Raw genomic sequence first — 45,852 nt, 5'->3', positions numbered from 1 at the left:
TAGTTATTGCCGTTGATTACTAGGGTGACGGTATCCCCCGTGTTGAACTCTCCACCTACGGTGCCGGTGATGGCGACATTGCCTCCGGCTTCGGCGGCATTGACCACGTTATCGGCGGTCACATCATCCAACGTGATGCTGATAGTCGGTGCTGTGGTATCGATGGTGATATTCCGAGTAGCCTGAGTAGCGGCATTGCCAGCTAAGTTGCTCACATCGGCGGTGACGGTTTCACTTCCTTCAAAGTTGGCAATGTCTGCCACTGGCACATTCAATGTCCAGGTGTTGTTACTTACCGTTGTGGTGTACGTGTTGCCATCAATGGTGACCGTTACTGTCTGACCATTTTCTACACCCGTGGTTGTTCCACTCACTGCCACCGGACTGCCGGCTTCTGCTGCGTTGATGATGTCATCACTTGCAATGACATCAATCGCAATCGTTGGTGCATCGTTAACGCTCACATTAACTGTCGAGATCGCCGTGTTGCTGGTGTTTACCCCGTCATTAACGACTACATTGATAGTTCGAGCTGTGGTAATGGAGCTTGTTGTGCTGAAGGTAATGGCTTCGATCGCCGTTTCATAGTTAGCCCTGGTGGAACTACCAGTTAGGGTGACTACAATCTGCCCGGAAGAATTGGTAATGGCAGCAGTAATACCACTAGGCAAAGAACCGACAGTTAGTACATCACCTACTTGGGCATTAGTTAAAGTAATTGTGGCCGATGTCATTGTGGTGCTATCAGCATCGGCTATGGCCACATCAGTATCTCCAATCGCCACAGGGGCACCACCCAGGGAGAAGGTTGTTTGATAACCAGTGTTGCCATTTGCAGCAGTGCTGCTTGTATTAACTGATGGTGCTGGTTGGGTCGTAGAGGAAGTCCCCTGTTGTGTATTGGTTACAGCCCCGATCGTGTCATTAGAAGTGGAAGTTGCCGTGATGGTAGTGGAAGAACTACGAGTTATGGTGAAGGTATTAGTTCCACTACTGTAAGATGCAGTTCCCGATCCCAAAGCATTATTTATTGCAGTAACTAAATTCGCTGCTACAGTGTCAAATCTAGAATTACTATCCCCGCCAGTTACACCCGATGTCGTGCTTGAGTAGGTCGTTCCGGCAATGATAATAGTTATATTCTCAGCAGAAGAATCTGCACTAAAATTATTGACGTTGTTATTAAAGTCAACAGTATAAATCCAAGGTTGGGGCGATATATTTGTAATCCCCGCCGTCAGAGTAAAAGCATTAGTGGCACCGGGATTACTAGTTAGGGTAGCCGCATTAGAAGTTAAATTAGCTGGCCAGCTAACGCCTTTGGAAATCAAACGATTTGCTAGGGTAATTCCCCCAACGGTTACAGCTTTGAGCGCATCGTAAACAGCTTCCGCTGATGTGTTTCCCGATGTCACCGTATGGCTATAGGTAAATCCATCAACAGTGATGGAGACAATGTCGCCAACGTCATAGCTAGAACTAAAGGTGACTGTGGTAATTTGGGATTGAGGGCTTCCGTCAGAAAAATTTAAATCTAGTAATGGCGGGACAGCAAGTTGGCCAGGGCTTGTGAACCTCAGGGCATTAGTGAATTGCCCTAGGCGATTGCCTAAAGTAAAGGAAAAAAGCCTTTCATTGCCTGAACTACTAACTTCGGCTACGACTGTAACCGTAGAAACTGGAACCAGGTAATCTGCAATGATTGAAGCTGAATTGTCAAAATCACGGCCGTCTAAGTTGCCAGGTATTGAGGCAACTCTTATTATTCCTGGTGAGGGCTCTGTGACCGTAAGGCCAGTGGTAATATCAACTTCGTAAGCAGAGTATCCTTGTATCTCGTAGAATTCAACCCCTCCGTCAATATCAACTGCGCTAAGGGAAAAGTTGAAAAGACTGATAGGAGTGTTGGTACCTCCCTCCACGAAACTTATAACAAAGGTTGCCCTTCCATTAGTAGTCGGGTCAATGCCCGGTTCAAGTCTTGTCGGGTTATCGTTTGCATCAAAAGTAAAGCTAGCTATATTTGTACGGGTTGCCGTTACAATTGCATCTACTTGAATTCCATTAACAGTAATAATATTACTGTATCGACGAGTTGTTGAGGTGGCAGAGTTGATTGTCTCGGTGTCACCATTGCTTCCATTGGTAAAAGTAAAATCAAATGACTGAAAACCAGTATTTAAGTCTGCTTTTTCGACTGCTACAGAATAATTTCCAATATCTAGGATTTGGTGATCATTTTGGGATTTTAGGGCATCCAGATTGTAGTTGCCACCTCGAACTACATTCGCAAATATTTCTCCTTCGTCGCCTTGGCTATCGGCCCCGTCATTTAAGATTTGATCAAAATCATGGCCAATCTCTTCGAGCAAGACAGCAACAATTTGCTCTTGGCTGGCGGTGGCAAACCAATCGGCATTCAGATAAATAGTCGGGGTACCAGTGGTTCCGGTCGCACTGTAGGCCCCCAAAGCTCCCTGTAATTCAGTGCCAGAACGTACTTCCAGACGGATTTGGTAACTACCATCCAGAATGGAAGACCGCAAAGATTCTACATTTCCCGTCCAGCCAGCAGTGCCAGCGGTGGCGCTAAAAGGGATGGCTAACTGAGTGAGATAGTCAGATTGGGCAAAAAAGCCGGAAAGTTGCTCCTGTACTAACAATTGCAGGGCATCGAGCCGTTCGGTGTAGATACCAGAGGAATCTACTAGGTCGAACAAAGACCATTCGCCGTTGCCATCCAAGACGCCGGGATAGGCCGCTAACTCAGGAGCAGAAAAAATATTTTCCATGACAATATCACCCGTTTGAAAATCTAAATGCCAATTACCACCCAGGGCTTGATGCCCGATCGCCGTAGTGGAAGCGGCGACCCCGGCCTCAGTTAACCCAGCTAACTTTTCAACAAATTCCGCACCGGCATCCCCGGCAGCCACATTGCAACCGTAGAGAGATAGTTGGGGGGACTCTACCCCAGCAAACCAGCCTTTTAACTCCTGACTGCGAAGGGCCAAATTATCCAAGCCCAGATGACCATTACCTAGGTGCAGAAAGCCAGGGGAACCATGGCAAAGAATATGCAGAGAACGAACAGCACCTTGTCTCCCAATCGCTTCAGTAATCTGCCGGAGACCGTCCTGGTCGGGGTCTAGGGTTATTGCTGCAACATTGGGCAGAATAGCCGCCTGAAGCAGGCCCCCATGGAACACCCGGGAGTCAAGGACAAACAAGGTCGAGTTGTGCATATTCAGGATTAAAAGACTCGAAAAAATTGAAAAATTATTTAGGATTCAAGCAGCGGCTAACACAATGGCAGCTCAGTTCGGGGCCGGAGCTCCAGATAAACTCAGTTAGGCGGTTAAACTTAGTTAAAGCAACGGCGCAACCAAACACGGAAAAACAGTTAGAGAAAAGCCCTTTGACCTTTCCGCAATCTCCTCGCGAATGGGGACAGATGAAAAAAACATCCCGAAATTTCTCCGTATTTACCGATATCTAACCCCATCTTACCCAAAAAAAACTAAAAGTATTCACGGTTGCCATGCAAATTTGTCAGGTTACGGAGTTTCCCCGACTGCCGGTAAAAAAATTAACCCTCCACCAAGGCCTGAGGGCTGGGGGCAACAAATTCGTAATTACACTTAGACCGGGCATTCTACTGACAACTAACGATGCCCATCTTTTTCTGGCCGGGATTGGGAAAAAATTTCCCGCCAGGGCTTGGTGGCACAGACACTACAGCGGCCCCAACGTTCGATTTCCCCCGGGTTAACCGCACTGCCGCATTGGGGACAGGACTGCAAAACCTCGGCTCGTTCTTTTAGGGTGGTGAGCCACTTTTCCAGGGCTTCTGCTGCACTGGTGACTTTTTCACGGCGATCGCCTGGAGGGGGAGGAGCAGGCCGGGGCATGGGGGCAGAGGCTTCCGGCAGTTTACCCGAATGTTGTTGGTGCCAGTGGAGAGGGGAAAAGCGTAGATCCTCCAAAGGCTCCGTCAACTCCCGATTTAGTTTGGCCAAAAGATTAATGCGCTGCAGTTGAAGATTTTGGGCCAGGGCCGGGGAAATGACCGCCACCGTCAGTACCCTCCGCTGAACGCCGAGGGGTTTGGTACAGTCCCGTAAACGGGGATCGATCACCTTCTGCCAAGCTTCTTTGACCAATTGGTAACGGCGCAGTTGTTCCCACCCCGGCGATCGCCTGAGATGGCCCAGTAAGTGGTCGAGATTGTTTAAGCCCATGGTGTGCCTCCCTTGGCGGTGGAAATTCCCCGGCCATCCCCCCAAAGCCTAGACCGAAATGGGGTAAAGTAGGCAAGGTAGAATGGTTTCTGCGCCCGGATTTTTGCTCAATTAAGCTTGGCTACGCCTTTGAATTTAACAAGGAGAATTTATGTTAACCCTTAAAATCGCCGTTTATATCGTTGTTGGCCTGTTTATTTCCCTGTTTATCTTCGGCTTCCTTTCCAGTGACCCCACCCGGAACCCTGGCCGCAAGGACTTTGAATAAGCTTTAGCCAAAAAAATTTTCCTCTCTCCCTAGACTAATTTTTGTGCCAGGGGTAGATTGGAACCTGATTGCTCTCCTCCACCGGAGAGTTTTTTGTCGCTGGGGCCACAGACGAAACGATTTCTGGCAATTGATCGTCCCCCTTGTTAACCAAGCCCAGTTAGCCTTAGCTTTATATTTCAGTCCAAAAAAGCAAATGTTAGCGTTGGCGTTTAGTTCGTCGATTTAAATGCCCCCTATTGTTTCCCCTCCCCCTCCTCCGGTACCCATTGAAGTGATCAGTCCGAGGGAGACTGAAGAAATGCTGGCAACTGACGGGGCAACACTTTCCTCGTCCACTCCTCCATCGGCGGACCCGGCGATCGCCCAGGCTTCGGCCAAGGATCTGTACCTTAATCCCAACTCTGGTTTGTCCCTGGGGGGTGCCCCCGTTGCCCCCAACTCTAAAATCGGCGATCGGCCTGTGGAGGTACCCATTCCTACGGCCAAGAAAATTATCAGTCAGTCCCGGGACGGAGAGATTCAAGAATATCTGATCACAGCCCCCAGCGAGTCCGAGCTAGAAGTAATCACAGGACCCACGGGGGAAGCTGAGCCCACAGTTGAAGAAAAGGGCCAAGAGGCGATCGGTGTAGTCGATGAAGTCTTGGAAATCGACCCTGGAGTCACCCCTCCCCCAACGACAACAGAAAATAACCCAGAGCCGAGCCAGTTTCTGGATAGTTCCCCTATTCCGGCCACGGAGGCAGATGAAGTTGCCATTCCCCCGGAAGTAATCGAACTAATTTCCGACCACCAAGAATTTGACAGCAATCGGGAAGTGGTCACCGCCACCGGGAACGTTACCATGCGCTTTGCCAATGGGCTATTGCTGGCCGATCGCCTACGGGTTAATTTGCCGGACCGGTTTGCCGTGGCTGAAGGGAACGTCACCCTGAAGCGGGGAGAACAAATTCTCCAGGGGCAAAGATTTGAATACTTCTTTGTTCTCAACCAGGGGGTAATCTACGACGCCAACGGGGAAATTTACCAGCCCAGCACCGCCCGGGACTTTGCCCAAACTGTGCCCGCTGACTTTGGCAACCCCATTGTCTCTAACCAAAGCTTGAACGATCGCCTGGCCATTAATCAGCCCCTCACCAACGTAGTGGGGCAAGAAGGCTTTCGGGCCGGCATTGGGGCCAGTAACCCAGGGGCCCAGAGTGCTAGCCAAACGGACACCGGCGGCCAAGTCAATCGCCTCCGTTTCCAGGCAGAGCAGGTGGACTTCGACGCCGATGGTTGGCGGGCCAAGAAAGTTCGCATCACCAACGATCCCTTTAACCCCCCGGAGCTAGAGGTACAAGCAGAAACTGCCGATTACTATAACGTCGCCCCGGAGGTGGATGAACTCAAACTCACTGGCTCCCGGGTGCTGCTCGACCAAACCACATCCCTGCCCTTCCAGGACCGTCTCACCATCGATCGCCGCGATCGCCAACCGGGATTAATTAGCATTGGCTATGACGGCGAAGACCGGGGCGGCCTATACGTCCAGGGGAATTTCACCCCCATTGACACCGACAGTGTCACCTTTCAAGTTAAGCCCCAATACCTGGTGCAAAAGGTCTTTTTCCCCGACGCTTTCCCCCTGGCCAACCAGAGCGATGCGGAGGTTTGTGCCCTTTGCCCCGCTGCCTTTGGTTTGATTACGGAGTTGAACGTCAACTTCAATGAGCGGATGAATTTACTGAATACCCTCAACTTTTCCAACCTCAATTTGGATGCCATTGACGATTCTCTCCGGGCCAAACTAGCTTTGCAGAATAAATTGGGGGATTTGGGCAATCCCTACGATCTACGATTTGAGTACAATTACCGCGAGCGCTTATACAACGGCTCCCTCGGTTTCCAGACGGTGCAAAGTAGTGTGGGGGCGATTATTGTTTCCCCCACCATTTACCCCTTTGAAGATCCCAGCTTGGCCCTCAACTATCAAGCATCTGTGCAGAGCGTGGAAGCCAGTACCGATCGCCAAGAATTGATTAACCCCACCACCGGGGATAACCTGGTCAGCCTGATGCGTTTACAGGGGGCCGCGTCCCTGACTAAATATTTTGTGCTTTGGGCCGGGGAAGCCCTCCCCCCCACCGCGGAAGAAGGCTTGCGCTATTCCCCCAATGTGGTGGTGCCCTACGTGGTGTTCAACACTGGTATTACCGGCGTGGGCAGTTACTACGGCGATGGCAGTACCCAACCGTCCCTCACCGGCACCGTCGGCTTTTTTGGGCAATTTGGCAATTTCTCCAAGCCCTATTTGGACTACACCGGCTTTAACATTGGCTACTCCCAAGGCATTCGGGGGGATGCTTCGCCATTTTTCTTTGACCGCTTTGCCGACACGGAGATAGTTAGCTTTGGTTTAACCCAACAAATCTACGGGCCATTGCGGTTTGGGGTGCAGGGAGCCTACAGCTTGACCGCCAACGAACAAATCAGCACTGACTACGTTTTGGAATATAGTCGCCGCACCTACAATATCCAACTACGCTACAACCCCCAACTCCAAGTAGGCTCGATCAATCTACGCATCAGCGATTTCAACTGGAGTGGGAACCCGGGCACCTTTGATGGCAGTGACATCCGCCCCGTTACCCAAGGGGTTATTCGTTGAAGCTCAACATAGGCTGGGGCTGACAATTGTTCCCAAATTTATGTCTGCTTTTGTTGACATTTTTGTAGCGGAGGACACCGTTCAATTCTCGGCCTATGGACGGGGAAAAATTCAGATAATTTTAAAGGGATCAAGCCAAAATGACCTGATCCCCGGGTTTTTTATTATGTTAAGGGTCTTTATAAAGGTGACCCCGTGTTATTTCGTTGGATCAATTATGGCTGATCCCCAGGCGATCGTTGTTTTTTTTAAGATTCTCTTTATAATTCTCATAATCATTTCTTATTAAGTTTTGTAACAAAATTATAGCCCAAGGGAATCAGGGGAGCAACCCATCCCCGGATCGGCTAGGTAGTCCCCGGGTTGTAGCTTTAAGCAAACTTACTCAAGGGCCCCCTGGAGGGTAACCCCCAGTTTTTGGGAAAGCCAAACCTCTATGTTTCTGATCGACCAAGGATAGAGGGGCTTGCCTGGTAACACCATGGGCTCCACCAAAATGGTAAACATCCCCAAACGGTTCCCCGCCAGCACATCGGTAAAGAGGCGATCGCCCACCATGGCAACAGCTTCCACCGGCAATTGCATTTCCGTAATGGCCTGGCGCAGTTTACGACGGGAAGGTTTGGCGGCCCCATAGAGGAAGGGTAAATCTAGGGTTTGGGCTACCCCCCCAATGCGAGACTCGCTCATATTGTTGCTCACCAACCAAATGGGCAGTTTGGCTTTGATGGGATCAATCCACTCCCGCAACTCCTCTGACACCTGATCCCCCCTAAACGGCACCAGGGTTTCGTCCACATCCAACACTAAACCCTTGACCCCATGGTGATCGAGGATGGCGAGGGACAACTCTACAATGGTTTTACCCAAAACTAAATCCGGTTGTAGTAACTTTGCGCGGGTCATGGTGGGGCAAAAAATAAGGGAATTTAACAACAAACAATAAAAATACAAGTGTGCGAGCACTATGGCAGATTAACCTGTTTTTTCAGCAGTCGAATTTCCGCTGGGGAAAGAAAGCGAAACTGGCCACTGCCCAGCACCTTTCCCCTGGTGTGCAACTGTAGGGGGCCAATGGTGCGGCGATGGAGTTTTAACACGGTCAATCCCAATTCTTCGGCCAAACGACGAATTTGCCGATTGCGCCCCTCCGTCAGGGTAACTAACAGGTGAATCTGGTCTTTGGTTTCGGAAATTACCTCTAGGGTGGCCGGTAGGGTTTTTTTGCCATCTAACATCATGCCCGATCGCCACTTTTCCAGATCTTCATCGCTGGGATTACCCTCTAACCAAACGTCATAGGTTTTGGGCAAATGGTAACGGGGATGGGTCAGCCGCAGGGTCAACTCGCCGTCATTGGTGAGCAGGAGAGCGCCGGTGGAATTACGGTCTAACCGACCAACGGGATGTAGTCCTTTGCCCCGTTGTAAATCCTGGGGAAGTAGATCTAGCACCGTTTTCCGGCCCCTCGGGTCTTCACAGGTGGAAAGCACATCCCTCGGCTTATTGATGAGCAAGTAAAGATCTCGGGGGCGATTATCAGCCTTAATTTGTTTCCCATCCACCGAGAGAAAATCCCGCTGGGGATCGGCCTTGTCCCCCAAGCTAGCCACTTTGCCATTGACGCTGACCCGCCCCGCCAGAATCATTTCCTCCGCATGGCGACGGGAGGCAATGCCCCACTGGGAAAGCAATTTTTGAATACGTTCAGCCATAGGTTATCTGGCAACCTCAAAGGGTAGGGAAGAAAGGATAAGCACAACGGAAATTAATAGGGAATGAGACTCAATTATGCCAATTTATGCAGCGCCCACCATAATAGATCCTTCTTCTTTCCTCGTTCGCATGAAATATATCAAAACTTTCTTGAACTGTTTTACCATGGCAATGTCAGGAAAATTGGGTCTCGTTTACGGTGATTCCATGCTTCCAGTAAAAAAATCACTTGCAGATAAAGTATTGATTTGCGTTGTTGATCCTGCGACGGCATACTAATGGTCAGCCTTACGTTGCTTTTTTGGCATTACCGGAAAGTTAGCTATTTTCTAGCGTCCGCTATGTAAAAAGCAAAACAGAGAGAAGAGACAAAGTTAGAATACCTCTGCAAGTGATCCTCCTTCGGGAGTATTTCTATCCTGTTTATGAGGCGATCGCCTATGGGCTACGAGCAATGATTCCTAATGGTTTGTCAATCGCATCAAATCTATTGTGGAAAGGATTGCTTAAGGTATGATGAAACTTAGTTAAGTCACAGGCATCACACGCCATTGTGAAACTCTTAACTTTGTTACTTGCGGCATAAGTATAGATTTCCGTTGTTGATCCTGCGACGGTGTATTGCCCGGTTAGCTTTACCTCAAGACTCTGTAATACTGTTGTTACAGAACAGAGAGAAGGGACTTAAGTTGGTATAACGCCGCAAGTAGCTTTTAATTTTTGTTGATTAGTTGTCGTGGGGAGAAAAGAACATGTTAGCTAGTGTTGCACAAGAAACAGTAAAAAATCACTCATTAGATCGTCAAGCTCAGATAAAAGAAAGATTTATTTTGCCGGGTTCCCAAGCAGAATTACGCCAGAAATTTCTAGCATTGCAAACTCCAGACGATGTTGCTCGTTTGCTGAATTTAGATTATCGGCGCTTGGCTCATCACATTTATCATGTATCAGAAGACAAGAAGTATAAAACGTTTACTCTACCCAAGAAAATGGGGGGAGAACGGACAATTTCAACGCCTGTTAGTGCGTTAAAGATTATTCAATGGAAGCTGAACCAAGTCCTGACAACAGTTTATGAGGTAAAACCTTCTGCCCACGGTTTTGTGCCAGGTAAAAATATTGTCACCAATGCCAAAGCCCATGCGGGTAAGCGTTTTGTGTTGAACTTGGATTTAGCAGATTTTTTTGGCACAGTTAATTTCGGACGGGTGCGGGGTCTATTCATGAAAGCACCTTATAATTTGTCAGCTTCGGTGGCTACTGTGTTAGCACAAATTTGCTGTCACGAGAATAAGTTGCCCCAAGGTGCGCCGACTTCTCCAATCATCACCAATATGCTCTGTGCCAAGATGGATAGCCAGTTACAGCGTTTGGCGAAGGAATGTCGAGCAACCTATACCCGTTATGCAGACGATATTACGTTTTCAACAACTTTAAAGGAGTTTCCCGAAGCGTTGGCCTATGCCATTGAAACCGAGGATGGTGACAAATTGTTACTCGGTGATCGACTTTTGGGGATTATTGCGGACAATGGTTTTAACATTAATGAGAAGAAGGTAAGGCTTCAAGTACGCGGCAATCATCAGGAGGTGACGGGCTTAACCACCAATGAATTTCCTAACGTCAAACGGACTTATGTACGGCAAATTCGTGCAATGCTCCATGCTTGGGCTAAGTTTGGCTTAGAGGCAGCGGAAAAAGAATATCGTGAGAGGTATAATTCCAAGGCTCGATTTGCCCTCAAAGGAGAAGTTAGCTTTAAGCAAGTGCTTAAGGGTAAAATTGAATTTTTAGGAATGGTAAAGGGGAAAAAAAGTTTAACCTACAATAAATTTTTAAAATCATACTATAACTTAACTAATTTCGGGAAAAAATAAATCCTTATTATTTATATGTCCGAGCATCAAAGTTCCTTATCATCCTCTTTTTATTCAAATCTGGACACCATTCTTCAATCAGTTCTTGGAGATGACATATTACTGGCAGTTAACCACGCAGTTAATAGTTACGTCGAAACAGTTAACAAATGTCAAATTAATTACGCTGATGTTCAAGATGATGATATCAAAAATCAGTTAGAAGATGATAATAAGATGATGCTTATAGCCAGATCAAGAAATGATTTTGTTGAATATTGTAAATGTGCTACTTTGTCGATTGAATCAGTTCTTAGATATTTTAAAGATATCAATAAAAATAATTATGAAGCTTTTTTTGACAATAATAATTTTCCATATAAAAGCAAGTATATTGAGCTGAAATTTTGGTTTGATTTTATGAATGAAAATCGGATGTCTCAAGAATATTGGGATTTGGAATGTATTTTGAGATTGCGAGATGCTACAAGTCATAGAAAACTAGGATTAGCAGATGTTGAACAGATGATTAGAGAGTTTAATAACCGCAATGCTGTCATACGAGACAAAACAATATTGTTTTATAAAAATAGAAACTTTGAAAAAGTTAAAAACAGAACTGAGTGGCTGATCAAGAAGACTTTGGTTAACCTACAAATACTTAGGTGATTATGTCGATCACAACTGTTTTTTGTTTAATAGGTTGCACATCGAGCGGTAAATCAACCCTCGCCAATAACCTCATCAAACAAAATCCTAATTATCAAATCATCTCCACCGATAAAGTCCGTGCCCAATTATTTGGAGATGAATCAATTCAAGGCAACTGGCAACAAATCGAAGATGAAATCTTTAGACAAATCAAAGAACATATTGATTCAAATCATTCAGTTATTTACGATGCAACCAATGCCAAACGACCCTGGCGCATGGAACTGATTCAAAAAATCAAGCAATTGAGTGATATTGACATTATCGGCATACATCTCAAAACCCCATTAGACATCTGTAAACGATGGAATCAACAGCGCGATCGCCAAGTTCCAGAATTTGTCATTGATGACTATTTCCAAGCCTTAAAACAATTTCCCCCCATCCCCGCTGAAGGCTTTACTGCTGTTATTGATATTCCCTTTAAAGATGGTAGTCTCGACCTCAGTAAACTAGGAAATCAACTGACTAAAGTTTCCCGTAGTCAAATCAACCGTCGGAATCGCACCCAGAATCGCAAAGTTGAACTCCATCAATATTCTAGGTTACTAGATTTTGATCGCCTAATGCACCTGATTAGCCTGCTCATTCACTATCCCGGCATTGGCAACTTACAATATACTGACCCAAAACAATTAGAAGCAATTCTAGGAACAGAACAAAAATTTGAGACTGAAATTGATGAAATCTGTGCCATTATCAGCAAAATTTACCATCCTATTTATGCAAATAAAGACGCTATCAATCGTGATTTAGACTGGCTGCAGACTAACAATCTTATCGGCATCAACCAAAACCCCAAAGAAATCACATTAAGTCCCCTAGAAGATCCTGATTTAATTACCCATCCCTATTCGGAAAAAGATGCTTTCTGTCGATTAATAAAAACCATTCGTTTCATTCTTCACAATCCTTTATTACACAATCCCGAAGCCACTGCTCAGGAAACCTTTATCAACGAAATAGAATCCCAAGGCATTGTCGAATTTAACAGTGGCAACAGTATTAGAAAAGATATTGAAAAAATTCTAAAACCTTACCAAATTCTCCCAAATATTTCCCTCCGACGAGGCTATTTTGCCGGAACTAGCATTCTCTCTGAATCAGATTTATTGCGGGTGTTCAAACTATTAGAAGCCCAAGCAAATGGATTAGATGATCCCCTAGCGTTAGGAGTTTACGAACGCTTTAAAGAAAGATTGAGCCATTCTTATAAACTTGATAAGGCGGCCTATCCTGTCCGCGTTATCCACAATCGCAATATTGTCGATTTAGATAGCTTACCCCGTAGTTCCCTTGCTGGCAGAATCCATGAAGTAGAGCAAGCCATTGAAAACGCATATCAACTAGAAGTTAAATATTTTAAAGGAGTAGGACGTTTCAGCAAGGAGTCTGATAACTTTTTTATGATTTATCCAATTCAGTTAGTGTTTCATAATATTGGCTGGTACTTAGGCTTTGAAATGGTTAATGCTGAGCAATCTGGCCTATTGAAGTTTGGGCGCATTGATCGATTATTTTTAAGCAAAGTTATTCCCATCGCACGATCGCCAGAAGAACAAAACCTAGCCCTGCAAAAACTCGAAACCCTTTGTCAGTCCTGCGGTGGTATCTTTTTAGGAAACAACGTCACCGACCAAAAAAATTACTTAAGCCACAAAGTCTCCCACAAAAAATCTGTTGAAATTGAGATTGAGCTATGGTTTTCAGATTATATGTTTCGTTTCGTCAGTGAAGGCAACAAACGCTTTCCTCTTAAACAAATGCGGATGTCTCCCAAATTAGACCAAGACCAGCATCGCAAGTCTGTCGCCCCATACAACTTACCCAAAACCGGCGATGAACAATTTCCCAATCGCTTTCGGGTCACCTTACCAAAATGGATGTTAGAGGATATTGATTTTCGGCGCTGGATCATTGGCTTCGGCAATCAAGTCAAGATAATTTGTCCTCCAGAATTAGTTTCTAATATACAAGCTCATGGTGAAAGTATAGCTAAAGTCTATTCCTCAGACCATTAAAAAACAATGATTTTGTCATTCGCATGAAAACCCCAAAATCATTGATGCCATGCGATAAGATAACAATCGTTGGAACTAGAGAGGTAAAAACTATGACGACTGCTAAATATAAAAACTTATTTTTCGATATGTGCGCCCATGCTTTTTCTCAATGTGATGCTAGCCAGCTTGATAGTCATGAAAAATCTATTGGTCCAAAATATCACAGGCATAGTCTGCCAGCGATTAAGTCTATTCAGCGCCTAATTTTTGATGCAGAGAATTATGATGAGAATATTATTCAAAATTTTGATGAAATTATCAAATGGATGTATAACAATGAACAGGACGCTGTATGGGCAGCTCGAATGGCTCTCAAACAGAAAAAAGAGTTTCAAAAGGTTGATCGCAAAAATTTAGAATTTAATTGTCCTGAAACTCCAGATAGAGCTTTGCCAGGCTTATTTTTCTAAAAATTCAATTGGCATTTTTTTTAATCATAGGGTTAAATTGAGCCAACACCAACGAGGGCTTCAAACCTTGATGGAAGGACTCGTTAAATAGAAGCTAGGCGATTGCCAAACAAAGACAATTCTAAGGTATCATAGAAGACATAGTATAGGTAAAGAAACTGGAATGATAGAAGATTACTTAACCGTTGCCTACTATTTAAGTGGCATTGCTGAATGTTATTTCACGTCTATGTATGGGGTTGAAGATATGCCTAAAAGGGCATTAGTTTTAAAATTGGAAGATGATCCTTACAATATACGTTGCATAGAATTCAAAACTCCAGAAGAAGAAGGTGACGAATGTTCTTGTTACGTTAATCTTAATGGGCGAGTTATTATTCCTTCAGTTGTACGGTATAAAGATCATCCAATTAAACGACTCCGACAATTGCATAAAGCGACCAATATTCCCTACGTTAAGATGATTTATAATCTAATGGAAATTGCCGAGTGTGCTAAAGGCATGGAATTGCCAAGTGATACGTTTAATCATGTATCAACCATTGTGACACTAGAGTTAGCAAGGTATGTTAACAGAGGTAAGGATATAAAATTTCTAGATAATCCCCCCGCTTTGTAGTTTCATTCTAATTTTGGAGATACTAAGTATGAAAGTAATTAAAAAATCAATGAAATATCCATCTAGCGAAATGGAAGAGGATTATCGTTCGATGGTAGATTACTTAAATGAAGCTGATTCTCACTTTGTTTATATGAAAACTAGTGGAGGTAAAAATAAAAGAGGATTAGGTATATTTAAGGAAAATGAATCCAAACATATGAGATATATTTATATTAACTCACCCGATGAAAAAAGTAATCATGACGGTCTTGATTACGTGCATATTGAAGAAAGAACTTTTGTAGCTCATGTTGTAAGATACGAAACTAATCCACTAGAGCAACTTCGACAGTTACATCAAATAACAAATTTTAGTTACGCATCAATAGTTTATGACGCAGTTAAAATAGCTCATACTCTTAAAGGAATAACAATATCTACTTCTGCTCTCCAGTATCCCTATGTCTTTTCTGACCTGGGCTTGGCTACCTATGTTAATAAAGTATTTGGTCAAAGAATTAAATTTTTGGAAAATCCCCCCAGTCTATATATAGGCAATCCACCTTTAGCTTTTCCTTAATCAAACCCCTGATTTATTTACTGATTTATTTATCGTTCTCATTTCTATTAAAGGAACTATTAATTTGGGTAGCGTTTGAGTTGGTCAAACTGAAGCGATAGTCGCTGTATCAAATACCTTTCAGAAGAAATTTATGTTTTTACAAGATTCAATAATATTATTCAAATCTAAATAGTTATTATTTAGATATTCAATTTCTGCAAAGTTAATTGAGTTGCATATATAAAGGAGTTCATCTAAGAAAATATTTAGGTTCAATAACCTTGAATTATCATTTGTATTCTCAATAAATTCTGACAAGTTAAGGTTAATATTTTTAGTATTTATTTTAGTTAGTTGAGTAATTAATTTAACATTAGTATTTTTGTATAAATTCCAATTTGAAAATAGTGCGTCGACTTCTTTGTATATTTTATTTTTTAGGTTTATTTCTTTATCCGTACGAGCAAATCGATCTTTTTGTTGATCACTATATACTAAATCTAGAGTATTAATAATTTGCATTTTTTCGAAAGACAAACCATATTTATCTGTCAGATAAATATTTGATATATTCTTTTTGAGCAATTTAATAGTTTCTATTGCCTTGATATTTGATATATTATCAATTAATTTACTGGTTAAAAGTTGGTTCAAATAATTTTCTAGAGTTTTTGATGATTGGTAAAAATCATATTGAATTTTCAAGTAATTATTTTCAAAATTATTAAGAGATAAGCTTTCGTACCCCAAAAACATAATAATTTGATTGAAAAGTAAAATACTTGAGTATTTATTCCGTTGATTTTCTATAAGTGTAATAATAAATAATATAAGTTTTAAAACATTATTAAAAACAGGAGATTTGTTTAAATTTAGGAATAACTCAACTTTGGTTAAAGTAAATTTGTGAATAGAGCAAAAAGATTTATCCAGTAATGTAATTGCATTAATGCTTGAATACGAATTTTTAATTCTAACATTCTTAATACAATCTTGAATTTTTATGAATTTTTTATGTAAAACTTTAATAGCATTTACATTTTTCTCAATTTGGTCTATATATGAAGTTAATGATTTAATTTTTTGTACTTTATCGTCTGTCATACTCTCATTAACAATAATATATTTACTTAAAAACTCCTCCTTGAGAAATTTTATTAAGATGAGATATTTATTCCAATTGTGGATTATGTACTCTGTTTTATCAATTAATTCACTATGATTTTTGTGCAAGTAAAATAATCTTGATTGGGAATATTGAGCTAGTAGATTAATGTTTAAGTTTAGATTGTTTTTTGTTGCTATCTCATTATATATTTCACTATATAAGTCTGTTAAAGATGCTAATATTTTCTCATCTGATAGATAATAATTAAAGTCTAGCATTGAATTTTTTTGTATCAAATCAGGTGATTTCATCAGAATTATAAAAGCATCACGATAGTTTCCGATTTCGTGGCACTTTCCAATAACTCTTTCAGCAGAAATATTTGCTGCCTTATAGTAATCAAACGCCTCTAGATAATTTCCATTGATAAGGGCATGATGCCCGTAGCATTCAAGAGCATCTACTATTAAGCTTGATAAGTTAGACTTGCTATAGAAATCAGCAGCTAATATATATTCTCTTCTTTTTTTTGCTAAGTGTCCCAGGCATCGCTGAGCATATTGAGGAGTATTGGCTAACAAATAAATATCTGCTGCTTGTTCATATAATTCTGCTTCTTCTAATTCCCATGCAGAATTTATATAATCTTGATTAGAGCTTTGAATATTAATTATTTCTTTAAATTTATCTTGTGCTAACTTTCCTTTTACAGGATGAATTAATCTAATAGGTTGCCAATTATATGGAATATATTCATCAATAATTAATAGAACTTTTCTTGGTCTAGTTATAGCTACGTTAAGTAAGTTTATCAGGTATTTATACTGATATCGAATATATTTTTCATTTGTTTGTTTATCAGAAGATAAATAGTTCCAATATTTTTTGCTCTTATTAAAAAACTGCCATAAAATTACGTAGTCTCTTTCTAAACCTTTAGATTCATGTATTGTAAATATTGCTCCCTTATTAAAATGCTTTGATAACTCTAGCTTTGCCTTATCATCCCATACAATAATCATAACTTTATGGGATAGTTTCTGGTTAAAACTTTTAGAATCTTCAAAATTCTTGAATTTTTCTAGAATATAGATAGGTTCTCCAATGTTAATTGCTTTTAGGCTGTTCTCTTTTTGATTATCTAGAAAATGTGTATTTCTCCACTCAATTATATGATTAGCAAAATTAACAACTGGTTCTGGTGAGCGAAAATTTACATTGACTTCATCCAGTTTTGGAGTAAATTTTTCATGTGATTGTTTTTGCTTAAATAAATCGTTAATATATAAGTAGATTAAAGCTTTTATTTTTTTCCAATCAAATCTACTTGGATGAATTGCTTGATGCATATCTCCTGCAAAAAATATACCATTATAATTTGAACTAAGTTCAAGAATTAAGCGAATATGAAATGAGGTCAAATCCTGAACTTCGTCAACAATTATCTCTTCATATCTATTATTTTTTTTGTTATTAATTATTATTTGATATGCTCTTTGTGATAGATCCAACTCATCCCATAGTCCATTACTACTAAGATATTTTTGGTATTTTTGAAATGCATTATAATAATGTCTTCTCTCATTTTCATTCAGAAAAACTTGCTTGTATGGAATATTTAAATATTCTTCAAGAGTTAGACAATTAGTATTTAGAACATCAATACTTTCGTGTCCCTTAATGATTCCTCTTATCTCTTCCCACAAAGTATCAATTTGACATTTGTTATTTCCTCTAAATGCAGGAATTTTACAAAAAATCTCAAAATTCATTTTATCATTTAGATTAAAACTTAGTCTATCTTTTTGATCGCCAAATTCATTCAAGACTTTAAAGCATAATTCATCAATTGTTAAAAAAATAGGCTGACTCACATTAATATTAAGACATATTTGCTCGTATAAATATTTTGCGTGACTTGATAATTGCTTGGTATAAGTCACATATAATCTATTCTTTTCTGGATTTTCAAATGATTGGTTAATAGATGATATCAGTCTATACATGGCAATGGTTGTCTTTCCACTCCCCGCATTACCCTTCAAAAGAACCGGTCCAGGCAATGTGCAATATTTTTGTTGTTCATTATGTAAAACCCATGGCAAATCAGAATTTTCATTTTCTAGCAATCTCTGATGATGAAATAAATTCCACTCACGATATAGTGGTGTTTGCTTTTCCTCAATATATGAATTTTCTTCCACATTTTCCGCAAATTTTTCATTGTCGAAAATATGCATCATCTCTTCTATGCTAGGGAAAATATACTTTTCTTGATGAAGTTGATTGCCTTCTTCGTGTGTTAATACTCTACCAATTATTAATAAATATCCTTGATTGTTGCTCCTAATTTCATAGGCAAGTCTAAGATGACTGTTTAATCTTATTTTCCATTGGTTACCACTTATATGTCTTATTTGTTTTCCTATGCTTGAAGGATTTACATAATGTTCGGATATAATTTCAACGAGCTTATCTAGTCTATTTTTAAATGCTGGACATTCCAATATAGACAACCATGTACTATTTTCAATATAAACTCCATCAAAAATCATTTAAACACTCCTTTGTTAATGTACGAGAAAATTTCTAAATAGAATAAATTTGTAAAATTTCATCGCCGTAGTGATTAATCACCTTAACTGCGATTTTGCCAGGATTCTTCCCCTTGCCTTTCGGGGGAGTAAGAGGTTGACTTGTACTGCTGTAGAGTTGACTCCAAGCATCTTAATCAATCTCCGTTTTAATCCCGCATGCAACATTGCTATTTTTCAAAAATATCTCTAATAGGCTAGTATTTTAGCTTAAAATCTAAATTTTTGTTGATAAAAGAGCGATAAAACTAATCTGAAAACTTTCTAGTCCAATCATCATGCGGCAAATTGCTTCGTAGGTGGGAAAATTTCATTTCTTAAAGCTTAATTTTCCTGTTTTGGGTTAGTCCATTGCACATAAACCAATAAGAGAGCGAGCAAAAAGTAGCTCACTGCCCAACTGGCTCCAGCGCCCCAACCCAGGGCCATGACTGTGTCGGCCCCAGTCCAGCGGTAACTGTGCATTAATCCCAACCAGGATAGGACCCCAGCGGCGATCGCCCAGAGGGCAGCTAGGCCAAATTTCTGTTCAATGATGTAAACGGTCATAGCAGCGAGGATCATGGCCGAGAAAATTACTCCCTGTTCCAAAGCAAAGGCCCCGGTAATAAACAAATCTGCCTGTTGAAAAGCGGGCACTAACTCGGGAGTAATGGGATTATCCGGAGTGCCTAGACCTGCGACCCGGAGGGAATTTTTGGCCACTAAGGCACCCCAGGCGGCAATGCCCGGTAATAGGCCGACCACTACAGCGGGGTAATGATTAACCGGAGTAGCACTGAAACTCTGGCTGACAATGATGATGCCAATCCAGAGCACGATCGCCATGGCACTATCGATGGGAATGAGATAAACCAATAAACTAAGGCTGCCAGTGAGACATAAAATCGCCATCACCAAACCGTTAAGCCAGGAGTAACCAATCCTTGCGCCCATATCTTTGCAACCAGGATGGCCAATGTAAATGGTGGTGGGAAAACAGGAACCAAATAGGGCGGCCACAATGGTGCCCAGGCCATTCACTGCCAAGCAAGGTGCCGTGGGATAATCGTCCCCCGCCGCCGCCGCACTTTCCAGGTTTTGCAAACTACCCACCAAATTAAACAGTCCCATGGGCAGAATGATGCTGAAATAACTGACCAATACTCCCTTCGCCTGCCAGAGGCTGGCCAGATCCAGGCTGGGTAGATAAATTCCCAAGGGGGCGATCGCCGTTTCCACCTGTTGAGCATCCCAAGTGACCAATCCCGTTGCCCAGGCCAGAATGGTCCCCAGCACAATGGCCATCAATCCGCCGGGAATAGCCAATTTTAGTCCCGGTAACCGGAAAGTAACCTTGCCGAAATAGCTGAGCAGAATGACCCCCAAGGGCAAAATGCCCACCAAGGGATGGGCGTAGGTGCGAAGGAAAAAACCAAGGGCAATGAAAGTCAAAGCAATGCCCGCTAGGGTGGAAAGTAGAGCGGCCCTGGGGGTATAGCGCCGTAACCAATCCGCTCCCCAAGCCCCCGCCAATTCGATCAGACCGGAGCCAAAACAGGCCACTAAGCCCGCCTGCCAAGCCAACTCCGCCGCCGCTTCACTACTAGCCCCAGAGCCGATCGCCAATAATCGCACCGGGAGCATAACCAGAAAAATATAGGCAAACAAACTGACTGTGTTGATGCCGTAGGGCAAAGCGGTGATGTCATCCCGTCCTTCCCGTTTTCCTTGGTGATAGGCCAGCCAACTGTAATAAAAGTTGCCGACAATCAGGCTAATGGCAATGCTGGGTAAAATACGCCCGTAGATCAGGGTGGGGGGAAATTGCAACACTGATTGGGTCAATCCCACAATCACCAGGATCTGCACCAAGTTGTTCACCGCCAGGCCAAAGAAGCCATCAATGTCCTGTTTGACAAACCAACGGGGGGCGATCGCCAGAGCAGTCATAAGCCTGTTAATGAAATGGTGAACGGGGCCAACTAGCAGCCAACATAAAAAGGCTACTCCATCCCTGGGGAAAAACAGTCATTTTTCTGGCCATGGAGATTTGGTTTACTAAGCTGGCTTAAGCGGGGGTAATTCAGTCACAACCGGCATAAGCCAACGGGACATTTGAATTGCTAAAAAGTCCAGCAAATCCTCTGAGGGGATGGGATGGGCAAAATAATATCCTTGCCCCGCATCGCATCCCAGCCAATGAAGTTGGGTTAGATGTTTTTCTGTTTCAATGCCCTCGGCAATTAGGCTTTACCAAATAGTTTTGACATGGGAATAGCTCAAGATTTTTTGGTCACAGGTAATCAATGGGATTTCGTACCGCCGGGCGATCGCCACTAAAATTCTGTCGGCAGGATCCTTATGAAAGTTTCCAGGCAGATTAGCACTATCAATTGCGTCGGAAGGAGAAAGAGGTTCAATAACTGTGCCAGGTTGTTGTTTGGCTAATTCAAACCATTCGTGAATCGGTAGAGGAAGTTGCAGTTTATTGAGGCTTTGTTTAGTGGCAATTTCCCAGACTGAAATACTGGAAATAAGAATGCTATTGTTGTTTTCAGATTCGGTAATAATGCCCTGGGCTGGGGTCGATAATTGATCAGGATCGTGAAGTAACCACAGCCAAGTATGGGTATCAAGGAGAATCATTCCGTTAATACCTCCCACAATTCTGGCATGGGATCATCAAAATCTTCACTAATAGTGATAGGTAAGCCGCGCAGAGGATAGGTTTTTTTTGAGTTTTTTTTGAGGTCAGTAGTATCTTTTTGGATAGCATTTAGAAGCGTTTGAACCAGTTCCCATTTATCTTGGGTAGGTAATTTTAGGATTTGCGATTGAATCTCTTGTAAGTTCATAATTACTGGTCTCCAGGTTGGAGTTTTTTCAATATACCCGGCGATCGCCGTAGTATTCATAGCACTTAGGAAGCGGTAAGCCGAGTTGATCAACGGCTCAACATAAAAAGGCTACTCCATCCCTGGGGAAAAACAGTCATTTTTCTGACCATGGAGATTTGGTTCACTAAGCTGGCTTAAGCGGGGGTAATTCAGTCACAACCGGCATAAGCCAACGGGGCATTTGAATTGCTAAAAAGTCCAGCAAATCCTCTGAGGGGATGGGGTGGGCAAAATAATATCCTTGCCCCGCATCGCATCCCAGCCAATGAAGTTGGGTTAGATGCCGCTCAGTTTCAATGCCTTCGGCAATTACATCCAATCCGAGGGTGTGGGCCAGGGTCACAATGGTGTGGACAATGGCAGTGTTTTGGTCGTTGGGCTCCATGGTGTTCACAAAGGACCGGTCCACTTTAATGGTGTTGATGGGAAAGCGGTGCAGATAACTGAGGGAAGAATAACCCGTGCCAAAATCATCAAGGGAAATCTGGATATTTCTCTGGCGTAAACTGGTCAACACATCGGTGGCCAAGTCCAAATTATCGATCAATAAACTCTCGGTGATTTCCAGTTTGAGGTCCTGGGGCCTCAAGTTGGTGATGGCCAAAATTTGATCCACCGTTTGGATGAGCCGTTGGTCGCGCAATTGACGGCCGGAAACATTAACACTTACCTGGAGATGGGGAATGTGGGGAAATTTTTCTTTAATTTGCAATAATTGCCGACTCGCTTCCCAGAGAATCCAATCCCCCATGGGGACAATTAAGCCCGTTTCTTCGGCGATCGCCACAAACTCTTCCGGCAGGAGCAGACCCTCTTCGGGATGATGCCAACGCACCAGGGCCTCGATCCCCTGTAACTGTCCAGTTTTGAGGCAGATAATCGGTTGATAATATAACTGCAACTCGTGGCGAGCAATGGCCCGCCGTAGATCATTTTCCCGCTGGAGCCTCTGCACAGCATGGTGGTGCATGGTCTGGTTGAAAATAGCGTAGCGACCCTTACCGGCGGCCTTAGCTCGGTACATGGCGGTGTCTGCGTCCCGCAAAATATCTTGGGGATGGCCATAGTGGGGATGGTTGAGGGCAATGCCAATGCTGGTGTTAGTGAAAATTTCCTGGCCGTCCAAGTTAAACGGCCTTTGTAATTCCTGGTGAATTCTTTGGGCCACGGCGATCACATCTTCGGGACAGGTGATGTTTTCAATCAACATGGTGAACTCATCCCCCCCTAACCGGGCCAAGGTATCCTCCGGCCGCAAACATTGGCGCAGACGATGGGCAATGCCCTGGAGTAGTAAATCCCCACAGGTGTGCCCCAAACTGTCGTTGATAATTTTAAAGCCGTCTAAATCCAGAAATAGCACCGCAAACCTTAAATCCTGACGACGTAAATTTCTTTGCAGAGCATGGCCCAGGCGATCGAGGAACATTAGCCGATTGGGCAAATTAGTCAGGGAATCATGGTTGGCGTTGTAGTGGAGTTTTTCCACCGCCGATTTACGCTCAGTGATGTCACTGTCAATGCCGTCGATACGCAGGGGTTGATGCTGGGCATCCCGCACCAATTGACTACGGCGAAATAGCCACCGCTCCTTGCCCCCTGGTTGCACAATGCGATACTCCAACTCCGTCTGGCCTTTCTCCATTAGTAATTGCAGGTGATATTCCAGCAAAGGGCGATCGCCGGGATGAACCCGTTCAAACCAAAAATTTTTGCTCTGGTAACACACCTCCAGGGGTTGGCCATAGACCATGGCGGTGGTGGGATTGAGGTAAAGGGTGGCAAAACTAGCGGCATCGGCGGACCAAACCACATCCTGGATGGAGCCTAAAATTCCCTCCAAGCGTTGCTCACTGGCGGACAGGGCCTGCTCGGCGGATTTCCGTTTGGTAATGTCCGTCAGCATGGCCAGCTCCCCCCGGTAATTATCCCATTGGTCATACCACGCACTGCGGGACACCAAACCCCAGAGCACACTACCGTCTCGCCGTTGCAGTTGGACGTCGTAAACCTGATAATGGTTGGGCAACATACAGCGAGGGAAAGATTGCAAAGTCTCTTGATGACTGTTTTGCGACTCCGGCAAATGGTGAATGGCAAGGACAAAGGCCGTAATATTTTTCTCTAAAATTTCCTCTACCGAATAGCCCAACATATCCGCCAATTGCTGGTTGGCAAAGGTAGTTTGTTGGTCTTGGTCTAAAATCCAAATTCCCTCGGAGGTTAGCTCCACAATGTGGCGGTATTTTTTTTCACTTTCCGCTAGGGCCAGGCGGGCTTGGTGTTGTTCACTGATGTCCCGCAGGGAAACCAAAAAGGCCTTACCCTTTTGCCAATGGATGGGGGACACCCTCATTTCCGCCACCACTACATCTCCGCCGAGGGGGGTGAGGGTAATTTCGGTCACCTGATCCGCCACAAAGGGAATCCCAAAGGGTTGCTGCAGCAGTTCCCCTTCCCGTCGTTTAAACATCTGCTTGGCGGCGGGGTTAACAAATTGAATAATGCCTTCTTGATCGACAATTAATAGCCCATCGGTGATGGTGACGATCATCCTACTGAAAAATTCTTGGCTGGTCCGTAGTTGTTGTTCTGTGAGCTTCTGTTTAGTGACATCGGTTTGGATGCCGATGAAGTTGACTAAAAAATTGTGCTGGTTATAGATGGGGGACAAGTATAAATGATTCCAAAAAGGCACCCCGTCTTTACGGTAATTTTTCAGCACCACTTCGCATTTTTGGCCACGGGCGATCGCCGAGCGGAGTATGGCTAACTGTTTGCCCTGTTCCCCTTGGCGGTCTTCGTCGAGCAGAAAGCGGCAGTTTTGCCCCATCACTTCTTCACGGCTAAAACCAGTAATGGTTTCAAAACCATGGTTGACGTAAACCACGGCATTATCGGCATCGAGGGCATTGGTGATTAGAATCCCATTGGAACTAGCGTCGATCGCCTGCTCCAACAACAGTAATTTCTCTTCGTATTCCTGGCGGTCAATGGCAGCGGCCAGGATATGGCTCGCAACCGTGAGGAAATCAACTTCCTCGTCAGTAAATTCACGGGTGGTGAGACTGTAAACGCCCAGCACCCCAAACGCCGTTCTCGGCCCCGCCACAATCACATTGACCCCGCTGATAATGCCTAGGTTATGCAATAAAGGGGAGGCCCGAAATTTGGTACTCAACCTCAGATCCAGGGCAATCACTGGCTCGTAGTCTTCCACCCGGCGATCGCCGTTATAGCGGATGGTATAACCGGCGTAGGAACGGTCAGTGGCATCAATGGTGTAGTTCCCGATTAGGGATTGTTGCCAGCCCTCCCCAGCACAGAGCAGTAGGGCAGAACGGTTGGGTAAAAGTTCCCAAATGCCACAATAATCCACCCCCAAAGTGGCACTAATTAACTCGGTGGCTTGATCAAAAAATCTGTATAAATCATGGCTAAGCAAACCCCATTGCCCCAGACGCGCGAGGGCTGTCTGCAGACTTGACGTATTATTTTGTGGGGAAGGTAAACCCCGTTGGTGATGCCGGGCCAACTCCTGGGCTAATTTTGCTGTGGTCGTTTCTGCCGCCTTCAACTGTTGTTTGAGCTGGTGAATTTCCCTTTGTTGTTGACGCTCCAAATCATTGCCCATCGATTTATCATCCTGCCCAACCTCTATCCCCAGACGAGTCGAGGCAAAGAACTGCGGTAAGCCCCTTGATTTGGCAACCCACCATGGCAAAGTGGGGAGCTTGAAACGAGACCAAATGTTCATCCAACGTATTTCAGCTAAAAAAACACCTCCCCGGAGTCACCATATCCCCGGGGATCATGGCCAAATTATAGGTCTTTCCCCCATCACCCATGGGTTGCAGGAGAAGTTTAGCAACAAATTGTGATGTTTGTTACAGAGAGGCCACCACCGGGGGATGGCCCTGGGATTTTTGGTTTTCCAGCGCTGCATAGAGACGGTTCAATGCCCCCAGATAGGCCCGGGCGGAGGCGACAATGATGTCAGTGTTGGCCGCATAGCCGGTGTAAATTACCCCTTGATGGCGTAGGCGCACACTAACTTTGCCCAACGCATCAATACCTTCCGTGACGGAGGTGACGGAATATTCCAGTAATTCATTGGGCAGTTGCACAATCTGGTTAATGGCTTTGTAAACTGCGTCCACGGGGCCTGTCCCGATCGCCACGGTGGTTTCTTCCCCGCCGATGGGGGTACGGAGGGTCAGGGTAGCCGTGGGAACGGCAGGCTCGCCACAGGAAACCTGCACCCGTTCTAAGCGGAATAGTTCGGGGGGCTGACGAATTTCGTCGTTAACAATGGCCTCCAAATCCCAATCGGTGATTTCCTTGCGTTTATCCGCCACTTCCTTGAAACGAATAAAGGCATTATTTAATTCCGTTTCACTGAGGTCAAAACCCAATTCCTTTAAGCGGGTGCCAAAGGCGTTCCGACCGGATAGCTTCCCTAAGACGATCTGGTTATTGGTTAAACCGATGGATTCCGCATCCATGATTTCGTAGGTGAGCTTATTTTTCAGCACCCCATCCTGGTGAATGCCAGACTCATGGGCAAAGGCGTTGGCTCCGACAATGGCCTTGTTGGGTTGCACCATCATGCCGGTTAATTCCGACACTAAACGGGAAGTGGCGTAGATATGTTTGGTGTCAATGTTGGTGAGGGGCTCGGTGGAATCCGCTGGCCGCCCCAAAAAGGGATTGAAGTAACTGCGCCGCACATGCAAGGCCATGACCAATTCTTCCAAGGCCGCATTGCCGGCCCGTTCACCGATGCCGTTGATGGTGCATTCCAGTTGGCGGGCTCCGTTTTTTACCGCTTCCAGGAAGTTGGCCACCGCTAAGCCCAGGTCATTGTGGCCATGGACGGAAATAATTGCTTGGTCAATGTTGGGCACGTTATCGGCAATGCCTTTGATCAAAGCGCCATATTCGGCGGGGGTAGTGTAGCCCACCGTGTCGGGGATGTTAATGGTGGTGGCCCCGGCGGCGATCGCCACTTCCAACACTTGGTATAAAAATTCTGGGTCACTGCGCCCGGCATCCTCGGGGGAAAATTCAATGTCATCCACCAAGGATTTGGCATAACTCACCATTTCCGGCACGATCGCCAACACTTCGGCCCTGGTTTTCTTTAACTTATGCTCCAGGTGAATGTCAGAAGTGGCCAAAAAAGTATGGATGCGATGCTTGGCCGCCGGTTTCAAGGCTTCCGCCGCCGCTTTAATATCTTTCCTTGTGGCCCGGGCTAAACCGCAAATTACTGGGCCGTTTTCTGTGCCCACCGTTTGGGCGATTTTCTGCACCGCCTCAAAATCCCCCGGACTAGCAAAGGGAAAACCAGCTTCAATGATGTCCACTCCCAGACGGGATAGGGCCCTGGCGATCGATAGTTTTTCTTCCACGGTCAGGGTAGCTCCGGGGGACTGTTCCCCATCCCGAAGCGTGGTGTCGAAAATCAAAATACGATCAGCCGGACTACTCATAATAAACGCACCTTTTCAAGGGTGAAAAAGACACAGATAGATTCTGATTGTATCTTGTCTATCTAGACGTTGGCATGCTTTGAGGGGGTAAAATCGGTAGCGACCAGTTTCCCCGTAGTGCGTAAGGAGTAATTTACTTTTTTGCCCCATGGCCAATTTTTTTGCCCAGCCGTTGCCTTCATCCCTGTTCCATGAGCCATAGCCGCTTTAAGTCCGCTAAGTCTGCCATGCGCAAGTTCAAGACCGAACAACGGAAGTTGGGCGATCGGGTTTCCCAGCGCACTCCCCCCAGGGTGAATCGTTGGTTCAAATGGATGGCTCCGGGGCTATTTGTCAAACGTTGGATGGTAATCAGTGCCGTGGGTCTGACTTTGATATTTTTGGGCTTAGCCATCTGGATCAAGTTAACGCCGATTTTTCGCATTACGGAATTTGTTTCCAGTACCCTCGGATTTTTAACCAATCTTCTGCCCAACTACGTTTCCGGTCCCCTGATTTTGGCCCTGGGGCTTTTTTTTGTGTTTTGGGGCCAAAGTCGCACCGTTGGTTCCATTTCCGAGGTCTTACAACCGGACAATGACCAGGAATTGGTGGATGTACTCTTGGCCCACCGTCGTCTCAACAAAGGGGCCAAAATTGCGGTGGTGGGGGGCGGTACTGGTCTATCCACCCTTTTGCGGGGTCTGAAGCACTACAGCGCCAATATCACGGCCATTGTTACCGTCGCGGATGACGGTGGTTCCTCAGGACGTTTACGGCGGGAAATGGGCATGTTACCCCCGGGGGATATCCGCAATTGTATTGGGGCTCTGGCGGACGAAGAAAAGTTATTAACGGAGTTGTTTCAATACCGTTTTAAAGCGGGGGATGGGCTGTCGGGGCACAGCTTTGGTAATTTGTTTCTCACTGCCATGGCGGAAATTACCGGGGATTTGGAAATGGCGGCGATCGCCTGCTCGAAGGTGTTAGCGGTGCGGGGGAAGGTGTTACCAGCCACCCTGGATGATGTCAGATTATGGGCGGAGATGGAAGACGGGCGCTATGTGGAAGGGGAATCAAATATTCCTGAAGCCCAGGGCAAAATTCGGCGTATTGGTTGTGTACCGGCATCCCCCAAGGCCCTACCAGCAGCGCTCAAGGCCATTAAAGCGGCCGACTACATCATCATTGGCCCAGGCAGTTTATACACCAGCATTTTGCCCAATTTACTCATTCCCGAAATTCAAGCGGCGATCGCCAAGGCCCAGGTGCCCCGCATATACATTTGTAATGTGATGACCCAACCGGGGGAAACGGATAATTACACGGTCTCGGACCATTTAACGGCGATCGATCAGGTCTGTGCGGAAAGGCTCTACGATGCCGTGCTGGTGCAAAGAAATCCCCCTTCTGCCCCCGTGTTGGAAAAATACGCCGCCGAAGATTCCCACCCCGTTTACCTCGACCGGGAAGCGGTGATCCAAAAGGGTTGCCGCATTGTGCTGGCCAATGTAATGCAGGAAGACGAAACCAGCCATCAGGTGCGCCACGACCCCCAACGATTAGCCAGGGTGTTAATGCGCTGGTACGGGGGCCAGTAGTGGGTTTCAGTTTGAAAGATTGAGCCGGAATGTTAACTGCTCTCGCCTCCGGTCTAGCTTTGGCAATAAACCCCTTGGATATCAGGGATGGTGAATAAGGCTTGGAAGCCTAGGCCCTGGCTTTGGTAAAATTCCCTTCCTCCCTGTTGGCGATCGACGAGGGCAATGACTGTGTCCACTTGGTAACCCGCATCCCGTAACCTTTCCACTGCCAACATGGCGGATTTGCCAGTGGTGACCACATCTTCCAGCACCACCACCTTAGTTCCCTGAGCTAACTCTGGCCCTTCAATGTAGGCTTTGGTGCCATGGCCCTTAGCTTCTTTGCGAATGATTAATGCCGCTACGGGTTTTTCTTCGTAGGCAGACACGGTACTAACAGCGCTGACAATGGGATCGGCCCCCAGGGTTAACCCCGCCACTGCTTCGATGCCCGCCGGTAACTCTGCCAACAGTAATCGCCCGATCGCCAGGGCTCCTTCCGCCCGTAGGGTAACTAATTTACCGTTGATGTAATAGGTGCTGGGTTGACCGGAGGAGAGAATAAAATCTCCTTCCTTATAGGCATGGATGGCCAACAGACGAAGTAAATATTGACGTACTTGTTCCAGGGGAGCAGTCTTAAGGGCGGCCAGGGTCAGATCGGTCATGGAGTCGACTTTTTTAACTGATATAAATATCCAAGATCAGTTTTTCATTGTATGGCAACCAAGAGAAGCGCAATACCGATAAGCTGGAGATAACAGCACTGAGTAATAATCCCTAGGTGTAGGGGAAGGGGAGGATCATGGGCAGGGCACATTATCAAGCAGGTTTCTCCATTTCCCCCTTGGCGATCGCCGTCAATGTGAACCTAGTCCACCAACGGGTAAACACCCCATCCCCCCAACCCTGGCAATGGATCTACACCTTCAGTGACGGGAGCCAACTGCAGGGCACATTCCAAGGCACAGTCAAACCAGGGCCTGAATTCGCCAATCCCATTCCTAGCTTTGATGTCCAAGGGGTGGGGGTAACGGAATATCTAACCGCCACCGATAAAACCCCTCTGTTAGCCTGGCAACCAGGACAATTTAATTGTTTTGAAATGGGGGAAAGTCTGTTGTTAATGGCTTCCAGCGATAACTATGTGGGCAACAGTCTCTGCTTGGTCAACTGTCCCCAGCGGCAATGGGCCCAAATTACTCATTGGGGCAGTCGGTTGGTGGCGGAACCCCTACTGTGGGAGCGGTTAGCTTTCCATTGTCTGGCTAGGGATATGCCCTCCACCGCTTGGTCAATGAATTGGCAATTCTCCCCCTTTTTACCGCCCTTTTTCCATTGGCGTTTTCAGGCTTGGCCCCCAACGGCGATCGCCAACCCCCTACCTTGTCCGTCAAGCAATTCATCCGTTCTTTTGTCCTGAAACCTGGCCCCTCTTTACAATCGTTTACAATGGAGGGGACGATCTGCAGGGAAAAAATTGGTCATGGAACTCACCTGGTACGACAGCAACTCTTGGTTAATTGAAATGGGAGGGCAAAGGATTTTGCTCGATCCTTGGTTGGTGGGGGACCTAACCTTTGGCGATACACCCTGGTTGTTTCGGGGGTTTCGCTCCCAGCCCCCGGAAATTCCCACCAATATTGATCTGATTTTGCTTTCCCAGGGTTTAGAAGACCATGCCCATCCCCCGACATTAAAAGAATTAAATAAAAGCTGGCCTGTGCTGGGTTCCCCCAAGGCCGCCGAAGTCGCCACCGATTTGGGCTATGAACAGGTTCATCCTCTGCCCCATCAACAAAAATTTGTCCTTAACGACCGGGTGGAAATTCTTGCCCTGCCCGGTTCTCCCATTGGCCCTACCTTGGTGGAAAACGCCTATGTGTTAACGGATCTACAAACCGGCACTAAGCTTTACTACGAACCCCACGGTTTCCACTCCTCCCAGTTGCAGGATCTTGGTCCCATTGATGTGGTTTTGACCCCCGTCATTGGCATTAATATTCTCGGTTTTATCCCCGTGCTCAACGGCCAAAAAACGACCCTAGAACTCTGTCGCACCGTTCATCCCCAGGCGATCGTGCCCACCTCCGGAGCTGCGGAATTGAGCTATGGCGGCCTGCTCACTAAGGTTTTACGGTTAGATGGTGATTTAGACCAGTTCCGCCAATCCCTAGGCAGCAAAGGCATCCAAGCTACCTTGTTGGAGCCCCAAGTGGGAGTGCCCCTGACCATTCCCCTGGATGTGCCCCAAGCTGCGGTTGGCTAAATTGGGATAAGCAAAGCATTTGCTGCCCCAGTGCTTTTAAATATGATTGCCCCAGGGAAAACTGCAAAAAAGTGTATAAAATAGGTTTATTCCCGAATCAAAATTCTTTCTCTGCAGTCATAGCCAGGAGTAGGAGGATATCTTCCCCTCGCTTGGGCTGGGCAAACCCATTGCAGTACCGCCAACGTTTAAAAATCACCATAGCCGAATGACCTACACCATCAACGCTGACCAAGTCCATCAGATTGTCCATAATCTTCACCACGATCCCTTTGAAGTGTTGGGCTGCCATCCCCTGGGGGACCATGGCAAGGTCAATCAATGGGTCATTCGTGCCTATTTACCCACTGCTGAAGCGGTGACAGTGTTGCTGCCCACCGATCGCCGGGAAGTGACCATGACCACGGCCCACCATCCCAACTTTTTTGAATGTGTGTTGGACTTGGAAGAACCGAAAAATTATCAGCTACGCATTACCGAGGATGGCCACGAAAGGGTAATTTACGACCCCTACGGTTTTAAAACTCCCAAACTGACTGATTTTGACCTGCACGTATTTGGGGAAGGCAATCACCACCGCATTTACGAAAAACTAGGCGCTCACCTGATGACGGTGGATGGCGTTAAAGGGGTTTATTTTGCCGTTTGGGCCCCCAACGCCCGTAATGTCTCCATTTTGGGGGACTTTAATAATTGGGACGGTAGACTGCACCAAATGCGGAAACGCAACAACATGGTGTGGGAATTATTTATCCCCGAGTTGGGGGTGGGCACCTCCTATAAATATGAAATTAAAAACTGGGAAGGGCACATCTACGAAAAAACCGACCCCTATGGCTTTTACCAGGAAGTACGCCCAAAAACCGCTTCCATTGTGGCTGACCTGGACCGTTACCAATGGCATGACGAAGATTGGCTAGAAGCTAGACGCACCAGTGATCCCCTCAATAAACCAGTTTCTGTTTACGAACTTCATTTGGGCTCCTGGCTCCACACTGCCTACGACGAACCGGTGAGAACTTTGCATGGGGAAGGGGTGCCCGTAGAAGTATCCGAGTGGAATACCGGAGCCAGGTTTTTGACCTATTACGAACTGGTAGATAAATTAATTCCCTATGTAAAGGAATTGGGCTACACCCACATTGAACTATTGCCGATCGCCGAACATCCCTTTGACGGCTCCTGGGGTTATCAGGTAACGGGCTATTACGCCCCCACCTCCCGCTTTGGCAGTCCCGAAGATTTCATGTACTTTGTCGATCAATGTCACCTCAACGGCATTGGCGTCATTATTGACTGGGTACCGGGGCATTTCCCCAAAGATGGCCATGGCCTAGCCTTTTTCGACGGCACCCATTTGTATGAACATGGCGATCCCCGCAAAGGGGAACACAAGGAGTGGGGCACCCTAATTTTCAACTATGGCCGGAACGAAGTGCGGAACTTCCTAGTAGCCAATGCCCTGTTCTGGTTTGATAAGTACCACATTGATGGAATGCGGGTGGATGCGGTGGCTTCCATGCTTTATCTGGACTATTGCCGGGAAGAAGGGGAATGGGTAGCCAATGAGTATGGCGGCCGGGAAAACTTGGAAGCGGCGGACTTTCTGCGCCAGGTGAACAGCGTGGTTTACAGCTACTTCCCCGGTATTTTATCCATTGCCGAGGAATCCACGTCCTGGCCCATGGTGTCTTGGCCCACCTACGTTGGCGGTTTAGGTTTTAACCTGAAATGGAATATGGGCTGGATGCACGATATGCTCGACTACTTCAGCATGGACCCCTGGTTCCGCCAGTTCCACCAAAACAGTATTACTTTTAGTATGTGGTACAACCACAGCGAGAATTATATGCTGGCCCTCTCCCACGATGAGGTGGTGCACGGTAAGAGCAATATGTTGGGCAAAATGCCTGGGGATGAATGGCAAAAGTATGCCAACGTGAGGGCTCTATTCACCTATATGTTTACCCATCCCGGCAAGAAAACCATGTTTATGAGCATGGAATTTGGCCAGTGGAGTGAGTGGAATGTGTGGGGTGATCTGGAATGGCATCTGCTCAATTACCCGCCCCATCAACAACTAAAACAATTCTTCACTGAGTTGAACCATTTGTATAAAAATGAGCCAGCTTTATACAGCAATGATTTTGAAGAAGCGGGCTTCCAATGGATTGATTGCAGTGATAATCGCCACAGTGTAGTTTCCTTCATCCGTCGGGCTAAGGATAGCGCTGAATTTGTGGTGACTATTTGTAATTTCACTCCCCAACCCCATAGCCATTACCGAGTGGGAGTGCCTGAAGCTGGTTTTTACACGGAGTTGTTTAACAGTGATGCCCGGCAGTATGGCGGCAGTAACATGGGCAATTTAGGCGGAAAATGGACGGAGGAATGGTCTTTCCATGAACAACCCTATTCCCTTGATTTATGCTTGCCGCCCCTCTCGGTGTTGGTGCTGAAATTAGACCGTAAGGCTGAAGGCAATGCCATCCCGACCCAGGAGGGCTCTGAGATAGCCTAGTTAGCTGAGTTGGCTATAAAATTTCCTCACCAAATTTTCCCTATGTCCCCAACTCGACCCTATCAGCCCCTACTGTTGCGGCTCCTCCATGGGGCCATGGCCCTATTGACCCTTTTGGCGATCGCCAGTGGCTTTTGGGTCTACAACACCTATGACGGTCGTTGGGGATCCTTGCCGTTGCCCAAACCTTACTATACCCAGGATCTCCATGGCACTGGGGCTTTGGCACTATTTTTGTTTATGTTTCCCTTTGCCATCTACTGCTTTCACCTCGGCGATCGCCGTTTATGGTCTGACCAAAGTTGGGAACAGTTACGGAAACCGGGCACTCCGGGCTTTTGGCTCGCATTGCAGAGATTGGCCAATACCCTCATGCTGGTGGCCTTGACCATGGCGGTGGTGACTGGTCGGATGATGCAGGAAAGTTGGTTACCCCAAAAACAACTCAACCATTTACCCTACCTGTTCCATCTGCTGGCCTGGCTGGTGGTGGTTCTTTGTTTAGGATTCCACTTACTATTCAGTGCCAAGGTGGGAGGCTTTCCCCTCTGGCGATCGATGGTGAGTTGGGGGCGCAGGGCCAAGGATAATCCCCAGCAATGGCTCAGGGATTTTCGCTGGCAGTTGTCTGCAAAAAGTTTGCAGTGGCTCCAATGGTTAGTGCTAGCGGGATTGCTGTTTGCCTTGACAGTTCCCCTTTTTGCCTAGCTTCCTTGGCCAAACTATGGGCATTCAAGAATCTGTTAAAATGGATTGCCCAATGAAATTTGTACGATGAGCAAAGTTTTTTTTGATATCACCATCGGTAACGATGCCGCAGGTCGCATTGTGATGGAATTGTTTGACGAAGTTACCCCCAAGACCGCTGAAAATTTCCGGGCCCTCTGCACTGGGGAAAAAGGTGTGGGTAAAGCTGGTAAACCCCTACATTTTAAAGGTTCCCACTTCCATCGGGTAATCACCGATTTCATGGCCCAGGGGGGAGATTTTACCCGGGGTAATGGCACCGGCGGGGAATCTATTTACGGCGAAAAGTTCGCCGATGAAAATTTCCAGTTAAAGCATGACCGCCCTGGTCTACTGTCCATGGCCAATGCGGGGCCCAACACCAATGGCTCGCAGTTCTTTCTAACTTTTGTACCCTGCCCTTGGCTCGATGGCAAACACGTCGTGTTTGGGGAAGTAGTGGAAGGTTTAGAAATCCTCGAGCAACTAGAAGCCAATGGTTCCCAAAGCGGTCAAACTAAACAGGCGATCGCCATCAGCGATTGTGGCGAGATCAAATAAGTCGGATTCCCACTAGTCTGTATAGACTTTGCTGAAAACCTTGTTGGAAAAATAAAGTAACATCCCCCCCTTGATTAGTTTTAAATTGATAATTGAGGGGGTTTTTATTGATCAAATTCGGCCAAAACTAATCAGCAAAGCTATTGGCCTTGGTGGCAAATTTCACATCCAATTCCGTAATGCCCCCGGCATCATGGGTCGTCAAGTCGATGGTGACTCGATTGTAAACATTAGACCATTCTGGATGATGGTTTAGGGTTTCTGCCACCAACGCCAGTCGGGTCATAAAACCAAAGGCTTGATTAAAATTGCCAAACTTAAATTGACGATGGAGTTTATTGCCCTGCAAGCTCCAACCGCTGAGTTCCCCCAGGGCAGTTTGGATTTCTGGGTCAGTTAAACGTTGGGGTGTAGCCATGGTGCAATTTATCTAAATTTTCAACTATTGATTAGGGATTGCCCTTACCGTCCGTTATATCATCTCCTAGAAAAAGACTGAAGGACACCTGGGTTGGTTCGTCCACGTTGGTGGTTTCCTGCACTCGGCTATCGGCAATTTGCCAGTTATCACTCAGATAGGTTCTGATTTGTTCGGTTTGGGAAAAAAGACTGGCTGGATTACTGTCCGGGGGGCGCTGGATGGTGAGGCGCAAATGCAGAACTGGGTAGGCCTGGAGAATTTGCCCCACAGTGTTAAGGGTTGCTTGAGCTTGGCTAGAAAGGTTAAGGGGAGCGCTGTCGATCGCCACGGTTTCGTCAACAATGGTGAGGGGGATAACGCCTTGATCCGTGGCCAGGCGTTGGTACTCCACAACGGCATCATTAACCTGTAAAGAACGCCGAATTTGGCCAGAGAGGATTGCTTGGGCATCTTCCTGTAAATCCCGATCGCCAAGATAGACCACCACCAACTTAAGGGGGGAACTATCACTGCGTAGTACCACTTGGTAATCCACCAACTGCAGCGTGTCGGGTAGGGTGACTAGGGCCAGGGAACGGCCTATTTCCGCCATTAATTCCCCCTGTAAATCCGGTAGATAACTTAACTCTGAAACCACCGCAATGGGTTCCGTATTGACCGCTTGGCTAGTGGGAATTTGCACAAAGCGCAAACTGATATTGCTGGGACTACGGTCGAGGGCGGCGGCCAACTGATCAATAAAACGTTTTTCATCGTCTTGGCTGTAAAGCTTATCGGTCACCACTTGGAGTTGCACAGTGATTTGCTTATCGTCTTGCTTCGCTTTGACCTGGTCAATGTAGGAATGAAACTCCCCTTCATTGCCAGTGTCGCCGAAGTTATCCTGCCACACCTGTTTGATGGTGGAGTTTAGCTGGTTTTCTTCCCGTTGCTGGGTCACTTGACGACGCACCTGCTCCAGGGATTTAGTCAGGGGAAAGGAAATCATGCCCAGGGTGACCAGGATAAGTAAAAAGCGACTGGGTAATCCTCCGACCCGCTGGAAGGTGGTGTAGGCAGGGAATTTTCTCAACCAGGAACTAACCACTTGGCTCTCGGGATTTTCCTGTTTCCACTCCCCAATGGCTTCCCGCACTGCCCGCACATCAAAGTGGACGAAAAAGAAGACAATCATGGCCGTGAAAACAATGGCTACGAGGTTGGTGATGAACAGCAGTCCTCCGCCCTTGGCCACCGTTAATCCCTGGGAAGAATTAAGACTGAAATAGATGCCAATGCCGTAACCCACTACGCACAATGGCGGCATTAAGGCCACGGCGATCGCCACCCCAGGCAAGGAGGCTGCTACCCCTTTAGCTTGTTTGCAGGTGGCCACCGATCCCACGGCGCCGGAAAACAGAGCCACAATTAAATCCAACAAGGTGGGATTAGTTCTAGCTAAAATTTCTGGAGTAATTTCCTTAAATGGAACAATTACTACTAAAATAGCCGCAAAAATAATGGCCAAGCTACAGCTTAGCAGTAAGTTAAAAGCGGCCCGCAACCAGAGCACCACATCCCCCGCCGCCAAACCCATGCCATTGGCTAAAATTGGTCCCATTAGGGGGGAAATCAACATCGCCCCAATGATTACCGCTGGACTGTTGAGCACCAAAGCCAGGGTGGCAATGCCCGCTGCAAACAAAACCTCAATCCAGTAGCTGATGTCCCTAAGGCTGACGGATTCAGAAAGCTGGGTGTAGATTTGCACCTTATGTTCATCGGTCAAGTCCAGGTTAGCTGTAAAGCCACGGCGTAACCGCAGTAACATCAACAAAGAAAAACGGTGCCCGGAGGACTTCGACTTGGACATAGGCTGGGATGAAATGAATAGTCTCCATTGTGCTTTGACCAATACTATACTCTGGGGAGAGTTGGTCGGATTATCATGCCCTGCCTTTTTGCGCCCAGGCCCTCCCAAGTCATCTTGCCTTAAATCATTCCCATATCATCTATTACTTTCCATCGAGCGAGTTGTTTATGTTTGGCGTTCTGCTGTTCCTCGTTTTTTTCTCCGTTGTCAGTCTAGCTTTTTTTGCCAACCGTAAATGGTGGATTCGTGTTTCCACCCAGTCCCCCCGCTGTATCTATTATTTTGGACCCTTTGCTTCCCAGGAAGAGGCGATCGCCCATCACCAGGGTTATCTCCAGGATTTGGAGATGGAGGGAGCCCAGGGCATCGAATATAAGATAGAACGCTCCTATAAGCCGAGAAAATTAACCATCGAAGGCTGAGAACTCCCCACCAGGGGCTAAGTTTTGACTATTAATCAAGCTTCCCATGGCCAGGGATTCAAGCCCCCATTTCATTCCATTTTCCCGATCCCCCAGAAAAAAATCCCCTAGTTTAATGCAACTGGGGGATTAGCTTTATTTTGGGTTTTTTAGACTGATGTTTTAGTCAGCATCAACGATAGCAATCAGGCGATCGCCAGATCAAAACTAGTCTCGACCGTTGAGGGCAATCAGTAGGCGCAGAATGAAGATAAAAAGGTTGATATAGGTCAAATACATGGACAGGGATGCGGCCAGATATTGATCATCCCGGTAGGTGCGGGGTAGCACGAAAAAGTCCACCACCGATACTCCAGCAAACAGCAAGACACCGAAGGCGGAAATCGCTACTTCCAGAAATGTGGGGGTAATTATGCCGAAAAACCCAAGCACCACTTGGAGGAGCATCACCACCACCAGGCCAATCAAGGCCAGACTTACGGTTTTGCTCAGGGCAATGCCATCTTCTTCCGATAAATTAGAGCCAACACTACGGGCCACCACAAAGGTTACTCCACAGCCCAAGGCAGCAATACCAATGCCTTGTATACCTACTCCACTAGTCTGGAGCGCCAGGTAAATAATGCCGCTCAGGGTATAGCCCGAAAGCAAACTGTACAAAGTTAACAGGGGCAGGGCGGTGGCGTTGTTACCACTTTGGGCCACCCGCATGGCCACAAAAAAGAGAATGAAGTTACCGATTAAAGCAGCCCAAAAGGTGGTCATAAATAGACCAGGGTTACCCTGCATGACGCTGAGACCGCCAAAGGTTCCCGCCGCTGTCAGTACCAAGCCTCCGCCAAGATAGGGGAGGGCATTTTTGATCACGTTTGGCCCGATCAGACTTTGGCCTTTTGCCTCCGCCATGATCTGACGAAAATTGCTGGTATTACTCATAAAAAGTGGATTTTTGACTAGGATAATCACAGGGGAGAAAAATTTTTTCCCTTCCCTTTAATATACTATCGACAACCATGGCCTTGCTTTAAGTGCTGGTAAGTCCCTCTAAGCGTTTATTTACGGGCTATTTACGCCCCTGGATCCCGCCGGCTGAGCTAAGCATGAACTGTGTATTGTTCCATTGTCAGACCAGGAGGCCTTAGTCCTATGAATTACCGTGTTGTTGTCTTGAGCGGGGTTATGACTGCCCTACTCGGCACTGTGTTTGGTTGGGGCATGGGGCAAATAGCTCTGCGTCAACGGCCTAGCCAAGTACAGGTCAACATGAGTCAGCCCTATCGCACGTTGTATGGCCGGCGCTTAATTTGGTTCGGGGCGATCGCCGGCTTTGTATTGGGGGCGGGGCAGGCTTGTGTACTGGCAGAAAGGAAGAAGGAAAAAGAAGCGATGGAGAAAGCCGAAAGCGAGGAAGACTATTCCTGATCCCTTGCCGGTGCGGTTGACTATTTTTTCCAGATCATTACATGGACGCAGTTTAGCTGGCATCGCTGAGGATCCGGGGGACAGGGCAAAAGTTACCGTCGCCATTTGAGGGGGGGGACCCTGGGCCGATAGAATCCTCCCATCCCGTGGCCAGAGGAAGTTTTCTCCCTTGGCGATCGCCCTGGTAGCATTTAATACAAATTGGCTATCTTGGTAAAATCCCCCGAAATATTACGAAACGTAAAGTATAATAACAATCAACCCGTAAACCCCAAATGCCTTAGCGAGACAGTAACCTATGCGCGTTGTGATCGCCGGAGCCGGATTAGCCGGCCTAGCCTGTGCCAAATACTTAGCCGATGAGGGCTTTACCCCCGTCGTCTTGGAACGTAGGGATGTATTAGGCGGGAAGATCGCCGCGTGGAAAGATGAGGACGGAGATTGGTATGAAACCGGCCTGCATATTTTCTTTGGGGCCTATCCCAACATGTTGCAGTTGTTTAAGGAATTGGACATCGAAGATCGTCTGCAATGGAAAGAACACAGCATGATCTTCAACCAACCGGAGAAACCAGGCACCTATTCCCGTTTTGATTTTCCTGATATTCCGGCTCCCATCAATGGTTTGGTGGCTATTCTCCGCAATAACGATATGCTCACCTGGCCGGAGAAAATTCGCTTTGGTTTGGGGCTTTTACCCGCCATTGTCCAGGGCCAGAGCTATGTGGAAGAAATGGATAAATATACCTGGTCCGAGTGGATGGCCAAACAAAACATTCCCCCCCGCATCGAAAAAGAAGTTTTTATTGCCATGAGTAAGGCGCTCAACTTCATTGACCCCGATGAAATTTCCGCCACCATTTTACTCACCGCCCTCAATCGCTTTTTACAGGAAAAAAATGGTTCTAAGATGGCATTCCTGGATGGAGCGCCGCCGGAACGCCTTTGCCAGCCGTTGGTGGATTACATCACGGAACGGGGGGGAGAAGTACATCTCAATGCTCCCCTTAAGGAAATTTTGCTCAACGAAGACGGTACTGTTAAAGGCTACCTAATCCGGGGCTTAGACGGAGCAGAAGATCGGGTAGTCACCGCTGACCTGTACGTTTCTGCCATGCCAGTGGACCCCCTCAAAACCATGGTGCCGGCCCCCTGGCGAGACTATCCTGAATTCAAGCAAATCCAAGGACTGGAAGGAGTGCCAGTCATTAACCTCCACCTCTGGTTCGACCGCAAATTAACGGACATTGACCATCTCCTCTTTTCCCGATCGCCGTTGCTGAGTGTTTACGCCGACATGAGTAATACCTGCCGGGAATATAGTGATCCAGACAAATCCATGTTGGAGTTGGTGCTGGCCCCAGCCCACGATTGGATCAACAAATCCGACGAAGAGATTGTGGCGGCCACCATGGCGGAGATTAAACAACTCTTTCCCCAACACTTTGGCGGCGATAATCCGGCCCAACTGCTGAAATCCCACGTGGTCAAAACCCCCCGCTCTGTCTACAAAGCGACTCCAGGACGGCAGGCCTGTCGCCCCGATCAACGGACATCGGTGCCAAACTTTTACTTAGCAGGGGACTTCACCATGCAAAAATACTTGGGCAGTATGGAAGGGGCCGTGCTTTCCGGCAAACAATGTGCCCAGGCGATCGCCGCTGATTTCACCCCCCAAACCGTTCCCCCCACCCGGGAAATAGTCACCGTGGGTTAAGCCGCCTGGACTCCCTGGTAATCTTCCTGACAAATGGCAACCCTAATGCGACAATGCTAAATGGCTAACGGTCAAATTTCCCCCCAGCGTGCAGTTACCAAACCCCAATCCTGGTGGCTGACTTCCGAACCCCGTCCGTCCTTAATGTTACAACTGCCCAAACCGTCTCCATCTGCAAAGCCCTGTGCTTCTGTTGAGGAAGCTTACGAAATTTGTCGTCAAGTAACGGCCCAGTACGCAAAAACTTTTTATCTGGGAACTTTGCTGATGCCCCCTGCCAAAAGGAGGGCTATTTGGGCAATTTATCTTTGGTGCCGTAGGACTGATGAGCTAGTGGATGGACCCCAGGCGGCCACCACCACCCCGGAAACGTTGGACCATTGGGAAAGACGCCTAGAAGCCATTTTTGCTGGGCACCCCCAGGACGATGCCGATGTGGCCCTGGTGGATACCCTAGAAACTTTTCCCCTCGACATTCAGCCCTTTCGGGACATGATCGCCGGGCAAAGGATGGACCTTTACCGTTCCCGTTACCAAACCTTTGAAGAATTAGACCTATATTGTTATCGGGTGGCGGGCACTGTCGGTTTAATGTCTAGTGCCGTATTGGGGGTAGACACTGGCAATGGCCAAGCTCCTTGGCAACCCGATGCAGTCTACATTCCCCAGGAAGAGGCGATCGCCTTGGGGGTGGCTAACCAACTGACCAATATTTTGCGGGACGTGGGGGAAGACGTGGAACGGGGCAGAATTTACTTACCCCTGGAAGATTTGGAGCGGTTCGACTATAGCGAACAGGACTTGCTCGATGGGGTCAACGATGACCGTTGGCGTCGCTTAATGAAGTTTGAAATCGAACGGGCCCGGGCCTACTTTGAAGATGCAGAACGGGGTATTCGAGCCTTAAATCGGGATGCCCGTTGGCCAGTGTGGACTGCACTAATGCTATACAAGGGCATTTTGAATGTGATTGAAGCGAACAATTACAACGTGTTCGATCGCCGGGCCTATGTGCCCACCCCCAAGAAGTTACTATATTTGCCCGTGGCCTGGTTGAGAGCCCAGGTGCTGTAGGCTTTTAGTAAAATTTTGAAAAATTTTGATCAATAGATAGTAGCTACTGATTTGACTCGATGCGGTGGAAAAAAAGCCCCTAACCATGGCGGGCTAAGGACTCACTTTATGAAGGGTTCAAACTATCAGTGTAGCGAACAAAGGCGATCGCCCCAGTAGTTTCCCGGTTAGACCGGGGGAAATGGCACTATGCACTTAAAGGTATTAAGGAGAAGCCAGGAGCCATAACTGCCAAAGAATGGACAGCAATGCCCCCACCACCAAGACCATAGAACTGAGGGAACCCAAGGCAAAACCTACCATCCTTTTCTCCGCTGCTTGGTAATAGCCCCAGGCGTAGAGAATGCGCCCCAGCAACCAGACAGCTCCCAAAATAGCGGCAATGGTTGGATCTCGGTAAAGAGCAAATAGCCATAACCCCGGCAGGAAAAATGCCAACTGCTCCAGGGTGTTGTATTGCACCCTCAGCACCCGTTCAAAATTTTCGTCCCCTGTGGTGGCCGGTGGCATTACCCCATACTTGGCCCGGGCCCTTCCCACATTAATCACCAATACTAGATAGAGCGCCGCCGCCAAAGCAGTGATCAAAGCTGGCCAGAGTAGCTCCGTTGTCGTCATCGGTCCCGTTGAGAGAATGTATAGTCTCAGACTAGCCCAAAAAGCTCCCCTCCCCCCAACCATTAATTTGGTCGGACTAATCGCTATACTGACGGTCAGGGTATTCCCCAACTCTTTGCTTTTCCCAGTCAAGCTCTTTTTGTTTTTCTTATCCCATGCAGTTAAGCCCCCAAGAAAAAGATAAACTACTGATTTTTACCGCTAGCCTAGTAGCAGAACGCCGTAAAGCCCGGGGGCTGAAACTCAACTACCCCGAGGCAGTGGCCTATATTTCCGCCGCCATTCTCGAAGGGGCAAGGGACGGTCGCACTGTGGCGGAGTTGATGAACTATGGCGCCACCCTATTGAGCCGGGACGAAGTCATGGAGGGGGTGCCGGAAATGTTGCCAGAGGTGCAGGTGGAAGCAACTTTTCCCGATGGCACTAAACTGGTGACAGTCCACGACCCCATTCGCTAGCAATGGGTTGGTCAGAGAGAGCGGCCTACTTTTTGCTCCTTAAACCCTAGCCCCGTTGACCGTGGAAAAAAATCATTGCCTAGGGTTGACAGTGATCAATCTTTATCGCTATATTTAAAAACGTCTGAAATAACGACTCGTTATCAAGACCGCCTAGCCCCCATCGTCTAGAGGCCTAGGACACCTCCCTTTCACGGAGGCGACAGGGATTCGAATTCCCTTGGGGGTATTAAAAAAAAAGAAAAAAACGAAAAGGGGTTCTTCGGGACTTCTTTTTTGTTGCGTACTGAAAAAATTCCCCAGAAAGTTTAAACTCCTCTGCTGGCTCAAAAAGCAAAAAGCATAGGCGGAAACTTGTGGACGAAAACAGCACCGCCATGGCAAGGCCCAAACTCTATGGCAGTATAGGGTCGTAGTTATTTGTCTTCGAGGCTTTGTTTGGCTAATGTTAATCCTGCGTCGCCTAATGCTGGTGGTTTCCCTTAGTTTTGCCACGATCGCCATTGACATGACTACGGGGCAATGGAACGAACCGGTGCAGGGTCAAGTTGCCGGACCATCCAATTCCCAAAAGTTGAAAGTGGGGGTGGTGGGCAATCCACCATTTGTGATTCACGGAGAAAATGATGGAGAGGTAACTGGCATTAGTTTGGATGTGTGGAGAGCCATTGCCCAGTCCCAGAAATGGAATTCGGAGTATTTACGACAAAACTCTATCTCCGAGGGCATTAAAGCGGTGGCGGAAGGGAAGCTAGATATTTTGATTGGCCCCATTAGCGTCACCCCAGAGCGGGCGGCCATCGAAGGCATCACCTTTACCCAACCCTATTTCAGCAGTGGAGTCGGAATATTGATCCCTGGGGAACCGTTGGGCCTATGGGAGAGATTGGCTCCCTTTTTTGGTCTGGCGGCCCTGTCTTCGGCGGGAGTGCTTACCCTACTGTTGTTTTTGGTGGGAAATTTAATTTGGCTGGCAGAACATCGCAAAAATCCAGAGCAGTTCTCCCCCCATTACCCAGAAGGAGTGCAAAATGGCATGTGGTTTGCCCTGGTTACCCTAACAACGGTGGGCTATGGCGATCGATCGCCGCGGACTAAGTTAGGACAACTGGTGGCAGGGGTATGGATGGTGGTGGCGCTGCTGAGTTTTTCCTCCATCACAGCGGGATTAGCTTCGGCTTTTACTACGGCCCTTTCTGAAGCCAATGCCACTCCCCTATTCAGTAGCGTCAATGACATCAAAAATAAAGACATAGCCGTGGTGCGGGACACCACCGCAGTGGATTGGGCCCGGTTTTATCGAGCGGATATCAAGGAGGCCAATAACTTAGTTGGGGCAGTGGCCTTGCTAGAAAAAGAGCAGGTGCAGGCGGTAATGTTCGACCGACCGGCATTAATCTATTACACCCAACAGCATCCCGAGGCGAAATTAAAAGTAACAGAAATTCGTATTTCCTTGGAACCCTATGGCTTTGTGATTGAGGAAAATAGCCCCTTGAAAAAGCCCCTCAATGTTGAAATACTGGATTTAATTTATAGCAGAAGAATAACTGAATTTACTGAACGGTGGTTGGGGCCAGGCGTGGAAGAAAATCAAGACCTTCCCCCCGACGATAGTGGTGAAATTTCCGGCTAGATTACCGCCCCATTAACCAAATTGGACTTGCTTACATACCTGTCTCGACGATCGCCAGAATCCTATTAATCATAGGCTTGGCCCAAGGACGGCCCGAGTTTTTTACTGTCCCTAGCCAAAGGAAATTCCTCCCCTGGGTGCTAGCCTTGGACTAGCTGTATTCCTGGGGCTTATTTTCTCGGCAATGGCAGCTAAGTTCTTTTTGAAAATTTGGCTGCACTCTCCATGAATACAACCAAGGCCCTGTTACCGCCGAAATTTCCGCAATTATTGACTGGTTTAGCCCTACTTTCCCTGTCTTTAGTGGTCAGTACGGCGATCGCCGCCAAGGCTTTACTGGAAGTGAAAAGCTCCAATGATGTTTTGATCGTTACGGGGTCAGCTAAACGCCCCATTACTTCCGACTACATTACTTGGGGATTGTCTGTCTCCAGTCAGCAACCCACAGCCCAGGCCGCTTACCAGGATTTACAAAGTCAAACGGAACGGGTTCAGGCTTACCTACAAGGGAAAAATGTGCCCAAGGAAGCCATTAGTATGGGGGCAATGGAAACCTATGCCATTCCCGAAATTACCGAAAATGGCCAGGAAACTGGCAGAACCATGGCCTATCGCCTCACCCAGCGCTTTGAGATCGGGGCTGATGATGTGGAACGCTACGCTAAATTGTCCCAGGAAGCCACAGAACTTATTAATGAGGGCATTAACTTGACCGTGGAGCCTCCCCAGTACCTTTACACGGAGTTAGCTCCCCTCCGGATTGAAATGGTGGCGGAAGCAACCAAGGATGCCAAAGCTCGGGCCGAGGCGATCGCCAGTAACACCAATAGTAAGGTGGGACCAGTGCGGAGTGCCCAAACGGGGGTTTTTCAAATTACCTCCCGCAATTCCACCGATGTTAGCGATATGGGAATGTATGACACCTCTTCCGTTGAGAAGGACATCACTGCAGTGGTTTCTATTACTTTTAGTATGAAATAATTATCCCAGGATTTTGTTCAGGTTCGGACTTTATCCGTATTTTCTCTGGCAATCAAAAGATCTAACCAGTGGCTGATTGACCTTTGCTTGTTTCCGTAGCACGATCTAAAGAGTAGAGTCGATAAAAACCATGCTATTTCGTCAATTATTTGACCCAGAAACCTCCACTTACACTTACGTAATTGCTGATCCCCATAGTCAGTCTGCGGCCTTAGTGGATTCTGTTTTAGAACAAGTGGATAGAGATCTACGCCTACTAAAAGAATTAGACCTCAAGTTGATTTTTTGTTTGGAAACCCACGTCCATGCTGACCACATCACTGGAGCCGGAAAACTGCGGCAATTGACTGGCTGTCAAAACCTCGTCCCCCAATATGCTGACGTGGACTGTGCTGACCGCCATTTGCAGGATGGGGAAATTATCCATGTTGGTTCCATACCCATCCAGGCGATCG

37 protein-coding genes and 1 tRNA gene (1 of these 38 cut by a window edge) are annotated in these 45,852 nt (G+C 46.7%); 23 read left to right on the top strand and 15 right to left on the bottom strand.

Going from position 1 to position 45,852, the window contains the following annotated elements:
• Together H6G45_RS14225 and H6G45_RS14220 are read right to left on the bottom strand one after the other, a co-directional pair.
• A partial coding sequence (locus H6G45_RS14225) for a DUF4347 domain-containing protein (protein ID WP_190599058.1) occupies nt 1–3,245 on the bottom strand: 3,245 nt, incomplete at its 3' end.
• Between the two features lie 420 nt (nt 3,246–3,665).
• The gene (locus H6G45_RS14220) at nt 3,666–4,241 is read right to left on the bottom strand and encodes a DciA family protein (RefSeq protein ID WP_190599057.1); all 576 of its coding nucleotides are present in this window, start codon (nt 4,239–4,241) and stop codon (nt 3,666–3,668) included.
• Between the two features lie 151 nt (nt 4,242–4,392).
• Here H6G45_RS14220 and H6G45_RS14215 point away from each other — a divergent pair, with 151 nt between their 5' ends.
• Nucleotides 4,393–4,509: a photosystem II reaction center protein I gene (locus tag H6G45_RS14215; protein ID WP_010873313.1), complete on the top strand. Its 117-nt coding sequence runs from the start codon at nt 4,393–4,395 to the stop codon at nt 4,507–4,509.
• Between the two features lie 229 nt (nt 4,510–4,738).
• Nucleotides 4,739–7,162, top strand: coding sequence for a DUF3769 domain-containing protein (locus tag H6G45_RS14210; protein WP_190599056.1), 2,424 nt, complete (start codon nt 4,739–4,741; stop codon nt 7,160–7,162).
• A 381-nt stretch (nt 7,163–7,543) separates the two neighbouring features.
• Here the strand turns inward: H6G45_RS14210 and H6G45_RS14205 are convergent, their stop codons facing one another.
• Nucleotides 7,544–8,101 (bottom strand): YqeG family HAD IIIA-type phosphatase, encoded by a 558-nt coding sequence (locus H6G45_RS14205; protein ID WP_199309786.1) that lies wholly within the window; start codon nt 8,099–8,101, stop codon nt 7,544–7,546.
• A gap of 26 nt (nt 8,102–8,127) precedes the next feature.
• Complete coding sequence (locus H6G45_RS14200) at nt 8,128–8,877, bottom strand: pseudouridine synthase (RefSeq protein WP_190599054.1); 750 nt, start codon at nt 8,875–8,877, stop codon at nt 8,128–8,130.
• Nucleotides 8,878–9,630: 753 nt separating this feature from the next.
• Here H6G45_RS14200 and H6G45_RS14195 point away from each other — a divergent pair.
• The 6 genes from H6G45_RS14195 to H6G45_RS14170 all read left to right on the top strand — a co-directional run bounded on the left by H6G45_RS14195 (nt 9,631) and on the right by H6G45_RS14170 (nt 15,099).
• Nucleotides 9,631–10,755, top strand: a complete 1,125-nt coding sequence (locus tag H6G45_RS14195; RefSeq protein WP_190599053.1) for an RNA-directed DNA polymerase — start codon at nt 9,631–9,633, stop codon at nt 10,753–10,755.
• A gap of 15 nt (nt 10,756–10,770) precedes the next feature.
• On the top strand, nt 10,771–11,403 hold the full coding sequence (locus H6G45_RS14190; protein ID WP_190599052.1) for a hypothetical protein: 633 nt from the start codon (nt 10,771–10,773) through the stop codon (nt 11,401–11,403).
• 2 nt (nt 11,404–11,405) lie between these two features.
• Nucleotides 11,406–13,466: an AAA family ATPase gene (locus tag H6G45_RS14185; RefSeq protein ID WP_190599051.1), complete on the top strand. Its 2,061-nt coding sequence runs from the start codon at nt 11,406–11,408 to the stop codon at nt 13,464–13,466.
• A 92-nt stretch (nt 13,467–13,558) separates the two neighbouring features.
• Nucleotides 13,559–13,918 carry a hypothetical protein gene (locus H6G45_RS14180; protein ID WP_190599050.1) on the top strand — a complete coding sequence of 120 codons (360 nt, stop codon included), beginning with the start codon at nt 13,559–13,561 and terminating at the stop codon, nt 13,916–13,918.
• Nucleotides 13,919–14,081: 163 nt separating this feature from the next.
• Nucleotides 14,082–14,537 (top strand): hypothetical protein, encoded by a 456-nt coding sequence (locus H6G45_RS14175; protein WP_190599049.1) that lies wholly within the window; start codon nt 14,082–14,084, stop codon nt 14,535–14,537.
• A gap of 28 nt (nt 14,538–14,565) precedes the next feature.
• Nucleotides 14,566–15,099: a hypothetical protein gene (locus H6G45_RS14170; RefSeq protein WP_190599048.1), complete on the top strand. Its 534-nt coding sequence runs from the start codon at nt 14,566–14,568 to the stop codon at nt 15,097–15,099.
• 120 nt (nt 15,100–15,219) lie between these two features.
• Here the strand turns inward: H6G45_RS14170 and H6G45_RS14165 are convergent, their stop codons facing one another.
• From H6G45_RS14165 to H6G45_RS14135, 6 genes are all read right to left on the bottom strand, one after another.
• Nucleotides 15,220–18,744 carry a UvrD-helicase domain-containing protein gene (locus tag H6G45_RS14165; RefSeq protein WP_190599047.1) on the bottom strand — a complete coding sequence of 1,175 codons (3,525 nt, stop codon included), beginning with the start codon at nt 18,742–18,744 and terminating at the stop codon, nt 15,220–15,222.
• 363 nt (nt 18,745–19,107) lie between these two features.
• Complete coding sequence (locus H6G45_RS14160; RefSeq protein WP_190599046.1) at nt 19,108–20,715, bottom strand: NCS2 family permease; 1,608 nt, start codon at nt 20,713–20,715, stop codon at nt 19,108–19,110.
• Between the two features lie 300 nt (nt 20,716–21,015).
• Complete coding sequence (locus H6G45_RS14150) at nt 21,016–21,411, bottom strand: type II toxin-antitoxin system VapC family toxin (RefSeq protein ID WP_190599045.1); 396 nt, start codon at nt 21,409–21,411, stop codon at nt 21,016–21,018.
• Nucleotides 21,408–21,680: a hypothetical protein gene (locus H6G45_RS19305; RefSeq protein WP_199309774.1), complete on the bottom strand. Its 273-nt coding sequence runs from the start codon at nt 21,678–21,680 to the stop codon at nt 21,408–21,410. The genes H6G45_RS14150 and H6G45_RS19305 overlap by 4 nt, the downstream gene beginning before the upstream one ends.
• 106 nt (nt 21,681–21,786) lie before the next feature.
• The gene (locus H6G45_RS14140) at nt 21,787–25,296 is read right to left on the bottom strand and encodes an EAL domain-containing protein (protein WP_242018180.1); all 3,510 of its coding nucleotides are present in this window, start codon (nt 25,294–25,296) and stop codon (nt 21,787–21,789) included.
• 253 nt (nt 25,297–25,549) lie between these two features.
• Nucleotides 25,550–27,157, bottom strand: coding sequence for a 2-isopropylmalate synthase (locus H6G45_RS14135; RefSeq protein ID WP_190599044.1), 1,608 nt, complete (start codon nt 27,155–27,157; stop codon nt 25,550–25,552).
• A 191-nt stretch (nt 27,158–27,348) separates the two neighbouring features.
• On the opposite strand from H6G45_RS14135, the gene H6G45_RS14130 reads away from it, so the two are divergent.
• On the top strand, nt 27,349–28,737 hold the full coding sequence (locus H6G45_RS14130) for a gluconeogenesis factor YvcK family protein (RefSeq protein ID WP_190599043.1): 1,389 nt from the start codon (nt 27,349–27,351) through the stop codon (nt 28,735–28,737).
• Between the two features lie 53 nt (nt 28,738–28,790).
• Here the strand turns inward: H6G45_RS14130 and pyrE are convergent, their stop codons facing one another.
• Entirely contained in the window at nt 28,791–29,387 is a 597-nt protein-coding gene (gene pyrE / locus H6G45_RS14125) for an orotate phosphoribosyltransferase (RefSeq protein WP_190599042.1), read from the bottom strand.
• Between the two features lie 137 nt (nt 29,388–29,524).
• Between pyrE and H6G45_RS14120 the strand changes: the two genes are divergently transcribed.
• The 5 genes from H6G45_RS14120 to H6G45_RS14100 all read left to right on the top strand — a co-directional run bounded on the left by H6G45_RS14120 (nt 29,525) and on the right by H6G45_RS14100 (nt 34,796).
• Nucleotides 29,525–30,142, top strand: coding sequence for a hypothetical protein (locus H6G45_RS14120; RefSeq protein WP_190599041.1), 618 nt, complete (start codon nt 29,525–29,527; stop codon nt 30,140–30,142).
• Nucleotides 30,143–30,205: 63 nt separating this feature from the next.
• The gene (locus tag H6G45_RS14115) at nt 30,206–30,988 is read left to right on the top strand and encodes an MBL fold metallo-hydrolase (protein WP_190599040.1); all 783 of its coding nucleotides are present in this window, start codon (nt 30,206–30,208) and stop codon (nt 30,986–30,988) included.
• Between the two features lie 208 nt (nt 30,989–31,196).
• Nucleotides 31,197–33,509 carry a 1,4-alpha-glucan branching enzyme gene (gene glgB, locus H6G45_RS14110; RefSeq protein WP_190599039.1) on the top strand — a complete coding sequence of 771 codons (2,313 nt, stop codon included), beginning with the start codon at nt 31,197–31,199 and terminating at the stop codon, nt 33,507–33,509.
• Between the two features lie 42 nt (nt 33,510–33,551).
• Nucleotides 33,552–34,217: a cytochrome b/b6 domain-containing protein gene (locus H6G45_RS14105; protein ID WP_199309773.1), complete on the top strand. Its 666-nt coding sequence runs from the start codon at nt 33,552–33,554 to the stop codon at nt 34,215–34,217.
• Nucleotides 34,218–34,283: 66 nt separating this feature from the next.
• A complete protein-coding gene (locus tag H6G45_RS14100; protein ID WP_190599038.1) occupies nt 34,284–34,796 on the top strand; it encodes a peptidylprolyl isomerase in 513 nt (170 codons plus the stop codon).
• 127 nt (nt 34,797–34,923) lie between these two features.
• On the opposite strand, the gene H6G45_RS14095 is transcribed toward H6G45_RS14100, so the two are convergent.
• Nucleotides 34,924–35,214 carry a 4a-hydroxytetrahydrobiopterin dehydratase gene (locus H6G45_RS14095; RefSeq protein ID WP_190599037.1) on the bottom strand — a complete coding sequence of 97 codons (291 nt, stop codon included), beginning with the start codon at nt 35,212–35,214 and terminating at the stop codon, nt 34,924–34,926.
• A 31-nt stretch (nt 35,215–35,245) separates the two neighbouring features.
• Complete coding sequence (locus H6G45_RS14090) at nt 35,246–37,069, bottom strand: DUF389 domain-containing protein (RefSeq protein WP_190599036.1); 1,824 nt, start codon at nt 37,067–37,069, stop codon at nt 35,246–35,248.
• A gap of 167 nt (nt 37,070–37,236) precedes the next feature.
• Here H6G45_RS14090 and H6G45_RS14085 point away from each other — a divergent pair, with 167 nt between their 5' ends.
• Entirely contained in the window at nt 37,237–37,491 is a 255-nt protein-coding gene (locus tag H6G45_RS14085) for a DUF1816 domain-containing protein (RefSeq protein WP_190599035.1), read from the top strand.
• Nucleotides 37,492–37,698: 207 nt separating this feature from the next.
• Here H6G45_RS14085 and H6G45_RS14080 read toward each other — a convergent pair whose 3' ends face one another.
• Complete coding sequence (locus H6G45_RS14080) at nt 37,699–38,427, bottom strand: Bax inhibitor-1 family protein (RefSeq protein WP_190599034.1); 729 nt, start codon at nt 38,425–38,427, stop codon at nt 37,699–37,701.
• 210 nt (nt 38,428–38,637) lie between these two features.
• Here H6G45_RS14080 and H6G45_RS14075 point away from each other — a divergent pair, with 210 nt between their 5' ends.
• The 3 genes from H6G45_RS14075 to crtB all read left to right on the top strand — a co-directional run bounded on the left by H6G45_RS14075 (nt 38,638) and on the right by crtB (nt 41,704).
• Nucleotides 38,638–38,913 (top strand): hypothetical protein, encoded by a 276-nt coding sequence (locus tag H6G45_RS14075; protein ID WP_199309772.1) that lies wholly within the window; start codon nt 38,638–38,640, stop codon nt 38,911–38,913.
• A 298-nt stretch (nt 38,914–39,211) separates the two neighbouring features.
• Nucleotides 39,212–40,630 (top strand): 15-cis-phytoene desaturase, encoded by a 1,419-nt coding sequence (gene pds, locus H6G45_RS14070; RefSeq protein ID WP_190599032.1) that lies wholly within the window; start codon nt 39,212–39,214, stop codon nt 40,628–40,630.
• 60 nt (nt 40,631–40,690) lie between these two features.
• Entirely contained in the window at nt 40,691–41,704 is a 1,014-nt protein-coding gene (crtB, locus tag H6G45_RS14065; RefSeq protein ID WP_190599031.1) for a 15-cis-phytoene synthase CrtB, read from the top strand.
• A gap of 204 nt (nt 41,705–41,908) precedes the next feature.
• On the opposite strand, the gene H6G45_RS14060 is transcribed toward crtB, so the two are convergent.
• Nucleotides 41,909–42,322, bottom strand: a complete 414-nt coding sequence (locus H6G45_RS14060) for an MAPEG family protein (protein ID WP_190599030.1) — start codon at nt 42,320–42,322, stop codon at nt 41,909–41,911.
• Nucleotides 42,323–42,477: 155 nt separating this feature from the next.
• On the opposite strand from H6G45_RS14060, the gene ureA reads away from it, so the two are divergent.
• The 5 genes from ureA to H6G45_RS14035 form a co-directional block, all read left to right on the top strand.
• Nucleotides 42,478–42,780: an urease subunit gamma gene (gene ureA / locus H6G45_RS14055; RefSeq protein ID WP_190599029.1), complete on the top strand. Its 303-nt coding sequence runs from the start codon at nt 42,478–42,480 to the stop codon at nt 42,778–42,780.
• Between the two features lie 156 nt (nt 42,781–42,936).
• Nucleotides 42,937–43,009: transfer RNA gene (locus H6G45_RS14050), tRNA-Glu, on the top strand.
• A gap of 216 nt (nt 43,010–43,225) precedes the next feature.
• Nucleotides 43,226–44,416: a transporter substrate-binding domain-containing protein gene (locus H6G45_RS14045; protein WP_190599028.1), complete on the top strand. Its 1,191-nt coding sequence runs from the start codon at nt 43,226–43,228 to the stop codon at nt 44,414–44,416.
• A gap of 225 nt (nt 44,417–44,641) precedes the next feature.
• A complete protein-coding gene (locus H6G45_RS14040; protein WP_190599027.1) occupies nt 44,642–45,397 on the top strand; it encodes an SIMPL domain-containing protein in 756 nt (251 codons plus the stop codon).
• A 130-nt stretch (nt 45,398–45,527) separates the two neighbouring features.
• Nucleotides 45,528–45,852, top strand: the 5' end (the start) of a protein-coding gene (locus H6G45_RS14035; RefSeq protein ID WP_190599026.1) for an MBL fold metallo-hydrolase. The gene runs 374 nt beyond the window's last position; the window shows 325 of its 699 coding nt (coding positions 1–325); its start codon is at nt 45,528–45,530; the stop codon falls past the right edge of the window.

It is taken from the genome of Synechocystis sp. FACHB-383, from assembly GCF_014698605.1.
Lineage (GTDB): Bacteria > Cyanobacteriota > Cyanobacteriia > Cyanobacteriales > Microcystaceae > Synechocystis > Synechocystis salina.
The sequence above is the reverse complement of the archived record's forward strand: the minus strand, read 5'-3'. Positions and strand labels throughout refer to the sequence as shown.

Bases quoted from the DNA above. Each gene is read 5' to 3' on its own strand.
- glgB (WP_190599039.1), top strand. From the start codon at position 31,197: ATGACCTACACCATCAACGCTGACCAAGTCCATCAGATTGTCCATAAT.
- H6G45_RS14185 (WP_190599051.1), top strand. From the start codon at position 11,406: ATGTCGATCACAACTGTTTTTTGTTTAATAGGTTGCACATCGAGCGGT.
- H6G45_RS19305 (WP_199309774.1), bottom strand. From the start codon at position 21,680: ATGAATACTACGGCGATCGCCGGGTATATTGAAAAAACTCCAACCTGG.
- H6G45_RS14165 (WP_190599047.1), bottom strand. From the start codon at position 18,744: ATGATTTTTGATGGAGTTTATATTGAAAATAGTACATGGTTGTCTATA.
- H6G45_RS14175 (WP_190599049.1), top strand. From the start codon at position 14,082: ATGATAGAAGATTACTTAACCGTTGCCTACTATTTAAGTGGCATTGCT.
- H6G45_RS14075 (WP_199309772.1), top strand. From the start codon at position 38,638: ATGAATTACCGTGTTGTTGTCTTGAGCGGGGTTATGACTGCCCTACTC.
- H6G45_RS14080 (WP_190599034.1), bottom strand. From the start codon at position 38,427: ATGAGTAATACCAGCAATTTTCGTCAGATCATGGCGGAGGCAAAAGGC.
- H6G45_RS14150 (WP_190599045.1), bottom strand. From the start codon at position 21,411: ATGATTCTCCTTGATACCCATACTTGGCTGTGGTTACTTCACGATCCT.
- H6G45_RS14200 (WP_190599054.1), bottom strand. From the start codon at position 8,877: ATGGCTGAACGTATTCAAAAATTGCTTTCCCAGTGGGGCATTGCCTCC.
- H6G45_RS14130 (WP_190599043.1), top strand. From the start codon at position 27,349: ATGAGCCATAGCCGCTTTAAGTCCGCTAAGTCTGCCATGCGCAAGTTC.
- H6G45_RS14220 (WP_190599057.1), bottom strand. From the start codon at position 4,241: ATGGGCTTAAACAATCTCGACCACTTACTGGGCCATCTCAGGCGATCG.
- H6G45_RS14210 (WP_190599056.1), top strand. From the start codon at position 4,739: ATGCCCCCTATTGTTTCCCCTCCCCCTCCTCCGGTACCCATTGAAGTG.
- H6G45_RS14105 (WP_199309773.1), top strand. From the start codon at position 33,552: ATGTCCCCAACTCGACCCTATCAGCCCCTACTGTTGCGGCTCCTCCAT.
- H6G45_RS14115 (WP_190599040.1), top strand. From the start codon at position 30,206: ATGGAACTCACCTGGTACGACAGCAACTCTTGGTTAATTGAAATGGGA.
- pyrE (WP_190599042.1), bottom strand. From the start codon at position 29,387: ATGACCGATCTGACCCTGGCCGCCCTTAAGACTGCTCCCCTGGAACAA.
- H6G45_RS14215 (WP_010873313.1), top strand. From the start codon at position 4,393: ATGTTAACCCTTAAAATCGCCGTTTATATCGTTGTTGGCCTGTTTATT.
- H6G45_RS14095 (WP_190599037.1), bottom strand. From the start codon at position 35,214: ATGGCTACACCCCAACGTTTAACTGACCCAGAAATCCAAACTGCCCTG.
- H6G45_RS14040 (WP_190599027.1), top strand. From the start codon at position 44,642: ATGAATACAACCAAGGCCCTGTTACCGCCGAAATTTCCGCAATTATTG.
- crtB (WP_190599031.1), top strand. From the start codon at position 40,691: ATGGCTAACGGTCAAATTTCCCCCCAGCGTGCAGTTACCAAACCCCAA.
- H6G45_RS14160 (WP_190599046.1), bottom strand. From the start codon at position 20,715: ATGACTGCTCTGGCGATCGCCCCCCGTTGGTTTGTCAAACAGGACATT.
- pds (WP_190599032.1), top strand. From the start codon at position 39,212: ATGCGCGTTGTGATCGCCGGAGCCGGATTAGCCGGCCTAGCCTGTGCC.
- H6G45_RS14060 (WP_190599030.1), bottom strand. From the start codon at position 42,322: ATGACGACAACGGAGCTACTCTGGCCAGCTTTGATCACTGCTTTGGCG.
- H6G45_RS14140 (WP_242018180.1), bottom strand. From the start codon at position 25,296: ATGGGCAATGATTTGGAGCGTCAACAACAAAGGGAAATTCACCAGCTC.
- H6G45_RS14120 (WP_190599041.1), top strand. From the start codon at position 29,525: ATGGGCAGGGCACATTATCAAGCAGGTTTCTCCATTTCCCCCTTGGCG.
- H6G45_RS14100 (WP_190599038.1), top strand. From the start codon at position 34,284: ATGAGCAAAGTTTTTTTTGATATCACCATCGGTAACGATGCCGCAGGT.
- H6G45_RS14195 (WP_190599053.1), top strand. From the start codon at position 9,631: ATGTTAGCTAGTGTTGCACAAGAAACAGTAAAAAATCACTCATTAGAT.
- H6G45_RS14135 (WP_190599044.1), bottom strand. From the start codon at position 27,157: ATGAGTAGTCCGGCTGATCGTATTTTGATTTTCGACACCACGCTTCGG.
- H6G45_RS14045 (WP_190599028.1), top strand. From the start codon at position 43,226: ATGTTAATCCTGCGTCGCCTAATGCTGGTGGTTTCCCTTAGTTTTGCC.
- H6G45_RS14170 (WP_190599048.1), top strand. From the start codon at position 14,566: ATGAAAGTAATTAAAAAATCAATGAAATATCCATCTAGCGAAATGGAA.
- H6G45_RS14190 (WP_190599052.1), top strand. From the start codon at position 10,771: ATGTCCGAGCATCAAAGTTCCTTATCATCCTCTTTTTATTCAAATCTG.
- H6G45_RS14090 (WP_190599036.1), bottom strand. From the start codon at position 37,069: ATGTCCAAGTCGAAGTCCTCCGGGCACCGTTTTTCTTTGTTGATGTTA.
- H6G45_RS14085 (WP_190599035.1), top strand. From the start codon at position 37,237: ATGTTTGGCGTTCTGCTGTTCCTCGTTTTTTTCTCCGTTGTCAGTCTA.
- H6G45_RS14180 (WP_190599050.1), top strand. From the start codon at position 13,559: ATGACGACTGCTAAATATAAAAACTTATTTTTCGATATGTGCGCCCAT.
- ureA (WP_190599029.1), top strand. From the start codon at position 42,478: ATGCAGTTAAGCCCCCAAGAAAAAGATAAACTACTGATTTTTACCGCT.